Source organism: Novacetimonas hansenii JCM 7643, assembly GCF_000964405.1.
GTDB classification, from domain to species: domain Bacteria; phylum Pseudomonadota; class Alphaproteobacteria; order Acetobacterales; family Acetobacteraceae; genus Novacetimonas; species Novacetimonas hansenii.
Map to the genome: position 1 here is coordinate 1 of NZ_BANE01000004.1, position 51,320 is coordinate 51,320.

A 51,320-nucleotide genomic window follows, 5' to 3' on the forward strand; every position below is an offset into this window, starting at 1 on the left:
TGAAAAGGGGAAAGATCATCAGAACCTTGCAGATGTCGGTCATTATGATTGAATCCTTTTGTTGGAACCAATCGCAAGAGGAAGGTGCATTAACTGTTTTGCCGTATTGTGCAAAAAATTATAATTGCGATCATTGGTCGATAAAATACGCGGGAAGACAGTAAAAAATATTCCGTCATTTTACGCACTTCCCCGGTCGATATTGAGTTGTATCCTGTATAGAAATATCAACGCAATCATGAATATTCTGGCTTGTTCGGGACAGGATGACTGTTACCCGACAGGAAGAAAACATTCCATCTGGCTTCATGCAGACAAAGAGCAAGAGAATATTATTATCAGGAGCATTATTTTTTTTTATATACGTGAAAATTCCACCTGAATTATTTGTTGCCAATTTTATGTCCTGCGTGGATATGCTGGGTTCCTGAATGTGTCATATATATCCTACGTTCTAAAGAATAATTAGGAAATTTTTAAAAACTTCCTTTATTAAAATATAAAAAATCATGCAGGCGTGTATGAAATAATCCCAATATTGGGATTATTTTAGAAAGCAGACCCGAAGGAAAAAACTTAATAAAATCAGGGTAATGGATTCAGATCCGATGTCGGATGGTTCCTGTTATTGGTAATCTGTTCAGGACTGATGCCCATTGGTAAAAAATATGTATCAAATGGGACAATTTTCGTGGATTATGATTTCTCTGATAGGATTTTGTTTCGGTTCTGGCACATGAAATAATCCATTCATCAAGTGCGGTATGTCGTATTTTTTATCACCGTATCCTGATCTTTGGCATTGAATGGACTGAAACGCGATATATTTCATAATAAAAGAACATATTTTCATTGTATTTTATAAATTGGTAATTTTTAATGCATTTTGTTCTGAATGTTGGGGTATATTTTTTATTTACGTATATCTACAGGAAGCATGACAATACATCTCAGGCTAGGATTATTGTCGGACAGGGTGATGGTGCCTTTGTGAAGCTGAATGATGGCTTTTACCATGCTCAGCCCAAGGCCATTGCCGTCATGTGTGCGGCTTGTATCCAGGCGGACAAAGCGGTCGAACACATGGTGCATGGCCCCCAGTGGAATGCCGGGGCCGTTATCCGCGATTTCCACGCAGATCTTGTTATCCAGTGTCTGGATGCTGGCTGTTATCATGGTTTTTTCTGGTGTATGGCGCATGGCATTTTCAATCAGATTGGAAAAAGCCTGCCGCAGGAGAACGGGATGGCCCATGATGGTTGGGCAGGCATCCATGACTTTGGTAATCAATTCCTGACCACGATCTTCCATAACTGGACGATAGGGATCAAGAACTGATTCCAGTAATTGGTCTGGATCAAGCAATTCCAGTTCATCATTCCATGCGCCCGATTCAAGCTGAGCCAGTTTTAGCAATGAAGAAAATATTTCCAGTGCGGCATCCAGGTCATCGATTGCAAACCCGACCTGCTCACGCATTGTATCGGCGGGAACATGTTCCAAAATGGCGCATTCCAGATTCTGACGCATACGTGACAAAGGGCGACGCATATCATGAGCAATATCATTGGATACCTGTCGCAGACTAACAATCAGTGCTTCATTTCGATCAAGCATCGCATTGAGGCTTTCCGAAAGGTGATCCAGTTCATCATGCGTTCCCCGCAGCGGAATGCGGCGTGACATATCACCCTGCATGATGCTGCGTGCAGCCATGCTTGTGGTTTCGATCCATTTCAGGATTATACTGCTAAGAAAAAGTCCCCCCGCAATCCCGATCAGGCCGAATCCTGCAATCTCCCACAGGAGCGTTGTCCATAAGTCATGTTGCAGATGCGTCAGGGAGGATGCATCTATACCAACGAAGTAATACCCACCATCGTTGAGGATGTAACCAACCCCATAAACAATATTCTGATTCGTTTCCATGGGAAGTCGATGGGCCCATGACAGCCAGCGTTCGCCAGGAACGGGGCGCAGGTGCAGCATATTGCCAGCGACAATATTCTGTCCTGGCCCCTGAAGCAGATAATGAAAACCGGGTTCATGTTGCACCAACCCCCTTACAACCGGGAGAAGGTGGGGAACATCGGCAATCAGGGCATCTGCAAATGTTTCATATCCTTCGTTTTGTACCTGCTGTCGTATTTCCTGACGCAGGGCAGCCTGACTGTAAAGGCCGGACATAACTGTCATGATCGTGCCGCCCAATATGAAAAGGCAGGCAAATAGTGTCACGATACGAAATGAGGCGCTGGCGATGATGCGGCGTATCTCTATAATACCAAATCTAGGCATCCTGTTAAAGTGCATCCTCAGGCGGCGTCATGATATAGCCACGGCCTTTTACTGTGTGGATGACGGGCGCCGCATTCCGCCCCAGTTTTTCGCGCAGGCGACTAAGGTGGGTTTCCACGATGTTGGTGCGGACGGGAAAATCCATGTTCCATACGTATTTCAGCAGCGTCTGACGCGAAAGAACAGTGCGTGGATTGCGCATAAAAAATTCCAGAAGGTTCATTTCCTGCGGCTGTAGCAGAACTTTCCTGCCATTTCGTGTAACGGAACGCGCAAGCAGATCCAGTTCGATATCTGCTATACGAATAAGCAGCGCATGATGGGTCAGTCTGGTACGCCGCAGAAGTACCTGAATGCGTGCTGCAAGTTCCCGCACGGCGAATGGCTTGACCATATAATCATCCGCTCCCTGTCGCAGACCGCCGACGCGGCTGGGAACACTATCCATGGTTGTAAGAAAAATAATCGGCGTTGCCATGCCATCCCCGCGCAAACGGGTCAGGATGGACAGGCCATCCATTCCCGGCAGCATCCTGTCCAGAAGAATAACATCCCATCGGCATTGCTGCGCCAGGCGCAGTCCTTCATGTCCATCTGACGCTGTATGAACGACGATATTTTCAGGCAACAGCCCTTCGCTGACGTAACGGGTCGTATTTTGGTCATCCTCCACAAGCAGGACATGTACTGGGGATTCCTGATTACGAGAGTTCATTTGATGACTTCACTGTGTGATTAGGTTAAAAAGCAATGCATCATGGGTATTCAGCCGGGTGGAATGCGTATTGTCATCAATATTTCAAGAATTAAGGCAGGTGTTGATGAAGCGGCCTATGTCATGGTTGGGTATGATGCCGGATAACAGGATATCAGGGCATAAAGATTGAGCATGAGAACGAATTGAATTTCATATATAATATATGGGGTTGCCATGGAGAACAAGATTGCGCCTGGCATATTGGGGCTTTTTCATAAAGAGAATATTGACTGATAATGATGGGGAGAGAATATATTATAGAAAATTAAGTGGTTGAAATAACATATTTTTTGCAAATGCTCCCTTTGGGTGGCTGTAGTTCAGGACGGTCAGGGTTGATATTTCAGGGAGTGACATTTATAAAATAATGAATATTGTGAAATATATTATATTTATATCTGAGTGTGCATAAATAAATTGTCGTATATATGGAAAATCAGGCTCTTTCGTTTATTGCCATATATAATGACTCTCGCGATGATGACTTCCTCCGCATATGCACAAACGGTTCCCATCAGCGTATTAAGCGCAGGTGTTACGCCGCAACAGAATATCCCTGATCATATTGACCCGCATACCCATCTTTCGGGTGACTGGGGTGGATTGCGGAACTGGCTGCTCAGGCAGGGGGTTGATATCCGCATATCCGATACGAACGAATTATGGTCTGATCCTGTGGGGGGCGCGCAGGCATCAAATAACTATATTGGCTCCACGGCCATTGAAATGGTGACGGATCTGCATCTGTTGACAGGTCTGCCGTTGGGAACGTTCGATATCAGTGCCATGGAGATTCGTGGACGACCATTCAGTAATGTCCCTTTGTATGTTTTTAACCAGACCTCGAATATCGAAGCTGATGATAACGGTCGATTATATGAATTATGGTACAGCCAGAAATTCATGGGGGAACGACTGGCATTCCGTATTGGCAAGCTGGACCTTGGGCATGATTTCATGGTCAGCAGCGTTGGACTGAATTTCCTGAATGCTTCCTTTTCCTGGCCCATCATGCCTGATAATGACCTGTATGATCAGGGGCCTGTATCACCCGTGACGACGCCGGCGATACGGCTGCGCTATACCCTGTCTCCACGATGGAATTTTTTGGTTGCGGCTGCTGATGATAATCCCATTGGTGCCCCTTTCATTAATGTAAGGGACCCGTGGAATCAGAACCGCGATCCCGGCGGGACACGATTTAATTTCGATACAGGTGCGCTTTTCTTTGGGGAGATGCAATACCGGCGGGACATATTGGGGCGGGCAGGTACATATAAAATTGGTGGTTATTTTGATACCGGTCGATTTCCAGATCAGGCTGATTTTACAAAAAGCCATAAAACAAACTGGGCCATTTATGCCCTTGGCGATCAGACCCTGCAGCATTTGGGCAGAGTGACGGAACTCGATGCTTTCATCCGTGGGAACTGGACTGCGGATAGGGACCGCAACCAGATTGTTTATGCGGTTGATGGGGGAATGGTTCTGAAGGGACCGTTTCAACGTGAAGGCGATGTCGTGGGGCTTGGAGCCGGCCTGGGCGCGGCTAGCCCCGATCTGGCACGGGCTGACCGGCGTTCCGGCCAACCCGCACAGGGAACCGAATATCATCTGGAACTGACCTATCAAATCCAGGTTACGCCATGGTTCATGCTTCAGCCTGATATTCAGGGTATCGTGTCACCCAGTGGCGGTATTCTCGATAGTAAGGGCCTGCGTGTGCATGACGAAGCTATTTTCGGGCTACACAGCAGTGTAACATTCTGAAGCAACGGAAAATGCAGGCATTTCCTGTTGCTGTCCTGCGTGACATGTACCAGGAAAACCCGGTTCGTGTGCATGCATCATCACGTTTGATCTTATCCAGTTAGAAGTTAACGTTTGTATGCAGGCCGAAAACGGCTTCGTTTCCGATGGCGCGTGCTGGATGGGATGGGTCGCCCGCACCGCCCATGGGGTGCAGGACATACTGAAAATCAGGTTGCACAACCATCCATGGCATGACCTGAGCCTGATAGGTCAGTTCAAGATGGTTTTCATTCCCTTGCACTATTGTGCCGCGCATGCGGTCATAGGCGCGTAATCCCGATGTCGCCCGGCCCATCCCCCAACCGAACCCCAAGGTGTCATTGACCCTGTTGGGAAAGGGGGCCTTCAGATTCAGACCTGCATCAATGGCGAAGCTTATGGCATTGCGATCGCCACGATTTCCCGTCGCCCGTACAAATATACCCAACGAGCGTGATGCATCAGGGGCAGGGCGCCAGATCAACTGATCTATTATTCCGTAAATCAGCCAGTTCCCCCGATCCTGTCGCGGTGTGCCACCATCTGTGCCAAGAGATTGCCCCTGCGTGTTGTAACGGTAATCTGGAAATCGTCCTGTGTCGTAATAGCCACCAAGCTTATAGATGCCGGGCAAGCCGGACTGCCTGCTGGTCAGTCCGCGGTCACCAGATTGTGGATTCAGGGCATATTGAAGTTCAGTTATCAGCAAGGCGCCGGTCCCCATACTAAACCGGGTACCGTTGTTATCAATCACTGTCTGGCTTATGGCGATGCTCTGATTTGCGTTCGGGCGCGGAGATGAACTGTTCGATGGATTGTTGTCAGTTTCTGACGGATTGTCATCTGCTGCCGCAAACATGACCGTATAGTTCCCTTTGGGTCGATAGCGCAGACGGATCGCAGGTGAGGCGAGGGGCCATGAAGGGCCACCACCGTAAAGGTTGACCGATGGTCCCATCGGCCAGCCGAAATTGGCATTCAGATAAAGGGCTGCGTAATCACTGATCAGGAATTCCGTGTCGAGATCCTGCTGACCTAGCTTGATATCCAGCGCGCCCCGTAGAAAGGATTGCTGGTACCACAGCTCAAACAGGCGGGTGGAGCGGCCAGCTTCAAATCCGCTGATGGGATTGAAATCGGCCAGACGGTCCTGGGTAATGGGGCGTCCCCGAATCTGCAGGGCGCTTATGTTGAAAGTTCCCCCCTTCAGGCCCATCAGTTTTTCCAGATCTGCCGTCAGTGTTGGCATGGTCACGCCGATATAGGCCGGACCAGTGTCCGATCCCCTGCCATTGCCATTGCCACTGCTGCTGGCAATCCCGCCCGTAATATTACCCCATAGCTCGTTTGTATCCTGAATGTTCAAGGCTATGCCATAGCGGCCTAGCCATGGGCGCAGCCCCCCGACGGTCCCAAGCAGGTTACTGCCCCCACCATAGGGGGTGTCGCGATTCTGGCTGTTGGTGAGTGTATCGACCTGCCACGAATTACGTGCGGTTGCCGGGTCGATCTGTGCCAGGAACGGCACAGATCGACCAAGCATGGCCTGTCCGTCCATGAGGGGAGTTTGGGTATAACCGGTATCGGGGGCGAAAGCGAAGAAACCTGCGACAAGCATGCCATGACATAGCCAATGGAAATATCCAGGACTGGAAACTTCTGGTATTTTGCAGGATGTCAGTTCGCATACTTGCAAGTGATTCTCATATTCTTATGCAAAAATATTGCAACCAAAGACGTTATTATACAGACAGAACATCCTGCGCAATATGACGTTTTTGCTAAATTTTAAATAATTGAACGGCTTTTATTATTTATTATTTTCAAATATAATAAAAATAAACTTAAAAATTATTTTTTTTTGAAGAATGTATATATTCCGAAATATTGTTGCGCGGTTGTCTTCTTGTGCGATGCCGCCGTGCCATGTCTTGCGCCTGTTCAGGTTCGCGTCATGTTGGCCTGTTATACGATCAATGGCCACCGGTTCGGTGGTCTGGACAGATCGTATCACGGAAGGCTGGGCATATAAATCATGCAATGGATGGTACGTTACGGGCTGCCGGTCCTGATGATGATCAGCATGTGTGGTTGTGTCGCCCATGCCGAAACGGCGGCGGATACGGACGATATATGCCGCAATGTGGAACAGGGTGTGCGCCTGCATGTTGATGGTGCCTATGGCGGTTATCCACATTCTGTCCTGCGCGATGCGGTGCTGGACAGCGTAACCTGCCCATCAGGTGAAGGGGAATTGCGTGCGTTTCATCGCATTGCCACGCCGCCACCTCACATGAGGATCGCAGTAACGCGCCCCATGGGACAGGGGCAGCAGGGATCGCTGTCTGTCATGCTGTTTTCCCAGGGGCGTTTCGTCATCGGGGAACGGATGTCGCTTTCGGTGTTTTCGCGCAGCCAGTCTCCTTTTTCAGTGAAGGCAGATATCAACCTAGCGACGACACGCCTGTGGAACGACTTTGCCGCACGGATCGAACGTGGTGGGCCTGTTATTCCATGATGGAAGGGAACTGACAGGCCCAATGCGTCCAAAGCTGTTTATAGCCGCGGTTTTTTCCGTCATATGGGCCAATCCCGTGATGGCGATGCCGGGACCTGACACATCATTTCATGAAGCAGTCAGCATGGCCTGGGCCATAGATCCTGTCCGTACGGAATTGCAGGTTGGGCACCATTCTGCCCGTGCCCGCGCCAACGCGGCGGGGTCATGGTTTGCAGGTGGCCCGACCCTGTCGGGTGAATATATGGATGACCATATGCTGGGCAGTAATGAAGGATACACAACCTATCAGGGTGGTGTGTCTGTGCCGCTATGGTTGCCCGGCCAGGGAAGTGCCACGCAAAAGGTCGCAAACGCGGAAGCTGCATCTCTGGACGAACAGCTCAATGTTGAACATATGGCGTTGTCCATTCGCGTGCTTGATGCTGGTGCCGCGGTTCTGATGGCGCGTGCCCGGGTGGATGTCGCCCATACATTGTACGATGCGACGGCCCGCATGGCTGGCAGCGCCACACGTGCAGTACATGGCGGCGAACTGGCCTCTGTCGATGGGCAGATGGCACAGGCTGCCATGGAAAATGCCCGTAATGAACTGGCACTGGCGCAGGAGGAGGCCGCGAATGCAGCCGCTTCTCTGGAGGTGTTGCTCGGCCATCCGGCGGTGCCGGATCTGGGTCGTTATGGGGGGGACGATGTTGCGCATGCCCGTTTCATCGCACCACGTGACATGGAAGATAACGATCCCCGTATCAAGGTGGCACACCGTAATGTGGAGGCCGCAGAGGCCAACATGAAGCTGGCGCGTCGCTCGTTCATGCCCAACCCTGAAATCGGCGTCGATGCGATCCATGAAAAGCAGTACGGCAGCCCGTGGGATGACCGTGTGGGACTGAATTTCAGTATCCCCCTGCCCAGTGAGGTCCGTAATACCCCCATCATGTCCGAAGCCCGCAACCGGCTGGCCACGGCCAGCAGTCAGGAAATACAGGCGCGACGTATGATACATCTGGAGATGACGCGGGTGCGTGAACGCCTGATTGCCGCCACCACGGCACGGCGGGCAACGCAGCTTGCCGCAGAAAACATGGAAAAGCGTGCGGCAGCGCAGGAACGGGCCTGGCGCGTGGGGGAAAGCGGCCTGGACATCGCACTTCAGGCCCGCCAGGCCGCCGCCAATACCCGACTGGTCAGTCAGAGGGCAGAGGTAGAGTGGCATGTCGCCACCATCCGTATGTTGATTGCAACTGGTGTGATGCCATGAAGCATCTGCCGACTGCCCTGCTGTTTGTGGGCCTGTCCTGCATGTCGGCGCACGCTGAACAGGTGGCGTTGCCACCGGTTGTGAAACTGGATGCCGCAGCCGTGCCCAATGAAGGCATCAGCGTCGTTCTGGCCGTGTCCGGCACGATTGCCGCCACGCAACCCGTCATAAGCCGGGTCATGCCCGACACGGCACGGGTTGTGCATATTCACCCCGCCGGAACAGGCAAGGTGCTGACCATTCTTGTGCAACCGGGAAGCGTTGTGCATCGCGGGCAGGCGCTGCTGCGTTATCAGGATCACTCCTTGCATGTCGCGCGCCTGCAGGCGGTTCAGATGCGCGCGGCACTTGCGGCTGCCATCGCGGCCCGTGCCGATGCGGCAGGTGCGGTGCAGCGCGCAAGGGCGCTGGTGGGTGAAAGCGTATCCATGGCCGAACTGCGCCGCAGGCAGGATGCGCTGGCGCAGGCGGATGCAACCCTGCGTGCCCGTCAGGCGGATGTTGGCACACTGGGCCATCGTTTTGCGGAGGAGTTCAATTCTTCTTCCGAGCAGGGCGGCCAGAGCGGGGAGGACGAGACCTCGACCCTGATTTCCCCAGTTGATGGCATGGTACAGGCGATTGGTACATCCGTGGCGGGCGATGTGGACCCCACCATTGATGTGGCCACGGTCGCGGATCTGTCCATTGTGTGGCTCGTCTCCGACATCCCTCCTGACCAGGCCGTCAGGGTCGCACCGGGGGGGCAGCAGGTAACACAGGTGGCAGGTCGTCCTCTGCTCTCCCATATTGATACGGTCGATGGCATGGCCAGCCCGTTGACGGGGCTGGTCCGGGTTATCAGCAATGTAGCCAATCCTACAGGCGTGCTGGTTCCCGGTATGGTGCTGGATGCCACGTTGGCACAGCATGACGCTGTGACGGGCATTATCGTTCCATCAGAGGCGGTTCAGCGGATTAACGGGCAAAACGTCGTGTTCGTGCGCATGGACCAGACCGATTACCGACCCGCCGTGGTCGATGTCGCGTTAGATGACGGAACGCAGGCCGTGCTGCGGTCCGGCCTGAAGGCGGGGGAGACTGTCGTGGGGCATGGCAGTTTCGCCCTGCGGTCGGTCATCGGTCTTGCCGGGATGGATGCGGACTGATGGCGCGCAGATACCTTGAGGCCCTGTTACAGGCACGTATGCTGGTTCTGGGGGGGCTGGGCCTGGTGCTGGCGGCAGGCATCATGGCGGTGTCAGGCCTGCCGGTGGAGGCCGTGCCCGACATTTCGCCAAAGCAGGTGCTTGTCTCGGTCGTGGCGCCCGGCCTTGCGACGGAGGAAGTGGAAAAACTCATCACCTTCCCCGTGGAGGCCAGCATGACCGGGATTCCCGGCATGACCGACCTGCGCTCAGTCTCCCGCGGGGGGGTATCGGTGGTGTATGTGCAGTTCGCAGATGAAACCGATATCAATCTTGACCGCACCCGTGTGAACGAGCGCATACAGCAGGCGCGTGCGAACATATCCGTACCAGGCATTAGCGTCAGCATGGGACCGCTGGCGACCGGCATGGGTGAGATCATGCAGTTCCAGATCCGTGGTCCGGGGCGTTCGCTTATGGAACTCAACCGCATCATGAACTGGACCGTGGTGCCGCAGATGCGTCTTGTTCCCGGTGTGGTGGATGTCAATGTCAATGGTGGGGCGGAAGAAACCTATCAGGTGACATTGGACCCTGCGCGGTTGATTGGCGGCAACCTGTCGCTGGGCGAGGTTTATCGCGCGGTGGATGCCGCCAATGCGGCGTCCGGTGGTGGATGGATCACGCATCATGCCGAACAGCAGAGCGTGGTCGGACGTGGGCTGGTCGGCAGTCTTGCGGATTTCGGCAACATTGCCGTGCGAACCAACGCCGATGGTTCCGTCGTGCGGTTACGTGATCTCGGACGCATCACCACGGCCCCCCGTACCCGGCTGGGTGCTGTCACACGCGATGGGCAGGGGGAGATTGTGATCGGTGTGGTGATGATGGAAAGCGGGGCCAGTTCCAATGCCACCCTGGCCGCGATAGGGCGCGCCCTGCCGGGTATCAGGCAGGCGTTGCCCGCAGGTGTGACGCTGGACCCCTATTACACGCGCGCCACCCTTACGGGACAGACCATCGCCACTGTTCGCGACAATCTGCTGATGGGGGCGGTACTGGTGGTGGGGGTGCTGGTGGTGGTGATCGGCAGTTGGCAGGCGGCACTGGTCATTGCCTCGGTCATTCCAGTGGCGCTTGTCTGCGCTATGGCTGGCATGCGGCAGTTTGGCATCTCGGCCAACCTGCTCAGCCTTGGCGCCATTGATTTTGGCATGATCGTCGATGGTTCACTTGTTGTGATCGAACATGTCCTGTCGCGGCGCGAGGAGGAGCCGGAGGCGCAATTCGTCCCATTGGTGGTTTCGTCCGTGCAGCAGGTCATGCGCCCGGTCGGGTTCGCCATACTTGTCATCATCATGGTCTACTTGCCCATCCTGACATTGCAGGGGATTGAGGGACATATGTTCCGTCCCATGGCACAGACGGTCATCATGGCGCTGCTTGCATCGTTGGCGTACTGCTTCGTCTGTATCCCCGTGCTGGCCGCCCTTGCGCTGGGGGGCGTGCGGCCTGTGGGCGATACACGGCTGATTGCGTGGCTCCGCCGGCCCTATACCCATATGGTGACATGGGGGGAGATGCATCCACGTATCCTGTTTGGCGGCACGATTGCGGTCCTGGTTATGTCAGCATTGCTGGCCACACGATTGGGGGGGGAGTTCATACCCCAGCTTGACGAAGGTGCGCTGGCGGTTACGACGACGCGGCTTCCCTCGGCTTCGCTCGATACCGTGTTGGTGTCGGTCACGAAGCAGGAGCAGATCCTGCGTCGGTTTCCCGAAGTCCGCTCCGTGGTCAGCAATACTGGCACATCGGCCATCCCGACCGATCCTATGGGCGTGAACGAAACCGATAGCTTCATCTTTCTCAACCCGCCTGCCACCTGGAAAACCGCCCGCACGCAGGCGGGGCTTGTGGCGGCGATGGACGATGCCCTGCGGCGTGAACTGCCCGATGCGCTCTATTCATGGAGCCAGCCGGTCCAGATGCGTATGGATGATCTGCTGTCAGGCGTGCGTACCCAGATTGCTGTGTCGATCTTTGGCGATGATCTTGCCACGCTGGCTGATCTGGGTGATCGGGTGGTGGCCGCCATGTCGGGTGTAAAGGGGGCGGCGGACGTGGCGGCGGCGGGTGATGGCACCGTGCCGCTGATCGTGGCTGATATAGACCGTACACAGGCTGCCAGCCGGAATGTGGCGATACAGGACATCCTGGATACGGTGGAGGCGATCGGGGGACACATTGGCGCAAGGCCGGTGATCGTCGATAACGCCATCATCAGCACACAGGTCCGCCTTGATCCCCATGCCGCCCGGTCTGCATCGGCGATTGGCGCGCTGCAGGTCCGGCGGATGGACGGGCAGGGGAATGTGCTGCTCTCCCAGGTGGCGCATGTGCATGAAGTCGATGGACCGCCGCGCATAAGTCGCGACCGGGTGCGCCGGCGGATGGTGGTGCAGGCCAACGTGCGTGGGCGGGATCTTGCCTCCTACGTGGCTGAAGCACAGGCCCGCGTGGCACGGGATGTGAAGTTGCCCGCAGGCTATACGATGCAGTGGGATGGGCAGTTCCGTAACCTGCAATCGGCGGTACTGCGGTTGGAAATCGTGTTGCCGATTGCACTGTGCCTGATTTTTGCACTGCTGGTGGTGGCCTTTGGTGCAGTACGGCCCGCATTGCTGGTGTTTGTCAACCTGCCGGTGGCGGCAACCGGCGGTATTGTGGCACTGACATTGCGCGGCCTGCCGTTCAGCATTTCGGCCGGGATTGGTTTTATTGCGCTGTTTGGTGTGGCCATCCTTAACGGTGTGGTGCTGGTCAGTGAGATCGCGGCCCTGCGGGGGCAGGGGATGGCTGTGGTACAGGCGGCGTTCGCGGCTGCGGAATCCCGTTTCCGTCCCGTCATGGCGACGGCGCTGGTGGCAAGCCTTGGCTTTTTTCCCATGGCGTTTTCCGAAAGCGCAGGGGCTGAGGTCGAGCGTCCATTGGCCAGTGTGGTTATTGGTGGGCTGGTGACATCTACGGTGCTTACGCTTCTGGTGTTGCCATCGCTCTATGCACGGGTCATGCGGGAAAAGGTTCAGGGTTGATGCGTATTCTTATCGTCGAAGATGAACATGATCTTGGGGCGGCGGTGCAGGAGCGCGTGCGGCTTGATGGGCATGCGGTTGACTGGTTCATGACATTGGAGGACGCACGCGCGGCGATTGCGACCGTAGATTATGATTTCATGCTGCTTGACCTTGGCCTGCCGGATGGAAACGGGCGTGACCTGCTGCGTGACATCCGCAGGACGTCATCCGATATCGCCATCCTGATCACCACTGCGGAAGACCAGATCAGTGACCGCATTGCCGGCCTGTCCGAAGGCGCAGATGATTATATCGTCAAACCCTATGACCTCAATGAACTTGTGGCCCGCATTGCGGCCGTGGCGCGGCGTTATGCCGCCCCGCGTCAACGGGGGCATTGCCGTATTGGCGAGATTGCAATTGATCGGGAAAGCCGTTCTGTATCGCGCGATGGGCGGGTGCTGGATCTGACCGCACGTGAGTGGGCGATCATGGAACTGCTATCGCGCAATCCTGGCCGGATCTATTCACGCCAACAGATTGATACGGTCCTGTATGCACTGGATCAGGACGTGGAGAGCAACACGGTCGAAGTGTTCATAAGCCGCCTTCGTCGCAAAGTGGGCAATACGACCATTCGTACGATACGTGGTCGGGGGTACTGCCTGGGTGAAAAGGGCAACCAATGAAACGTTGGAGCCTGTCGACACGAATCGTCAGCGGCGTACTGCTGGTCGTCATACTGGGTCTGCTGTTGCTGAGTGCCGCTGTAGGCGGGTTCACCCGCTATGAGGTGACTGAACGGCTGGACAACTCGCTTCAGGAGGTTGCCGAACGTCTTCAGGCGGCTGTGGCCACTCGGTCGCATGATTTGAGTAATGGTTCTTCCATCGCCTGGCTGCCGGAAGTTGGCCCGCGTACGTTGGCCTATCAGGTGATGGATGGATCCGGTCACGTCGTACTGCGTTCGCAAAATGCGCCGCAGGACCCCTTTGTCAGAGGAGGGCAAACCGGCTTTGCGAATGTGCCGCATTTCCGCGTTTACATGGCAGCTCCCATTACTGGGCAATATCGTGTCATCGTGGGGGAGCCAATGTTTCATCGGCGGGAAGCCATGCGGCGGGCGATGCTGATTTCCATTGTCCCGATGGTGGTTTTCCTGCCCGTTATCTGGTGGCTGGTACGCCTGATCGTGCGTCGCGCCATGCGCCCGCTGGACCGGTTGCATGACGAAATGCGTGCACGCGGCAGTGGCAATCTGCAACCTATTCCACCGCTTGATCTGCCTATCGAACTGATTTCCATACAAAGTGCGGTTAATACATTGCTGGCACGGCTGGAAACGGCCCTGTCTACCGAACGGGCTTTTGCCGCAAGTGCCGCGCATGAACTGCGCAATCCGCTTGCCGCTCTTCTGGCACAGGTGCAGATGATGGGACGGGTCCTGCCCGCTGGGTCTGAAGCAGGTAAAAGGGTGGATATCATTGTTGACCGTACCCGCCATCTGGGACGGACAGTAGAAAAATTACTCCAGTTTTCGCGTGCTTCTGCCGGTGTTGCTTTTCGGCGTGACCGTTTTGACCTGTTGTCGGTGCTGCATGTACTGGTGGACGATCTGGAACATAACCTGTCCGATGGCCGGAGGCTTGTCCTGACGACAAATGGCATTGGCCATGTGTTCGTTCGCGGGGATATGGACGCAACAGGCATCCTGATACGCAACCTGCTTGAAAACGCATTACTGCATGGCAATCCCGCTGCACCCGTGGTGGTCGTGGTTGGTCCTGATGGTAGTATTGATATCGCCAATGACTGTACCGCTCTTGCGCCGGATACCCTGGCACGACTGACAAGCCCGTTCGTGCGGGGCAGTACCGTGGCCCATGGCAGCGGGCTTGGCCTGGCCATTGCCAGCAATATCGCCGGGCAGATGGATGCCAGCCTGCTATTGTTCTCGCCCCTTGCCGGTTCAGCACGGGGGCTTCGGGTTTCCTTACGTTTTCCCAATGCAGAGGTCATGACCATTCCTGATGATATGTGAAGGGATCGCGTTCAGGTTCGCGTCATGTTTGCAAGATAAGGTTGTCGGGATGAACCAGAAAACCCCATTTGCTGTCGTGCGGTATGATAAACTGACCATCCTGTTTCATTGGGTCTGTGCTTTTATTGTCATATTGCAGTTCGTGAGTGCCAATATATGGGGTCTTTTCCGTAATCCGCCGCATCATCATCTGGTCGTACTCCACCTGACAGCAGGCATGGTGCTGAGTGTCCTATTTCCTATACGTATGATCTGGCGCATGGGATGGGGGCGTCATATCCGCGCCGCTGACCGCTGGTTGGACTGTATAATGGCGCGTGGCGTGGAATACAGTCTGTACGGGCTGGTGATACTGGAAATTGCCCTGGGGTATTTGTGGCGATGGGGAAACGGACAGCCCATGAGCTTCCTGACCCTGCAGATAAGGCCACCATTCGAAAAATTTTCAGCTTCAACGATTTATCTGCTGCACCGTCTGCATCAGTGCAATGGTTGGCTGATCACGGCGTTGGCGATGGGGCACGCACTGGCTGCGTGTTTTCATTACTTCATTCTTCGGGACCATGTCCTTCAAAGAATGCTGATGACAGAGGATAGATTAGATGAATATGGAAAATAATACTGCGCGTCGTCCCCAGGAAATCCACGCGACATCGCGGCTGGGCTGGTTGCGGGCTGCTGTTCTGGGGGCAAATGATGGTATCTTGTCAACATCAAGCCTGATTATTGGCGTTGCCAGTGCGCATGCAACACAGGCCAGCATTCTGTTGGCAGGAATTTCCAGTCTGGTTGCAGGGGCCATGTCAATGGCCGCAGGGGAATATGTCTCTGTCAGTTCGCAGGCAGATACAGAGAAAGCCGACCTTGCACGTGAAAAAAACGAACTTGGTACCAGTTGGGATGCCGAGGTTGGTGAATTGGCCAGTATATATAGACAACGCGGCTTGGACGACCTTCTGGCGCGCAAGGTTGCTCTTCAACTGATGAAACATGATGCGTTGGGTGCTCATGCCCGCGATGAACTTGGAATTTCCGAGGCAACGGCAGCGCGTCCGGTACAGGCGGCTTTCGCATCGGCTGGTGCATTCTCATCTGGTGCCATATTGCCTGTGTTGGCAGCCCTGCTGTCACCGGCTGCAGTAGTATCATGGACAGTTTCTGCCGTATCGCTGACGGGCTTAGCCGTGTTGGGATTTGTGGGAGCCCGCGCAGGTGGCGCCGAACCCTGGCGTCCGGCAATGCGGGTTATTTTTTGGGGTATCATCGCCATGGTAGTGACGGCTGGTATCGGTCAGATATTTGGGGTTCAGGGATAGATATTATAAAAAATATATTAAATTAATATATGATATGTAAATTCATGTTTGTTTCGATATTTATATTCAGGTCAATTACCTGCGTGCTGTGTATTTTATTCGTTGTTCGAGTTTATTTTTTGAATAAAAAACGTTGATATTTCGATGAATTTCCATTGGAAGGCAGTGTTTAATGCTGCCACAGTACACACATCAATGCAGCATAATTTCCGATAACAAAATATTCATTCATGATACTTTGGCCAAGATTGATATGGCACGAATGTATGGTCGTGGCCTGTGCAGTCAGTCGTTAGCTGAGAGGCTGCCTGCAGGTTCAACCCTGCGGTGGTTATCTGTGTTGCCAGACCGACAACATAGGGAAGATAGGTCTTTCGGCGTCAGAAGGTTAACCTGTTAACTGTCCTTCGAAAAATTTGGAGTTGGGGGTTGCTGGGTATTATGATTTTTAGAGAATTTTTGAAAAGTTATTCTTAATAACCTCCTGGAATTATAAAAATTTTGGCGAATATTTTTCTAAAAATATTCAGAATATTCCACCTTTTTGAAAAAAGTCGACATCTAAAAACTTTTCTTTTTTCATAAATAATTTGTTTTTAAACAGTCTTTTATGATGTTTAAAGGTGTTCCAAGATTGATATGGATCGCTTCATACTGACAGATGCCCAATGAGCGAAAATAAAACTGCTGTGCTTTGGCAAGACGATGGATCGTGGCCGTAGCGAGAAGATTGACAGATTTTTTGCTGCCATGGGCCATCTCGTGGGTGCTCTCATCAGTCTACGATAATTTTCAAAAAGCTTTTTAAATACCCCTTAAAAACTGAATTTTCTCTAGTTGAAAGGCGGTTCCCACGACAATTCATGAATAATATTTATGCTTTAATGAAATAAAATCATTTTTATTCATGGTGTAATTAAGGCATATAGCATGAACCAATCTTAATCGCATTTATAGTGAAGGTTACCATCATGCAGAATTAGGAATTTTTAATATAGTATAAAAATATTATTTTTCTCTGAAGTGGGAGTGTAATAATGAAAAATAATTATAAGTTCAGTATTGATCGAATTTGTTTTGATGAAAACTATCAACCATCCGATAGAACGCGCCTTACAACCAATTTCGCAAACCTGGCGAGAGGGGAGTGCCGTCAGGAAAACCTGCGTAATGTTCTGTTGATGATAAATAATCGTTTCAATGATCTGGCACATTGGGATAACCCAGATAGGGATCGCTATTCAGTTGAACTCGAAATAGTCTCTGTCAGTATGGATATAAATTCTCCTGATAAGGAAATTAGTTTCCCGTTGATTGAAGTTCTAAATACAACAATCATCGATAAAAAGGAAAGCAAGCGAATAGACGGTCTGGTAGGGAATAGTTTTTCTTCGTATGTGCGAGATTATGATTTTAGTGTTTTTCTGCCAAAATATAATAAAGATAAAGCAAAGTTTAGTGTCCCAAATAATTACGGAGATTTACACGGGAATATTTTTAAAAATTTTATTAATTCAAATTTATATAAGGAAAATTTTAAAAAACTTCCTGTCATATGCCTTAGTGTCTCAACCAATAGAACGTATCATAGAACAGGAAATCATCATCCTATCCTGGGTTTTGAATATCAGCAGCATGAATTTTCTCTGACTGATCAATATTTCGGAAAAATGGGTATGGAGGTTCGATATTTTATGCCACGTAACAGTATGGCCCCGTTGGCATTCTATTTTTGTGGGGATTTGCTGTCTGATTACTCTGGGCTTGAGCTGATTGCTACTATCAGTACGATGGAGTCCTTTCAGAAGGTTTATCGTCCTGAAATTTATAATGCCAATTCTGCAGCATCCGATTGCTATCAGCCAAGTTTGAAGAACCAGGATTATTCTATCACCAGAATTATTTATGACCGTGAGGAGCGCAGCCAATTGGCAACGGCACAGGGGATATATACTGAAGAGCATTTCATAAAACCGTACCAAGATTTTCTTGCATAAGGCTCTATCAGCGACATTTCCGGATCAATCAGAAATACAAGGTTATTCTTTATGAAAATACTTCTCCCCACTTCAACGGCTGGTAGCCTGCCTAAGCCATCCTGGCTTGCCAAGCCCAAGACACTTTGGTCACCCTGGCAATTACAGGGAAACCAACTGATCGAAGGGAAGCAGGATGCGCTGCGTCTGGCGCTGGATGATCAGGATCGAGCTGGGATTGATATCGTCAGTGATGGTGAACAGACTCGTCAGCATTTTGTCACGACGTTTATTGAACATCTTAGCGGTGTAGATTTTGAAAATCGTCAGACGGTAAAAATTCGCAATCGTTACGAAGCAAGTGTACCGTCTGTTGTAGGTGCCGTGACACGAGAAAAGCCTGTTTTTGTCGAGGATGTGAGGTTTTTGCGTACCTTGACGCACAAACCCATTAAGTGGGCATTACCTGGTCCTATGACCATGATTGATACGCTTTATGATGCGCATTACAAAAGTCGTGAGAAGCTGGCGTGGGAATTTGCTAAAATCCTGAATCAGGAAGCCAAAGAGTTGGTGGCGGCAGGGGTGGACATCATCCAGTTTGATGAACCTGCATTTAATGTATTTTTTAATGAAGTGAATGATTGGGGTATTGCCACATTAGAAAGAGCGATTGAAGGACTTGAGTGTGAAACTGCGGTCCATATCTGCTATGGCTATGGCATAAAGGCGAATATTGACTGGAAAAATGCTCTGGGGAACGAGTGGCGCCAATATGAGGAGATCTTTCCGAAATTGCAAAAATCCAGTATTGACCTGATTTCTCTGGAATGTCAGAATTCCCGCGTTCCAATGGATCTGATTGAACTTGTTCGTGGGAAAAAGGTGATGGTCGGTGCCATTGATGTGGCATCAAATATCATTGAAACACCTGAAAAAGTTGCTGATCTTCTGCGACGGGCACTTCAATTTGTCGATGTGGACAAACTTTATCCCTGCACGAATTGTGGTATGGCCCCTTTGTCGCGCGACGTGGCCCGAAGCAAGCTCAATGCTTTGGGGGCCGGCGTAGAAATCGTCCGTAGAGAACTTTCTGCCTGATATGCAGGTGGATTAGTATTCCGGTGAGGATGCGCAGCGATGCGGATATATGTTCTATCTCGTTTTACGAGAAGGTTTTTATATATGAATGATATTAGAATGTTCGGAAGTGTGAGTAGTAGATAAAGTGTTTTCGATCTATCTATTATTGTTTCATAGTCATTGTGATGATGCGAAATATTCTTGGTAAAGATATATAAGCATCGTGCACATGAATGTCTGGGCAGCACTTTGTCTGGCGTTACGGAGTCAAGGAAGCATGTGACACGGATATGCTGATGGGCGTATTCCCCGCTGCTACTCATGATAGGGTTTATCAGGCTCGATCAGCGGGAATGGCCAATCGCTGCATATAATGGCATATATATGCTTGCGTGTTGTACTGATGTTGACCAGATGGGGGACAGTGACATGCGCATAGACATAACACTGTAGGACAAGAGAGTAGCCCGCAGATCATCGTGCGCCAGATACCACATGCATAGCTTATCTATTTAAAAGAGGATGCAGGAAATCCGTATGTCTGAATTGCATGATAGTGAATTTTCTCTTTTGCTAGGAAGTTAGCTTTTGCGTGTGCGTATCATAAAAAAAGCGACATATGATGCGCAGCCCATCCGCCTCAGGCAGTTGGTTGATTTCGTGTTCAGAGCTCTGGTAGGAGGAGGATGCATTAATAAAAATCATGCAGAGATGTTCAGACCGCGTGATAGAAGTTTATATAAATGAATTAAAATGATATATTCTGATGATTATATGAATTCTGTGCATTTATGGAGTGAAGCATGGGTGTTCTGGAGCGCCATCATCTGACCATCATTCAGGAGGTCGCACGGGAGGGCTCGTTAACGGCAGCCGGAATGCGTCTGCATTTGACCCAACCGGCGCTCAGTCATGCTATCCGCAAGATCGAAAACCAGCTTGATGTAAAAATCTGGCGACGGGAAGGGCGGTCTCTTGTGCTCACTCAGGCAGGTGAATGGCTGTTGTCATTGGCAAACCGCCTGCTTCCACAATTTGAACTGGCGGAAAAACGTCTTGAACAGTTCAGTAATGGAGAACGCGGTACGCTTCGTATCGGTATGGAGTGCCATCCCTGCTATCAATGGCTTCTGAAGGTTGTATCACCTTATCTGGAAAGATGGCCCAGAGTGGATGTGGATGTACGTCAAAAGTTCCAGTTTGGAGGAATTGGCGCGTTATTCAGCAATGAAATTGATATTCTGGTTACGCCTGACCCTCTTTATAAACCTGGCTTGAAATTTACGCCGGTTTTTGATTATGAACTTGTGCTGGCTGTTGGTCCTGACCACCCTTTGCGGAATACAAAGTTTATAGCGCCGGAGCAGCTTGCGGATGAAACATTGATTACCTATCCCGTGCCATCCGAACGGCTTGATATCTACACGCAATTTCTACAACCTGCGGGTATTGCCCCACGTCAACAAAAGCAGATTGAAACGACAGACATCATGCTTGTCATGGTGGCCCATGGACGGGGTGTTGCTGCACTTCCGCGCTGGCTTGTAAAAGAATATACTACACGCTTTAAACTTTATCCTGTAAGGCTTGGTAAAAAGGGTATTGCGAAACAGATATTCCTGGGTCATCGGGAAACCGATGAGGAAATTCATTATCTGCGGAACTTTATTGAGTTCGCGGCCTCGCCTCATTCAAAAAGTTAGGATGCTTTCGTAAAGGCCATCACAATAATATTTTGGTCATATAATATCGGAGGAGATATTATCTCCTCCTTCGCTATTTCCAGAATTTATGGCGCCGTATCAACAAGGATAACTTCAGCGTCTGCAAGTGCGCTAACCTTGACAATATCAGTGCCTGAGATTGCAGCGCCATCGCGCTCTCCAATGGTTTTGCCCTCAATCTTCACACAGCCTTTAGCGACAACGAGGTATCCAAGCCTTTCAATACCAAGATGGTATTCGATGGTCTCGTTTTTTGTCAGCGTTGCGCCCAGTACGCGCGCCTCGGTATGAATGGGAAGGGCATCACCGTCGTTCTGGTACCCTGATGCCAGAGTGATGAATTTCCCTGCCCGGTCGTCTTTTGGAAAGGAGCGTGTGCCCCAGGATGGTGCATGACCGGCACGGTTCGGGAGAATCCAGATCTGGAAAAGGCGGGTGGCCACATCTTCCAGATTATGTTCACTGTGCCTGATCCCTGTACCTGCGGACATGACCTGGACATCGCCTGCTACAGTACGACCCTTGTTACCAAGGCTATCCTGATGTGTAATCGCTCCTTCGCGCACATAGGTGATGATTTCCATGTTCTCATGCGGGTGCATGCCAAAGCCTGTGCCGGGTGCTATGATATCATCATTCCAGACCCGCAGTGCGCCCCAGTTCATGCGCGTGGGATCATAATAATTGGCAAAAGAAAAATGATGCCTTGCATCCAGCCACCCATGGCTGGCGTGGCCGAGTTTGTCGTAAGGACGAACTTCAATCATGATCTGTTTTCCCCGGATCAATCGAGTGAGTTATCTAGGGCAGATTATCTATGGGCAGGCAGGCGGTATATGGCAATCAGAGAAAGGCATCGTTTCTATTTTTGATGCCCAAAAGGGCGACAGGCATAATGAAAATAAGATATAGAAATTATTGACATTAATCATTCCAGAGATTTTGTTATGCGCCTTCCTGATTTTGAAGCATGGGCCATTTTTGCAAAAGTGGCTGAGTTTGGCTCGTTTGCCAGGGCCGCAGAGGAGGTGCAGCTCTCAAAACCCACTGTTTCCAAAGCTATAGGACGTCTGGAACAGGCGCTTGGGGTTGCACTTTTCAACCGCAATTCGCGTCATATCTCCCTTACGGAAATGGGACGGATGTTGCTGGGACACGCTAATCGTATTTTGGCTGAAGCAGAGGCGGCGGAAACAGAAGCCAGGGGAGGCACACAACGTCCATCGGGCCTTATCAGGATTGCAGCGCCCATGACATTTGGCATTGGGCATCTTTCACCTGTTTTGCCCGCGTTTCTTGCGAAATATCCGGACATTGATATTACAGTCGATTTCAGTGACGCACTTGTCGACCTTGTCGCCGAGGGATACGACGTTGCACTGCGTATTGCCTCTCTTGCAGATTCTTCATTGCGGGCCCGTAAGCTATGCGAAGTTCGACTTTTGCTAGTTGCAAGTCCCGAGTATCTGGACCGGGTGGGGCGTCCTGATCATCCTCGTGATCTGGAGACACATAAAAGTTTTGTCTATACCAATACATCCGCACCTGGAAAGGTTCGGCTTCGACAGGTCAATAATGGGAATGAATTTGTCCTGACACAAACCCCCCGTTTCCGTGCGGATAATGCAGAGGCTTTCCTACCTGCTCTTGCGGCTGGATTGGGCTTTGGTCTGTTCCCTGAATTCATGGTGGGCGAGGGGCTGGCTTCCAACAGGTTTGAGCGGATATTGCCAGATTGGGAAGCACCCGCCATTGCACTGTATCTTGTCACACCGTCCAGTTCGTTAAGACCGGTGCGAGTGACAGCCCTGCTTGACTATCTGGTGGAATGTTTTGGACAGACCGGATGGTTGGGATATGCAAAATAGCCCTTTCTTCTCGATGATTACCTCATCGAGATCGGTGCAGATGTAGAAGGTTAAAAGTACTGGTCATCTGTCTGCATTGAGTTTATCCAGATCATGGCGATGAATACATGGAGCGTTTTCTTGCATCGCAGGGCGATTCTGCGGAAGCGTTTGATTTTACTGGAGGAATATTCGACCTGATGGCGCTTTCTTATAGGGCTCCAACTCATCGGGGCATGGTGGCGCGGCTGGGCCTGATCTGGCAAGGTTCGGACAGAAGCAGATGTAGAGGACTGATACCAACTGGAATGCCCTCAACATAACCCTGGCAACAGGAAGGAATGCGCGCTGCCGGTGTCCTGCGACACGGTATGTGGGACAGGGATATCATGAATCTATTGCTGCTGTATGGCGGCAATCAGCGCAAGTGAGTGTGCATTCAGCCACTATGCGCTGTAACATTGATATTCACATCTACTTCAAGTGCAACCCACTGGCCTGTACTCCACGGGCCAATGCCGACATTGAATGCCGAGCGGACAAGCTGGAGATGGCCTTTGGCATGTGCGTCGGAGCCTGAGATGTCGATGGTAAGAGGAAGGGTCACGGGTTTACTCACTCCCTTGATCGTCAATGTACCTTCGGCGTCATAAACGTTGCCACCTTTGGCTTTGAAGTCCTTCACTTCGAAAATAGCCATTGGGAACGCCTTGACGTCAAACCAGTCGTGACCGGGTAGGGCGCCATCACGTTGGCTGTCACTGGTTGTGATACTTGCCATATCGATGATGATCTTTGCATGGCCTGCTTCCGGGAAGGCTGGATCAAACGAGATCGTGCCGTTATATTTCTCGAAATGACCTTCAAATGTCTTGCCGGTCTGCGTACCGGAGAACCCCAGTGTGCCGCTCCCTGATACGAGCGTCCAATCTGCAGCAAAGGTTGGCGTTGAGAAAAAGAGGCCAACAGCAGCGGAAACGGGTAGAAAGATATGAGGAGCCTTCATGGGTTTTCTCTCTTCTTGCGTGTTATGGAGAGCATGTAAAAGGGCGGCAGCATCTGGCGAAGAACATGATCATGCAGTACGAACTGATGCCTGAAAGAGGCTGCGACATGCAGTAAGATCAGCGCAAGTAACCCCCATGAAGCCCAGTGGTGAAGTAATTTCAAGATTGCTTCGACAGGTGCCTTGTCAGGTAGGGTTGAAAAGATTGGAAGATCCGGCCATGGCACTGTTCCAAACAGCACTGTAGGAATGCCCAGAACCGAAACCGATACCATTGCCCAGCCACTCAGGGGGAGGAGAACCTGCAGACTGTAGAGGGCAAGATGTGCCAGATGCGCGGCTGTCTTTTCCCCCTGTGGCATCTCGTTCGGCAGGTGGGGCGCCCTGTGGCTCAGTCTCCACCCGATACGAAGCAGGATCAGGAACATCATGCTGATGCCAATGGATTTATGTAACTGATAGAGCTGGAACACACGTATCGGATCAAGGTGGAGGTGGTCCATGACCAGACCCATTGCGATCAACGTCAGTATTCCCAGCGCGATCAGCCAGTGAAGGATAATCGCCACTGTGGAATACCGTGTGGTCCCGCTCGCTGTGCGTGCAGGCATCGACATGATGTCAGCCCTGCTTTTCAAAAGCACCGTTAATGCGTAACTGCACCTCATCCGACACATAGGGCACGTACATCTTCACGCCGAAGTCGCTGCGTTTGAGGGTGCCGGTGGCTTCAAACCCAGTGGTATATTTCTTGTCCAGCGCATTTATACCTGCACCGATGAAATGCACTTTGAGGGTTTCGGGCTTCGTGACGCCATGCAGCGTCAGGTTGCCGGTGACGAGTGCATCATTCCGGCCAGTGACATGGATGGATGTGGATTCAAATGTGGCATTGGGAAACTTCGCGGCATCGAACCACTGCGTTCCCTTGAGTTCATCATTCAGCTTGCTGCTGGTTGTCTGTACGGAATCGACAGGAATGGTAACAGATAGTTTGGACGTGGTCGGGTTTTTGGGATCCAGTATCAGTGTGCCCGAGACATTGGAGAATATACCAAGATAGTTTGTAAACCCGAAATGTAGCACGGAAAAACCAACCTGTGTATGGCCGGGTTCGACATCATAGGTGCCGGACTGTGCCTGTGCGGCGCTGGTTACAACCTGCGCAGAGGCCGTATTGCCAGTCACCAGGGCGAAAGCGAGAGCGGTGGCGGGGAGTGAAAGAAAGCTGTAGTTCATATGATATAACTCCGCTTCATCATAAAATTGTCTGAAAAACAGCTCCTTCATGCGCTCATAAGCATGCTGTGTGCTGTTTTGCTGACCCCTTCATTAACGCCGGAATTTTGTAGAAGGAATAACAACGATGGAAATATATAGTTTCCATATTTTCCCTATGAAGCGTGGGACGAACCGGTACGTGCCTGCCCCTGTTTGCCTTTGCGATGCCCGCGACCTGCGCTGCATGCGGCCGTTATTCTTCGTCTTGTGCCTGTTTTGGCCGGGCCGTATATACTGCGCATATGGAAGAAAAATCAGTAAATGATGCCTTCTGGCATGCGAAATGGCAACGTAACGAAATCGGTTTTCATGAACCGCAACCTAATATGTTGCTTATCGGTTATTTTTCGCAATTGCACCTCCCGACAGGGGCACGCATTTTCGTACCCCTGTGTGGAAAGAGCCTTGATATCCATTGGTTACTGGCAAGGGGATACCACGTCAGCGGTATTGAACTGAGCCACATTGCAGTCCAGCAGTTGTTTGCTGAACTTGGCCTTTCTCCCTGCATCACGCCAATGGGTGTTTTAAAGCGTTACGAAGCGGGACATCTATGTATTTTTGTTGGCGATTTCTTTGACCTGACGCCCCAGTTTCTTGGTCATGTGGATGGGGTTTATGACCGTGCGGCACTTATCGCCCTTCCTGCCCATCTGAGGCAGCGTTACGCCAAACACCTGGTGGCCATCACGAACTCAGCCCCCGAATTACTTATTTGCCTGCATTATGAGCAGTCATGTAGGGCCGGACCGCCGTTCAGTGTCGATGAAGCTGAGGTCCGGCAGCATTATGAGGGGCAGTTTTTGTTGACCCGTTTGAAAAATCATGATGTTCCCGGTGGCTTGAAAGGCATCTGTCCGGCAACGGAAACGGTCTGGAAACTTATCCCCCGTAACAGGTGTGGCCTATAGCCTGCTGCCCTGCTGCGCCAATCGAACGGCCTGAACAGATCATTCCGATAATATACGGAAACCATGAAATTTCTGTCAGGCCGCTCCTCAAGAGATTATTTTTAGACCGTTGCTATTCCCCCGGCGTGTAGCGTCGCTCGACATGACCTTGCAGCTCTTCTGGGTAGAAGTAGACTTTGCGCAGATTGCCTTCGCTATACCGTGTGGCCTGGTCAATGAAATGGCGTGAGGTCGGATCACTGCTTTCCCCACCTGTGGAGACTGCCCACGCGCGGACTTTCTGGTCGAATTCCACTACGGCGACAAAACTGTTCCCACTTGTGCCGTAATAGCGTTTTGTGCCGGGATAGCGTTTTGCCCCAAACGAGGCGAGGGATCCCCATATGGCGGACGTGAACGGCACAGGCAGACTGGGCTTGGCATCGCTGAAGTTCTGGGTCAGATCGCTGTTTATCCTCTGAAAACGGTTGAGCGTGCCCCACGGAACCTGCCAGCATCCAAAATCGTGAACCAACCGGCTTACCGCCGAATCCAATCGTTCCAGCCTTTCCCCGTCGCTGATGCGCGTGGTCAGGTATTCATAAAGTGATCCGCCCTCTGCCTTGGCCAACGGGCGTACCCGTTCCAACAACCCATCCCCCCATAATACGGCCAGAGAAGTGGCCGTGGACTGCGCCGACCAGCGATCATCCCATTTGCGCAGCAAGGCCACTGGTTCGGCTAGCCGTGATTTCTGTGGTGCATTGGTGGGCAGGTGTTCCCACGCGGAAACAAGTTGTGGCACCAATATCGCAAATTCGGGAAGCCACGAATCATAGGCCGCAGTCATTAACGACTGAGCCGTGAAATCATGTCCTTCACTCAGCAACCGTGTGGCATGGATGCCTCGTGGATTTTCGCCCACCATGTCCATATAACGTGGGAAAGAGGCCCGTCGGGGGCTATCGGGACCAGATGCAGACCAGGGCCAGTCATTGGTGTTCATGACCCAGCCACTGGATGGATTGACGACCTGCGGAAGTTCCGAAAGCGCATGTAACCCGTGCCAGTCAGTCGCCGGGTCGCTGCCATCAACGGGGCGTCGGTAATCAAATCGGTCGTTGCGACGTGGCACGAATTGCGGGTGTAAATAAGCGATCTCCCCCTTGCTGTCGGCAAAAATGGTGTTGTTTGATGAATTTGCCTGCAGCGCAGATACTTTCATGAAATGCGTGTAATCTTCTGCTTTGGTGCGCAGGAAGGACTGCTCCAGTGCTGGAACCGGTTTCCACATCAGGGCGGTGCTGACCCATTTATTTCCGTCTGTCCGGACAATGGGGCCATGATGTGTGGCGTTAACATTGAATTCGCGCACCGCCAGTGTGCCTGATGGCATGCGGATCCGCAATGTGACCTTGCGGGATTCGACAGGTATCGTCTTGTCGCCATAACGGTAACAGGTTTGATCGCCGCAACGGGTGATTGTTTCCGCGAATTCATCAACCACGTCCACGCCACTCGATGTATGCATCCATCCGGCGTGAGGGTTGAAGCCCTGATAAATAAAGAATTGCCCCCAAGTGACCGCGCCATACGCATTCAGCCCCTTGTCGCTGGTCATTTGCAGTTCGGAGCGGAAGAAGAAACTGGTATGTGGGTTGATAAGCAGTAGCGCGTGACCCGCCGCCGTATGGGCGGGGGCGATCGCAATCCCGTTGGAGCCTTTCGGTTCTTGCGGTTTTATGCCGCGCTCTTCCTCGCTTGGCGCGACAGGACGTTTTTCGTAAAATTCCTGAAGCCGAGAGAGTGAGATACGCTCCACATCGCCGCCGATGCTGCCTTCGGTAAAGCTGAGCGCCATCCATGGCTCGAAATGGGTAATGACACGTGGCTTTACCTGCGGATGCGTCCGGAGATACCAGTTGAGCCCATCAGCCCATGCATCCATCAGACGTTTCAGCCACCGGGGGGAGGAGGCATAATCCGCCTGCAGGCGAACCGGATCAACAAACATCCTTATCCGCAGATCCTGCCAGAGTGCGCTTTCTCCCTCTGCCTCTGCCAGGCGACCGAGTGAGACGAGGTAATTGGTTTCGACCCGGTTAAAGTCATCTTCTGCCTGTGCATAGCTGGCGCCGAACACGGCATCGGCATCTGTATGCCCACGTACATGGGCAATCCCCCAATCATCGCGGATGATTGTCACCCGCGTGGCTTCCTGTCGCAGGCGGCCGTACTCCTCGGGGGATGCGGCGCGCGTGCATGGGGTGGGCCCCATGAACAGGGCACCAAGAAAGAGAATACGAAAGGTTGCAACACGGGGACGCACGGTTATCATCGGCAAAAATCTATCCACAGGCGCAACGATATGCAAGATCGACTGACCGTCCTCATGGGAAAGGCCGTAATGCGTTTCACAAAATATTTTCCAATCATTGGGCTGATGGTGACGCTCCTTGCGGTCCCGGCATTGGCCGATGACCTGCTGATCCGTCCTGCGCGGGTCTTTGACGGGGTTGATCCGCATCCCCACGAAGGTTGGTCTGTGCTGGTTCATGACACACGTATCACCGCCGTCGGCCCTGCGCTGTCCGCGCCTGCTGGCGCACATGTGATCGATCTGCCGGGTATGACGTTGCTGCCCGGCCTGATCGAAGGACATTCACACCTGTTCCTCCATCCCTATAACGAAACGAAATGGGACGATCAGGTTCTGCATGAATCCCTTGCGCTGCGGACTGCACGCGCAACTGTTGCGGCAAGGGCGACCCTGATGGCAGGGTTTACCACGGTGCGTGATCTGGGGACCGAAGGGGCTGGTTATGCAGATGTGGGCCTTAAGCAGGCCATAGAGCAGGGGATTATTCCCGGTCCGCGCATGCTGGTTGCGACACGTGCGCTGGTGGCGACAGGCTCTTATGGACCAAAGGGGTTTGAACCCGGCGTCCCAATTCCGCAGGGCGCGCAGGAAGCTGATGGCCCCGACCTGGTGCGCGCGGCGCGTGAACAGATTGCTGCTGGCGCGGATGTGGTCAAATTATATGCCGATTACCATTGGGGACCGGGTGAACCCAGTCGGCCAACCTTCCTGATGGAAGAAATGCGTGCAGCGGTGGAGGCTGCTCATTCGGCAGGACGGATTGTTGCCGCCCACGCGCATTCAGCCGAAGGCATGCGCCGCGCCGTTCTGGCAGGCGTTGATACTGTCGAACATGGATCAGAAGGGACGCCAGACGTCTTTCGTTTGATGCATGATCACGGTACGGCGCTGTGTCCCACCTTGTCTGCCATGGAAAGCATTGCCCGTTATCGTGGCTGGAACGGCGAGGAACCTGCCCCCAAAGCCGTTCAGACCAGTCGCTCAAGTTTTGCCGCTGCGCGAAAGGCAGGTGTTATTCTGTGTGTCGGTGGTGATGTTGGTGTTTTTCCCCATGGGACCAATGCGCGGGAGCTGGAGGCCATGGTTGCCGCCGGGATGCCTGCCTCTGCTGTTCTACAGGCTGCGACGTCTGGCAATGCGCGGATATTCCATATTGACGATCAGCTTGGCGCAATACGGCCTGGCCTACTGGCCGATCTGGTCGCTGTTAGGGGGGATCCGACCCACGATATCAAAACACTGTATGCCGTGCGCTTTGTTGCCAAAGGTGGCAGCGTTATCCGCAATGGCGAGTGAGGAAAAACAGGCGATTGAGGGTTGTTGGGAGTAATTGTGCACTGATAACTCCCATAACAGAATGATAATTCTGTATTGTCGCACTGATATTATTCCGTAAAGTATTCCGTGAGATAATTATCCATAAAAATTCTAAACACCACCTTAATTTTTTAAGGTGGTGTATTTTAAAAAAATCTATAATTATATAGATATATTTATCATACCTAAGTGTTCGTCTCATTCTCACTAAATATTTGGAAGGGGTATATCTACATGGAATGCCTATTCGGGCATTTTAATTTTTATGGATTTTATTAAGTGATTTTTTTTATCTATTTTCCCAAATACGCTAAAAGTACAAATCCCATCAGATGGTAGATTGAAATTTGAACAGTTACTTCCTATATATATTTTATTTTTCTCATCAATTTCATTGTAGTTAATGATATATGAAGTATATGTATTGACTCCTGCGGAGAGGGATGCCGTATCAACCGGGGTAAAGCGGCATGTCCTTAGATTTTCGTTCAGGTCACAATGTATCTTTCCTGTTCCGATTTCCGATAAACTAAAAGTATTGGCATATTTATAAATAAATAGCGATATGATAGAAAATAATATGAATATAAAAATAACATTTGACATAAATTTAACTATATTTCTCAACTTTCTCTCCTTTGTATTGTAGCTGACTGGCAGATATATTCCTCATAATAACATATTTTTTGAAATTATATATAGATCATAGCAAGGCAAATTTATCGAAGTCAGACTATGTAACTATGTAACTATGTAACTATGTAAGGTTGAGATTTTTGTAAAGTAATTGTATTTCAATACATTATATTAATATTCTGATATTTTATATCGTATTATGTATTGTTTGATTGCTGGCGAGATAAGCTTATGATGGCCAGTTACCTACGCTAGATCTTGCTTGATGATATACAGGACGTGCGCATCGTATCGAATATGCGGGAGTTGGTTTGAAGAGAGTTCGAAATTATATATGGTAATGCAAAAGACTGGTAAATTTCGGATTTTGTATACCAGCCAGTTGTACTATACTATCAGACGGGTTTTATACGATGGTGGTAAAAAATAGAGCAGGTTGAAGCCCCCTGAATGCAAGGCGCTCTTCTTGTGAATAACAGGCTGCCAAAGGCTGAATGTCGCCTGCTTCTGTCGCTCATTCTATGTTGACGCACTGTTAAATTCCCGTCGGGTCCGGGGTATGGATACGTTCATCGTGGTGGCGATACATTTTAATGACTTATAATTTCAACCTGACCTTCCCGATTACGTGTTACTGGGGACAGCCTGATAATTGCAGCGAGGGTCAATGGCCCATAAAAGTGTGGAAATATCTGTCCTGCCCGAGATACCTCCCACCGTAGCGATGGTCCCAATACTTCTTGGTCAATCGCAGCGAGCATGAGGCCGGATTGTCCTTTGAAATACAGATCAACGGTTGCAGTCACTTGATCCGCGGTCGACATATGTATGAATCCATCAGAAATATCCAATAAAGAGCCGGGGAAGGTTCCGTCATGTACCAGTGCGGCATATTCAGATGCGGTCAGGATTTTATAGACGATCTGTTTTTTCATAAAAAGTGCCTGTCAGGTATATTTTAAATGCCATCTGAGAAGAAATTATGAAGGACCATAAAGGGTAGATGTTAGAATAATAGCAAGTTTATTGAAATCCCAAACAGCACCATACTCCATAGCGTAACAAGAATAAATTTTCTCTTTATGATATTAATTGAAAGAAGGGACATAAGTGGATCATGAATATTTTTGCGTATCTTATCCGTTTTTTCCTTATATATACCATTATTTTCACATATTCCCATAGACTCCATCAAAAAAAGGCGAAATTTACCCAATTCATCTTCTTTATACAAAGTTTTTTTGTTGATGGAGATTGTTGGTGGTCCACATCGCAATATGCGCATAATGAATAAATGATATTTACGGATTCCAAGGTATTGTGAGGCTTCCGCAGGAGAAAGAATGGATTTCCTGGGAAAGTGTATCAGGTCCGTTGTGCCATCTTGAAGCGAAGTCATCCGAATCTTCTTTCCTGCGTATCGTGGGGAATGCCACCTGCGGCTTTGTGGAGAGGAAGATATGATATCATTTCCGGCCTTGACCTCCAATCAAGATGGCATTTCTTTCTTTTCCGAATGGATGGGGATATGGACCTGATGGTCTTTTTTTATCCAGCCAGACTGTCTGGTCACAGATCGGGCAAAAGTCCTCATGACGTATGTTTTTGTGTGTGAGTTGCAATTCAAATAGAAGCATCATGTTGTTTTCATAAAACAAGCATTGACATATATATTATTTCAATTTAATTGGGATATATTGCAATTATCTGTGTGCTTTATTTTTTGAGTTCAGGGTATGGAACGGGATTTTCATGAGTAATAGATGCGGGTTGATCGCTTTTTGTTTGTTAAAATCTTACAATGTAAACGTAAAATTATAGAAAATTTTCATAAAAAGCCCTGATTATCCCTTAAACCGGCATATTAAATGCAAGATATAGTCCTGAATTCCATGATCTGGCGTATTGTAAAGTCTCCTTTTATTTCCGGCCTGCTCTTCGCTCTACTGATGGCGGTGGTCTGCCTGACATATCTTTCACCTGACCGTCAGTTTTTTGTGGCAGTGGGGGGAGGAATTCTGTTTTTTCTTGTCCGCCGACATAATGAACGATGGTCGCGCTGTTTCCTGATGATCCTCTCGATCGTCGTATCCGGTCGTTATCTGGTCTGGCGGTTTACTTCCACCCTCGATTTTGACGGAATCTTGCAAACCGTTCTGGTTCTGGCGCTGGCTGTGGGGGAAATCTACACCACCATTCGCGTCGGGTTTACATATTTCCAGCTTGCATGGCCGCTGCGGCGACAGATTCATCCCCTGCCGGACGACATGGCCACATGGCCGGTCATCGATGTGTATGTCCCGACCTATAATGAGGATATTTCCATTGTCAGGACAACGGTGCTCGGTTGCCTGTCGATGGACTGGCCAGCGGATAAATTGAATGTCTATATCCTTGACGACGGGCGGCGGCGGGTATTTCGTGATTTCGCCCGGCAGGTCGGGGCCGGTTACATCAACCGTGCGCAGAACATGCATGCCAAGGCCGGAAATCTCAATCATGCCATCGGCGTGACGACGGGTGACATCATTGCGATTTTTGACTGTGACCATGTGCCTGTGCGCGGCTTCCTCAAGAAAACCGTCGGGTGGATGCTGGCGGATCCCAATCTGGCGCTGTTGCAGACCCCGCATCATTTCTACTCGCCGGACCCTTTTCGCCGTAACATGCGCCGCGGTATGGAGGTTCCACCTGAAAGCAACCTGTTTTACGGGTTGCTGCAGGATGGGAATGATTTCTGGAATGCGACGTTTTTCTGCGGATCATGTGCGCTTTTGCGACGTAAGGCCATTGTATCGATTGACGGGTTTGCTACCGAAACCGTGACCGAGGATGCCCATACGGCCCTGCGCATGCAACGCCGGGGATGGGGAACGGGTTATCTGCGCGAACCGCTTGCGGCAGGACTGGAGACGGAAACCCTGCTGCTTCAGATCGGGCAGCGTGTGCGCTGGGCGCGGGGGATGTTCCAGATGCTGCGGCTGGATAATCCGATGTTCGGGCGTGGCCTGCGCCTGACGCAGCGGATCTGTTACATGGCGGCGGCTACGAACTATTTTTTCGCCATCCCGCGCATGATGTTTCTGCTGGCCCCACTGGCCTACCTGTTCCTGGGCGTGACCATGATTGCGGCTTCGCCGTATGAACTTGCGGTCTATGCCCTGCCGCATCTGTTTCACACCACCATGACCATGTCCCGCCTGCAGGGACGGTGGCGTTATTCCTTCTGGAGCGAGATTTACGAATCCATGCTCGCGCCGTTTCTTGTGCGTATGACGTTCGTCACGATGCTGGCGCCCCACAAGGGCAGTTTTAATGTTACGGACAAGGGGGGGCTGCTGGACCAGGAGCGTTTCGACTGGCGCGCCTCGTATCCCAGCGTGATCATGGCCGTCATATTGGCGGTGGGATTATGCGCGGGGATATGGGCGGCGATTGTCCATTACAATGAAACGCTTGTGTTTCGGGCAATGGCTGTCAATTCGATATGGGTGCTGTTCAGCCTGATTATCGTCCTTGGCGGTGTGGCGGCGGCACGTGAAACACGCCAGCGCCGACGTAACCATCGCGTCGTGGCGAACATTCCCTTCGAACTTACGGATGGGCAGGGGCAGGTTATCGCCTGTAATGCCGTTGATGTGTCGATGGGTGGCTGCCAGCTTCAGGTTCCGGTGCCATCATCCGATGCAGCAGGCGCGGAGGTATCGGTGCGCTGGTCCCTTGCGTCAGGGCAGGTGACGATGCGTGCCACAATCATTGCCCGACGCGAAGGGCGTGTGCATCTGAAATGGGTCATTCCGGGTCTTGCAGAAGAAAACGAGGTCGTGGGCCTTGTCTTCGGTCGCGATGATGCATGGGCGCAGTGGTCCGATTTTCAGCCAGACCACCCGCTTCGCAGCCTCTACCTGCTGGTTCTGAGCATCTGCGCGCTATTCCGTCCTGCCCGACGGACGAAGCCGCCCGCGCCGAGTGCGCCCGTGGAGGAGAAAAAGGCACCGCCGGAAGATCGGCTTCCGCCCCAGCAGCTTGTCATTCCGCCAGATCGCAATGTACGGTTATGTGGCATCGGCAAAACGGTTGCGATCGCCGCCCTGATGGTGTGTTCGGGTGCGCTGGTCCGTGCGCAGGCGTCCCCGCCCACGGTGGATGGCGGTTCCGTTGCGGCGATTGATGATGCGCACATGACCACGGCGGATGTGGACGAAGTTTCCCGCACGCCAGTCACGTTCACCCGCACTTTTGCGGAGATGGGGCGAACGGAGGACATGGTGCTGGGCGCGGAGGCACCGCTTTATGGCCTGACTGCCAAAGTGGGCCGTGACGCCATCGTCACATCCGCGCGGCTTGATATTTCCGGGATCTCGCACATGGGGCATGCGGCAGGTCATCTTGCCATTGCCGTAAGCATAAATAACCAGGGCGTAGGCGTTATCTGTCCCGCCGCCGACGGGAATTTCGGGCCTGTCAGCCTGCCGGTCAGTACGATGTTCCTTGATACGCGCAACAGGATAAATTTCCGCCTGTTCATGCGCACGTCGCAGGACGCCGGGGGGGCTGTGCCTGCCTGCGGGCCGGATGCGCGTGGTCCGGTGGGGAATGTGGTACAGGTTACGGGCCAGTCCGTCAAAATCCTGATTTCACAGCAATCCACCATGACAGTGGCAACCGTAAGTCTTGTGCCGCATCGTCTGCTCTCGACACTTCCTTATCCGGTGCTGGACCCGGACGCGGCGCAGGTGATGCCGGTTACTTTTGTCCTGCCGGATATGTCAGACCCCGCGCTGCTTGCATCTGCCGGGATGGTGGCATCATGGCTGGGCGTGCAGTCACAGGATCGCCGGATCCATTTCAACGTGACGGGTGCCCTACCTGCCGCAGGAAACGCGGTGGCCATCGCTGCGGGCCTGCCCGGACCATGGGGTACGCGGCCGTCGGGACCGGAACTTGCAGTTGTGCCAAATCCGCAGGACAGGTTTGGCACGATCCTGGTGGTAACAGGACGAACGATGGCAGAGGTCCGGACGGCGGCAGGGGCGTTGGTCCTTGGGGCGGAACATGATGAAATGGGCGCGCACGCCCTTGCGCCGAGCCTGCATCCACCAGCGCGTCAGCCCTATGACGCGCCCGGATTGGTGCGTACCGACCGACCTGTTACGTTTGGGGAACTGGTATCAACTGCTGCATTGCGTACCCATGGCCTGACGTCCAAAACCCTCAGGGTCGAGATCACGTTGCCGCCGGACCTGCGGTCGTGGCGTTCCAGGCCCTTCATGGCGCATCTGCTTCTTCGCGCACCCGAAGATGGTGTGCTGGACAGAACAAAATCCCATGTAAGTGTAACGCTGAACGATACATTTGTGCATTCCTATCCCTTGGTGCCCTGGTCGATTAACCCGTTCCGCACACGTGGGACACCGGTGGAACATGCGCTGGAACTGCCGGTATGGAAAATGTCGCAGCATAATGAACTGCGGCTGTATTTCGATGTTCAAACACGCCATCCCCTCGCTGTCGCGTCCGATGCATCAGATGATGTGGTGGAATTGGATCCTTCCTCCAGCGTGGATTTTTCAAAATCACGCCATTTTGCGGTCCTGCCTGACATCAATCTTTTTGCGACTGCCGCATTTCCTTTTTCCCGTATGGCCGATCTGTCGGAAACGACCGTCCTGGTACCGCCGCATCCTGCCCCGGACACGGTGGGGGCATTTCTTGACATGATGGGGTTCGTGGGGGCGGTTAACCGCTATCCCGCAACCGGGTTGGATGTGCGGACGACGGATATGCCGGTTGATGCGTCGATTACAGGCGATATCCTTGTTTTTTCCACGCAGGCGGAACTGGGTAACGGGCAGGCGGCCCTGGCGCGGGCGGGATATGTACGTGGCCGCTCCCTCCTTGGGTGGATCTGCGATCATGTCACGCCCCCTGACGGGGCTGCGGCTCCTCACACCTATAACCTTGCCGGGGGCGCCGTGGTGGCCGCGCAGTCGCCTTTCGCTGCACATCGTTCGGTGGTTGCTGTACTCGGTGCGACACCTGCTGCGCTGTCGACCATGGTGCGTGACCTGCGCGATCCCGCTGATCTTGCACGTTTTCAGGGTGATATGGTGATCCGCCATGGGGCGCGTCTGGATAATTATCGCACGGGTGGGATCTATACCGTGGGGAATATGCCGATATGGATGCTGCCTGACTGGTATCTTGGCGGCCATCCACTGCTCTTGTGTGCACTGGCGCTGCTGGCCGCGCTGTGCGGGACATCATGCGCGATGATGCTCCTGAGCGCGCGCAGCAGGCGACGCATATTGAATGATGACCTGACTGGCGACCTGTAACAGAAGGAAACCGACCATGTATGATGGGCCTTCTGTGCCTTGCCGTCTTTTCCTGCCCGATATCCGCCGTACCGGGGCATGGATATGGAGGGGGCTTGCCCTTGTCGGGGCGGTCAGCCTTTGCAGGCCGGTGTCCTCCCTCTGCGCGCAGACGCCCGTGCGTTATGCGGAAAATATCCTCAATGAGCAGATAGAGGAGGGAGCATTCTGGATCCATCATGGCGATGACGCACATGCCCTTCATGCGCTTCAGCGTGCATTGCGGATCGAGCCGGATAATATCGAGGCCCGTTTGATGCTTGGTGCGGTGCAGGTCCATCATGGCGACCTGATCGCGGCGCGTGCCACATTGCAGATCCTGCAGGCGCAGCAGGGGACAGATGCGCAGGTCGCGGCCCTGCGTGGCTGGATCGGGCAGGAGCCGATTGATCCGGGGGCGCTGGCGAATGCCCGTGCCGTTGCGGATCGTGGTAAGCCGTTGCAGGCAACCCTTGCCTATCGCACGGTTTTCCGGGCGGCGCATCCATTGCCGGAACAGGAACTGGAATATGACCGGGTTCTGGCAGGTTCCCTTTTGGGATATGGCGAGGCGATCCAGCGCCTGCGCGCGCTGGGTGCAATCTTTCCACATGACCTTGAGGTGCGCATGGCCCTTGCGCAGGCGTTGAGTTATCGGGCCGCGTCCCGCCCGGACGCGATCGAGGACATGCGTGTGCTGGCCACGTCCCCCACGACACCGGATTTTATCCGTGACGAGGTGATGCAGTCATGGCGCAAAACACTGGAATGGATGGGAACAGACCCGCAGGCCGAACCTTATTATCGCGAATGGTTGTCCCTGCATCCAGATGATGGCGAAATGCGTCGCCGTCTGGCAACAGTGGAGGCCGCGCGGGCACAGGCGGAACGACTGGCGTTGGTGGGGGCAGGGTACCACGCGCTGTCGCATGGGGAACTGGATCAGGCAGAAAGTGATTTCCATAATTCCATGCAGTCCGATCCCCCCCATGCCGAGGCTCTGGAGGGGCTGGGTCTAGTGGCGCAGCGCCGGGGGGATTTGAAATCGGCGCGTAATTTCCTGACGCAGGCCCTGAACCTTGCGCCCGGTAATGCAGGGATTCGTGATGCCCTTGCAGGGCTTGATGCGCCGGGCGGTGATCCGCAACTGGCCCGCCTGTGGGCATTGGTGGCGCATCATGAATATGAAGAGGCATGGGCCATGTTACCTGCTGTGGAAAAGGACCATGGCAGGATTGTCGATACGCTCAGGGTCCGCGCCATCATTGAACAGTCGCGTCACCAGCTTGGCGATGCAGAGGCCGCCTGGCGCGGGGTGCTGCGCCTTGTTCCCGGCGACATGCCCGCAGCAGCATCCCTGTCCGATGTGCTGGTGGAGGAAGGTAAGATCCATGAAGCCGAAGGTTGGATCGCACGTCTGAAAGCCGCGCGTTATCCCGGCGTCACGGCATTGGAATCCGGGGTGCTTGGCGCCATGGCGGAGGCCGAGACGGACCCGCGCAAGCGCATCGTACTGCTGGAACAGGCATTGCGTGATGCCCCGCATAATGGCTGGCTGCGCCTGCATCTTGCGCAGGCATGGTGGGTGCAGGGGCAGCCGACACGCGCGCGGAACCTGATGGCGGTCCTGTGCGATCCCCTGCCGAAAATGAATGGGGACGTACAGGCCTGTTTCATCTTCGCCCTGCAGGATCAGGATATGCCACGTGCCGATGCGCTTCTGGCGCGCCTGCCACCTGCGGATATCACTGCACAGATGTCTGATGGCGTGGCGCAGGTCATGCTGTGGCACCAGATCCGTGTTCTGCCGACAGACGACGCGCGCGCGATTCCCATGTTGGAACGAATGCCCGTTGTGCCCGACCCCGAAGGAACGCATGCGCGGCTGGTGGTGGATGCAATGCTTAAACGCCATGCCCCTACCGAGGCGACAGCAGGCGTGCTGCATCGTGCCCTGACGCAAAGCACGGGACATGTCAGTGTGAATCAGAGCCTGTCTTATGCCGGTATGTTCATGCAGATTGGCGATCCCGTGGCGGCGCAGCAACTGCTTGATGCGCTTCCGTCCATCACGCAGGGAAGGCGTCTTACCCCCGCACAGGTCCGGGACCTGGGTGAAATGGAAAAAAGCCTTGCGATCGCACGTGCGGACCGCGCCGATCTGGACGGGCATCCCGACATGGCGCGGCGCCTGCTTGACCCACTATTGGCACAGACGCCAGATGATGCGGACCTGCTCCTTGCGCGGGGCCGTGTGGAAGCCGCGTTGCGCCAGCCCGGTCAGGCCATGGTTTATGACCGCAAGGCTTTGGCGCTCCGTCCGGAAGACAGGATGGCGGAGGCGGCCTTTGCACGTGACGGCCTTGCAAGTGGCCATGAACACATGGCGTTGGAGATGGCGCACAAACTGGCGGCCGGGCATCCGCAATGGGGCGATACGTGGGAGATACAGGCCGAGATTGACGGCCTGCATGGGCATGACCTTCGCCGCCTGCGCGATGTGCGGCACGCGCGGATGCTGGACTGTACGCCCACGCAAAATGAGGATGATTCCACCGGTCATGGTACGCATATCGATATAGGCTGCGCCCCGTATCACGTGCATGCCGGGGATGAATGGCCCGACATAAGCACAGGGTTCGTGCCCGACATGGGGGCGACGATGCCAGAGATTTATCATTATGACCCGCATCTGACCCCTGTGCAGGCGCTCGACCGACAAAGCGATTATCTATCCCGCGCCCTGTCACCGCAGGCAGACGGGAATATCGAAATCCGCGATCGTTCAGGGCAGTCGGGACTGGGCCATATGACTGTGGTCAACATGCCCATGACAGCCACATTGCCGCTGTCCTCTACGCAAAATCAGTTGTTTGTTTCGGTAATGCCAAGTGTGCTGATGTCGGGCGATCCGCTGTCCTCCACCACCACGGCGCGACAGTATGGCAGTGTTGCCAGCAATGGTGTGCGTCCGGGATTCCGCGTGGCACCGGCTGTGGCCGGTGTGGCGTTATCTGTGCATTACCAGCGTCGGTGGCTGTCGGCTGATGTCGGGTCAACACCGTTGGGATTTGCGACATCCAACGTTCTGGGGGGAATCGAACTGACCCCACACCTGACACATGACCTGACCCTGCGCCTAACGGGGGAACGTCGGGCGGTGACAGACAGCCTTGTGGCCTATTCTGGCGCGCGGGACCCGGGAACCGGACGTGTGTGGGGCGGCGTGACCCGCAACAGGGGGCATGGACAACTGGAGTGGTCGCAGCCGGGATACAATCTCTATGCTGGCGGCGGGTATGCGGTCATGCAGGGCACGAACACGGTGGCCAACCACGAAGCCGAAGCAGGTGCGGGTGGCTCCGCCCTCGTGTGGCACCGCCATGATGCCCAACATCTGCGGCTTGGGCTGGACCTGGTCTATTTCGGATATCGCCGCAATTCGTATTTCTTTACGTGGGGGCAGGGGGGCTACTTCTCTCCGCATGCGTTCATGGCGGCGCTGATGCCGCTGACCTATGACGGGCATGCGGGGCGATGGACATGGATGTTCAAGGGGGAAGGGGGATATCAGCACTATACCGAGAATGCGACCGCGATGTTCCCGCTGGGTGAAGGGGGGATCGCGGCCCGGCAGAAATATGCCGGCCAGTCCACGGGAGGATTGGCTGGTAATGTGCAGGCTCGGGCGATCTATCAGCTCACCCCGTCTTTCCGCCTTGGGGTGGAGGGCGGATATTCCCGTTCAGGAAGCTGGGATGAAGTCCATGGGATGATTATGCTGCATTACGCGCCGGGGCATTAGGAAAGGGTATCAGGGCCGGATGCGTCTTACGCGATAGGCGTGGCGGCATGATTTTTACCTGCGTCCCGGTGCGCCATACTGGCTGCCGTAACCACCACGATGATAACCGTCATGCCAGTAAACGGGATGGCGATCACGATGGGCGGCATGGCAGCCAGCGATGGAAAGGCCAAGAGCCATGATGACGAAGATATTGAATGGGCGCATCATAAGATGTCCTGACTGGATAGATGTTTGGAACGTGCAGGATCGCAAAAGGTTCGGCATGTTCCGGGGACTGCCGGGATAAGTAACTTTTTAAAAAGTAGCAAAATGTGATATTTGCCGCTTAGAGACTGTTAGAAAACAAATCATTAATAAAAAACAAGAAAAGTTTTTGGGTGCTGCCTTTTGATCGAAAAAAGTGGCATCTTCTGAAGCTTTGTTAGAAAAATATCCACCAAAACCTTTATAATTTCAGTATGTTATTGAGTCTGACTTTTTGAACGGCTGCTTATATCCCAATGACTAGACACATCAAAACTACACTGCCCGGCAGGGTTGGGCCTGCCGGGCAGTCTGCTTATTCTCCCTTATTTTCGTGATAGAAGGATGTTGCCGCGACTACGTGCCTTGCGGCGATATCCGGCTTTAGCCAACCTGCCCATCAGGTCTGATTGCCAACGATCACGTTCACTGTATTCAATGATAATATGACCGGGTAGCAGGCCGACAGGTGCGGTATCCAGAAAGGGCAGTAAGGCCCTATCCTCATATCCTTCAATATCGATCTTCAACACATCAACATGATTTACTTGGGCGTCTGTCAGGATATCAAGCAAGGGTCGAATACGAACGGTTTCTCCTTCACCCTGACCAATGCTACCACTCCCATAATCCATATTGGTCTGGATCAGGGTGCCGGGCTCATCCCTTTTACCTACGGCTGCCTTGACCAAAAAAGCTTTGATCCCGTTAAGGGCCATGTTGGTGGAAAGTCTTTCAAAGACAATGCCATTGGGCTCAATGGCGATGATCCTGGCCTTTTTGGTGGCAGCAAACAGGGAAAAGAACCCCATATTTGCCCCGATATCAACGAAGGTACCACCAGTAGGCAGGCATTTGTCCAGCCATCGCCATTCTTTGGCATTGTAGCAGTTTCCGCAGACCGCTGACTTGGCATCAGTCTGGTTATCCTGTGGATAGAACCGAACTTTCAATCCGAACAGATATGAATCCACAGGGCCTTTACATTCCTGCTTGAACCTTTCGACAAAGGGGCGTCGAAAACGCATATATCCAAACAGGGTATCGAAAAATACCGTGCGTATCCGTTTCTGTATTTTGGTTGGGGGATAAGTTCCGAAGGGAAGTATGTTTATGTTATGTTCCTGAATGGGCACAACAAATGGCGGTGATTCCGCCACCTTTTGAAGTATCATTATTCACCATGTTTCATCGCCCTACGACAGGCGTGCTTGCACATCAACGCCTTTTGGCGTCGGGTGGGTCGTAGCGTGTGAAACAAGGTGAACTCACGCCCTACCTATTCCCCAGACGATAAACAGCACATACTGTTCACCGCTGGACCATAGTCCGGGTGTTGTATTCGGCAGGCCACCCGACATAGGGGCCTCCTTGTTTCAACGGCGCTACGACACGCCACCTCACACTATAGCACATGTAGGGTTGCACTACTACAGTCAAATCTAAGACACTGATTTAAAACAATATTACAAAAATATAGCCTAATTTTTTAGCAGCTATCATGAATATGTATGGGGGATGTTTGATCGGTGTTCATGCCAATGAACTACGGCGCGGACCTCACTGATGAACAGTGGGATTGAGCAGGCATGACATTCCAAGGACAGGGTCAGGCGCTTGCCCAAGGGAAATAAACATGCATCGGCATCATTGATGCCATCATGTATATGGTAACGCATTGCTGTAAATGATGTGGGGTGTCCACGCATTTCCTGTCGTAGCACACGGTCTGTAAAATACGGGTGATGGCGAACTGTCTATTACACCTTATGTAATATGGTGATAAAAGCTGCCGATGTGGAGGTGCAACCCGCAATATGTGTAATTAACAGCCGTGGCATCGAACAGGAAAATCCGCCAATGCCGAGATCAAAAATTTTTGGAAATTTTCAGACCCTGATTGAATATTTTACCTTGTTTTGATAATTTTCCAAATAGGCGACAGGATCATGGTCGGTGATCTTATATGCTGGCATTGGGGCGGTCATGAGTGATGGAAATCAGGACAGGTCTGCACAAAAAGTATTTTGTAAAAATCCGAAAAATTCATACCTGTCATGGTATATTTTGCAACCGGATTTCCAGATCCTCTCCTTGGCAGGTAAAAATATATGATTAAGCCTCTCCTTTCCCGTAAGGACAGCGCAGTGTCGCGTCTTGCGCCTACGATGGCATTAACACAGGGACAGGATGCCCTGATGGCGGAGGTGCTGTCTTTCTGTCGCGCCCATCAGGCGGATGACCACGCGGTGTTTGTGATTGAGGGGGATGCGGGTACTGGAAAAAGCCTGCTGCTTAATACCCTGTTTACCGCGATACAGCAGGCGGCACGGGGGCAGGATATTCATGATCCGCTCTATGGCACCCATAATTTCCTGTTGGTCAATCATCCGGAAATGATCAAGCTTTACCGTAATATTTCACAAAATCAGACTGCACTACGTAAAAAAGATTTCGAACGTCCGACAACCTTCATAAACCGTGCATATGGTGGGGCGCGACGTGCCGACATAGTTTTGGTGGATGAAGCCCACCTGCTGTTGACCCGCAGCGATCCTTATAACCGTTTTCGCCAGAATAACCAGCTTGAGGAAATTATCCGCCATGCGCATGTCGTGGTGATTATCTTTGATGCTCATCAGGTTCTGAAATTCAAGAGTCTATGGGATGGTGCCTCCCTTGCGCGATTGCTGTCGGGCGTTCCGGTCGTGACACGGCGATTGGAACATCAGTTTCGTATGCATGCCCACACGGATGTCATGCAGTGGATACGTGCGCTGCGGGATGGCATCCTGCGACCACTGCCCGCACCGCAAACGTTTGATTTCCGTGTTTTTGATGATGCACAGGACATGTATGACGCCATCAGGCAACGGGACATGCAATATGGTATGTGTCGGATGCTGGCGACCTATGATTATCCCTACATACTGAATGGACAGGATCATTTCATTACAGAAGGGCGTTTTCACCTGCGTTGGGATCGTGCCATGCCGCAGGCCCGCCTGCCGTGGGCGGAACGGCCCGATACGATTGACGAAGTGGGGTCGGTCTATACCATCCAAGGGTTCGACCTTAATTATGCTGGTGTCATCCTTGGGCCGTCTGTCACCTATGACCGCGCGACGGATCGTATCGTGATCGACCCCTCCCGTTACGAGGACCGTGCGGCCTTTACCGGTCGGGACGGGGTGGAGAACCCGGCAAAGGTCATGGTACGGATCATTCTCAATTCAATCAACGTCCTGATGACCCGTGGGGTAAGGGGGCTGTATATTTACGCAAGCGAACCAGGACTACATGCCCGTCTGGCGCGATTGTGGGAGGAACGGCAGGTTTCTGATGCACCCCAATCTGGGGAATGTTTATAATATATACCATGTTCAGCGTTTCGGCGTGGCCTGCATGACAAAGCGCAGTTCTCCTCCTTTGAGGATATCTTCGTGTCGCAGATGCAGAAGGTCCTGTGTCCTGCCATTGAGGGTCACGGACGCAACATAAGGATGGCCAGCATCCAGCCCATCCGCCACCATGGTAAAGATGCGTCCGTTGGGCAGATGAATAACCGCCTTGGGAACGAACGGCCGACCGATGGTGTAATCATTGCTGCCTGGTGCAACGGGATAAAAGCCCAGCGCGGTGAACAGGTACCATGCCGATGTCTGCCCCAGGTCGTCGTTACCAGCCAATCCGTCGGGGCGGGCATTATACTGGCTGTCCATGATCTGTTGCAGACGCTGCTGTGTTTTCCATGGCGCACCGGCATAGTCATAAAGATAGGCGATATGGTGGCCTGGTTCGTTGCCATGCGCATACCATCCGATCAGCCCGCTGATATCCTCAACATTTTTGAATCGGGCAGGATCGACTTTCGTATCAAACAGTTCGTCGAGCCTGGTGGTGAATTTCTCATTCCCTCCCATTGTCGCAATCAGGCCGGGCACGTCTTGTGGCACGTACCACAGATATTGCCAGGCATTGCCCTCGGTATAATCGCTGCCATAGGCTGCGGCGGCAGGGTCGAAGGGAGTGTGGAATTCCCCTGTGCTCAACCGGGCCCGGAGGAACCCGGTCTGTGAATCCCATTCATTGTGCCAGTTACGGGCGCGTTTTTCAAAGGTCTCGGCAATGCGTGTCCTGCCCATCGCACGTGCCATCCGCGCAAGCGACCAGTCATCATAGGCATATTCCAATGTCTTTGACCCGGCTTCGGCTTCCCGGTCGATCGGGACATAACCAAGCTTCATGTAATCTGTCAGGTCGCCGTAAACGGGTGATGTGGCAGATGCAACCATCGCATCGAGTGCGGCATCCGCGTTAAACCCCCGCACCCCTGCCAAATAGGCGTCTGCGATGATCGGCACGGCGTGATATCCGGTCATGCACCATGTTTCCAGCCCCTGATAGGACCAGATCGGCAGCACGCCAACCGGGCTGGCCTGTTGCGCCGCAAGAAGGGAGCGCACGAACTGTGAACTCATATCTGGACGCAGCAGCGCCATGAGCGGCTGTTGCGCGCGATATACGTCCCATGTGGACCATGTGGAGTAGAAGCCAAAGCCACGCGCCTTATGGACTTCCTGATCCGGGCCGCGATAATCCCCGTTGGCATCCATGCTCAGGGTAGGGGCAAGCATCGCGTGGTAAAGCGCGGTATAGAACTGTGTGCGTTGATCAGTTGAGCCTGAGACGTCAATGACCGAAAGTGCCCGGTTCCATGCGGTTGTGGCATCGGCACGGCGCGCATCGAAATCCCAGCCTCTGCCCTCGGCCTCTAGGTTGGCGATGGCATTTGTCTCGCTGATGGGAGAGATTGCGACCTTCACCCCAAGTGGCGTGGAGAGAGTGCCGAAATCGAATACAGCCTCGACAGCGCGGCCATTCTGCTCATCGGGGTCAACGGGGGCATTCCCTGGTCCACGGAACCCGTGATAGGTCAGGTTGGTTTCGCGATTATAAAGGGTCCGCGCGACCATCGGACGTGAAAAGCGCATTGCAAAACATGTGGTCCGCCCCGGTGCCCACCCACGTGTGGTGCGACAGCCCGACACGGTTCCGTCTGAACGCACGCGCAGGCGCGTCCACAGCACTTTTCCCGGATAGTCATAGATGCTGGGGCGCAGGTCCAGCAGGATATGTGCGGGTTTGTCCGTGGGAAAGGTATAACGATGCCACCCTACCCGCAATCCGGCCGTCAGTTCAGCACGGACACCATAATCATCCAGCGTTACGGAATAAGATCCGGGATGTTCCTCCTCGGTCGCATGGCGAAAGCGTGAGCGATAGCCACTTAGGGGCTTGGCCGGATCGCCGGGTTCCATGCGGACATCGCCTGCAATGGGCATCAGCAGCCAGTCGCCAAGGTCGGAATGCCCCGCGCCAGAGAAGTGGGTCTGTGAAAATCCCATGATGGTGGGGTCATTATACTGGTATCCCCCGGCCCAGTCATAGGCATGGTGGAATTCCGGCATCGCGGTGTCGGGAGAAGGCTGGATCATGCCGAATGGAATGCTTGCCCCGGGGAAGGTATGTCCGGCGCCGCCCGTACCGATGCGCGGGTCCACCATGTCGGCGGGCGAGGGGGCATGCTGCATGCTGGCATGCCCGCTGCATGGGAAAATGAAGGCGGTAGCCGCCAGCATGACGGGCAGGCCGTACAGGATCGGGCGGCGTTTCATGAATGCATCCTGTCTTGGCTGTGGATCATTACGGACACGGCATTTTACATGACATGGTGGCGGTGTCATCCCGCGTCCTGAAGGGGGCTGGTTCCGGCGGAAAACATCCTGCCCCGTCATACCGGTTTCCGCGACAGGTTCCTTCAACGGGATGAATTGTCAACCCACGTTGACAAACTCACTTTTTTTTCGATTGTCACGCTTGTGCGCCGGGGGCAAATTATGACCATACTGCATAACTCCTACACAACCATGAAAACAGTAGCGTCAGCACCATGTAATTACAAATTGCCATGACAAGGGAAACCTGATCAGAAAGCGTTGCCAGAGATATATGTCGAATGTCGGGTGCGTCTGTCATGTATGTGCCGGCAATCGGGATTGTAATATCTCTGCATCAGGCCATGGCCGCGGATCGCGGGATATATGTGTGGTTTTTACAAATACGCTCCGTAATAAAGAAATATTTAATTTTACCCCAGGATTTCTGTGTCCTTGCGGTTTTTTTCTGATGCATGGGCAGGCGATGGCGCCCCGCACTGCACCGGCAAAGGGGACATGATGCATTTCCAGCGTCTTCCAGGTGGCCGGGGCTGGCATTTCTGGTCGATATTGATTTTTTTGGTATCGATTGGTCTGGTTGCAGGCGTTCATATTTCCGGCGCCGTGGCAGAGGATCTTTATCGGGCGGTTGTAGGCAATGGCGTCATTGACCTCAGGCAATGGGATGCACGGCACACCATTGCCCTGGATGGTGACTGGCAGGTTTTCTGCAGGTTGGATGGGGCACATCTGTCCATGCCTTCAGGGGATGCGCTGGTGCCGGATGCAACGCTCCACGTGCCCGGCCTGTGGAACACCACCAACATCTGTCGGCGGGTTAATGATAATCGACCTGCCGGGTTTGGGGCACTTACCTACCGCATGGTGGTGCGTCTGCCACAGAACGTACCGCAACTGACGCTCCAGATTCCGCAGATCCTGTCGGCATCGCGCGTGTGGGTGGATGGGCATGTGGTGTCCCAATCAGGGGTGCCGGGCCTGCATGCGGGTGATGAAACGCCGCGCACCCTGCTGAACCAGTACGTGTCGATTGAACCGGGGCATTCCACGCTTACCCTTGCTGTGGAGGTTTCGAATCATTTCCATTTCGAGGGTGGGATCCTTGGCCCCGTTCTGGTCGGTGGGCATGATGACCTTCGGCAGGCGCTTGAATTCCGGCTTGTCTTTGACGCCGGGGTGTTGGGTGCCCTCCTGATCCTTGCCTTCTATATCGCCGCTTTTGGTGTCACGACCCATTCACGTGGATGGGGCTGGCTTCTTGTACTGATCATCTTCCTTGCCGCGCGTCTGGGCTGCACCAGCGGCCTGCTGGCACGGATGTTTCCTTCGCTGTCTGCTACATTCCTGTATCGGCTGGAATACCTGACCATTTACATGTCATGGCCGATCTATTTCCGGTTGCTGTGGGAGTTTTTTCCGGGGTGTCTGCATCGTTTCGCGGGGCGGTTTATACAGGTTTCGGCCGCGATGGGATGCCTGCTGACGATCCTGACCCCTGTGGCGCTGTTTACCCGGTTTCGCGATGTCTCCATCCTGTTTTTGATATGTTCCGCCTGGTACTACACATGGTGTGTTATCAGGGCGATCCGTAACAAGGAAAGCAGTGCTGAAATCCTTGGCCTTGGCGTCGTGATCTTCATTACCTGCGTCCTGCATGATGGCATGATGTATGCCCACTGGTGGCGGTATGGAACCGACCTTGCGCCACTTGGCGGGCTGATGCTGCTATTTTTCCATATCATTATCCTTGGACAGCGTTTCGTGGCGTCACTCAGCCATGTGCGTATCCTTTCGAATGACCTGGCCCTTTTGAATGCCAGCCTTGAGGCGCAGGTCTCTGAACGCACGCAGCAGATTGAACTTACGTTGGCCGAATTGCATCGCGCCAAGGACCGGGCGGAAAACGATGCGCGCAACAAGGGGCGTTTCCTTGCGCATCTGAGCCACGAGGTAAGAACACCGCTGAATGCCATATTCGGCATGACAAGCCTGATGCTGCGCGATAGCCCGCGAGAGGACCAGAGACGCAGGCTTGAACTCATGCGCTTCGAGGGGGCAGGGCTTGTGCGGCTTCTGGATGACGTACTCGATATGGCCAGCCTTGAGACTACCCGGATCGAGATTGTCCATGTGCCCTTCAATCTGGAGGATCTGTGCACGCAGTTTGCGGATGTCATGGTGGAACGCTGTGCGGAAAAGGGATTGGCGTTTACACATGAATTCGATCCCCTGCCGACGACGATATCGGGTGATCCGACACGGCTGCACCAGCTTTTGGGCAATGTCCTCGATAATGCGCTGAAGTTCACACAAACAGGTTCTATCAGGTTTGTTGTCCGGGCGGAGCACTGCGGCCCGGGTGTGTGGGAGATCGCATTCGAACTGACCAACACCGGTCCCGGAATCCCGCCACATGTGCTGAACCGTGTCTTTGATGAATTTGTACGTGGCCCGGATACGGAATTCGTACCGGGATCAGGCCTGGGCCTTGCCATTGTCAGCCGACTTGCCGTTGCAATGGGGGGGCGCGTTTCACTGGACAATATTGATGGTGGCAGCAGGTTCACCTTTACCTTACCCCTTGGCGAGGTCGGTGCGATCCCGGTTGCGACCACGCAGGGCGCGTTGATACCGCGTGTCGGCCTGTCGGTCCTGCTGGTGGAAGATACGCCGGAAAACCGGCTGGTCATGCTGGAAATGCTCGTCCCTTACGGAATGGATATTGCTGTTGCCGCCTCCGGGGCGGAGGCGCGTGCGCAACTCGAAAGTGGATATTTTGACGTGATGCTGCTCGACATGGTGTTGCCCGACATGCAGGGGGAGGATCTGGCACGATATGTCCGTGCAAGTGCCGACGCCACGACAGCAGCAATGCCGATCATTGCCGTGACGGCAAATGTCATGGGGCCGGATATCATGCGTTATCGGGCAAGCGGCATTAGTGATACCGTTGCCAAACCTGTTTCCTTCGATGTGCTTTTGTCCACTATCGCTACTTTGTGTGGGGGGGGCATGCGCAAGGGGGGCGAAACTTCGGATGCCGGTTTTTCCATCGCGGCTGAAATGCCTGTCTTTGCCGCTGCATGTCGGGAGTGCCTGTCGGAAATACGCGACGCCATGGCCCGGGAGGATGGGGAGTGTATACGGCGCGTGGCCCATCGGATGCGTGGCAGTGCGCCTGTCTTTGGGTTCGCGGGTCTTGGGCGTATTGCGATGGACGTTGAAAAGGTGCTGTGCGCGGACCCGGCGCGCCTGGATGTCGCGCATCACCTGATGGCGGCGCTGGAGGCGACGATTGCGCGTTTTAATCCTGCCGAACAGACCATTTCCAGAAAAGTTGTCACATGAAACACGATGGTCCCATATCTGAGGCACAAGCGATCCTGCTTGTCGAGGATGCCCCGGAATTACAAGGTGTGATGCGGCGTTATCTGGAACGGTGCGGCTACCGGGTTACGGTTGCGGGCAGTGTTGCGGAAATGCAGGAAAAATGGGGTGCCAGCCTGCCTGATCTCGTGCTGTGTGATATTAACCTGCCTGATGGTGACAGCCGGGAGGCCGCGCGCAGGTTGCGCATACATGACCATGCCGCGCTGATTTTTGTCACCGCCCGCGACGAGGTTTCTGACCGTATCCAGGCGCTTGACGATGGTGGTGATGATTATGTGGTCAAACCGGTCGTCCTTGACGAACTCGCGGCAAGGGTGCGTAGCGTCCTGCGGCGCAGGGGCAGCAGGTCTTCCTTCCTGATGGTAGGGAACTGGCGCCTTGACCTTGTGCGCAAGCAGCTTGTCTCCCCCGGTGGGGAACAGGCAGTCATGACGGGGGGGGAATTTTCGCTGTTGATGGCCATGGCTGTATCGGTCGGGAATGTCGTGTCGCGTGACGTGTTGCTGGAGGCCATCGGCAGGCGGGATGACCGTGATGTTACCGTCCGCACGGTCGATACGTTGATAACGCGGTTACGTCGTAAAATACCACCGGCCTCCACGGCGCGGGACCTGCCACGCCCCGTGATCCGTACAGTGCGGCGCAGCGGATATCGTCTCGACCTTGTTTAAAAAACATTCGATATATCCGTTCACTATGCAAAGTTATCTGATCGGAATGACTTGTTAACGCAGGTTGACAAAATCATCGTCTTTCCGGTTGTCACCACCCTCTGTCGCGGGCAAACTTCGGGATGTGAACTGACAGGATATCTGCGCCGTAAAACAGGATGCCACCGGATATGCCCGGTGATCCCGGAATGACAGGGGTATGGAATATGGGATTGAAAAACTTTTTAAAAATATAAGAAAAATAAATTCATGAAATATCGGGTTTTTGAAAATAGATGCCGATTGCATGTCTGATATGGGGACCAGATCGGTGATGTCCCATGTATGTGCATGTTTTTCACAAACCTTTTCCTGTCAGGGAATTATCTGAATTTATGTCCCGAAATCAGGGACTGCGCCGGACGTAAATCGTTCCGATATTGCAACGTAATATCGTTGGAAATGTGTGTTTTCCCCCTATCATTTCCAATGCAATGCCACCCAGGATTTGTCTTGATGCATAACAGCCCCCTTCCTGCTCGGGTCACCCGTTTTCCTGCGGGTGGCAACCCACACTCCTATCCGCGTTTGCAGCATGTTCTGCGTGCAGGCACCAGTCTGTCGCGTGCTGTTTCATCTTCGCCGTGGTCGGTTGCCGTGCTGGCGGCCTTGATCAGTACGGGCGTGCCCCATGTGGCGATGGGACAGAGTGCTGGCGGGGTGGTGGCGTCGGCTGGATATGGCGGCGTGGGCGGTGCCGGTAATGGTGGGGGCGGCGCTGGTGGCGGTTGGCCCGCAACTTCGCT

At 53.1% G+C, this 51,320-nt stretch carries 35 protein-coding genes; 21 read left to right on the forward strand and 14 right to left on the reverse strand.

What is annotated here, in order from left to right:
* Nucleotides 1-912 precede the first annotated feature (912 nt).
* The gene (locus B7G66_RS00120; RefSeq protein WP_040510747.1) at nucleotides 913-2,298 is read right to left on the reverse strand and encodes a sensor histidine kinase; all 1,386 of its coding nucleotides are present in this window, start codon (nucleotides 2,296-2,298) and stop codon (nucleotides 913-915) included.
* A 4-nt stretch (nucleotides 2,299-2,302) separates the two neighbouring features.
* On the reverse strand, nucleotides 2,303-3,013 hold the full coding sequence (locus B7G66_RS00125) for a response regulator transcription factor (RefSeq protein ID WP_040510749.1): 711 nt from the start codon (nucleotides 3,011-3,013) through the stop codon (nucleotides 2,303-2,305).
* Nucleotides 3,014-3,472: 459 nt separating this feature from the next.
* Here B7G66_RS00125 and B7G66_RS00130 point away from each other — a divergent pair, with 459 nt between their 5' ends.
* Complete coding sequence (locus B7G66_RS00130; RefSeq protein ID WP_237700304.1) at nucleotides 3,473-4,825, forward strand: carbohydrate porin; 1,353 nt, start codon at nucleotides 3,473-3,475, stop codon at nucleotides 4,823-4,825.
* 100 nt (nucleotides 4,826-4,925) lie between these two features.
* Here the strand turns inward: B7G66_RS00130 and B7G66_RS00135 are convergent, their stop codons facing one another.
* On the reverse strand, nucleotides 4,926-6,464 hold the full coding sequence (locus tag B7G66_RS00135; protein ID WP_048858741.1) for a carbohydrate porin: 1,539 nt from the start codon (nucleotides 6,462-6,464) through the stop codon (nucleotides 4,926-4,928).
* A gap of 417 nt (nucleotides 6,465-6,881) precedes the next feature.
* Here B7G66_RS00135 and B7G66_RS00145 point away from each other — a divergent pair, with 417 nt between their 5' ends.
* From B7G66_RS00145 to B7G66_RS00180, 8 genes are all read left to right on the forward strand, one after another.
* Nucleotides 6,882-7,364, forward strand: a complete 483-nt coding sequence (locus B7G66_RS00145) for a hypothetical protein (protein WP_040510751.1) — start codon at nucleotides 6,882-6,884, stop codon at nucleotides 7,362-7,364.
* Between the two features lie 79 nt (nucleotides 7,365-7,443).
* Nucleotides 7,444-8,625, forward strand: coding sequence for a TolC family protein (locus B7G66_RS00150; protein WP_247067728.1), 1,182 nt, complete (start codon nucleotides 7,444-7,446; stop codon nucleotides 8,623-8,625).
* Complete coding sequence (locus B7G66_RS00155) at nucleotides 8,622-9,773, forward strand: efflux RND transporter periplasmic adaptor subunit (RefSeq protein ID WP_003619610.1); 1,152 nt, start codon at nucleotides 8,622-8,624, stop codon at nucleotides 9,771-9,773. Before B7G66_RS00150 ends, B7G66_RS00155 begins: the two co-directional genes overlap by 4 nt.
* Nucleotides 9,773-12,847: an efflux RND transporter permease subunit gene (locus tag B7G66_RS00160; RefSeq protein ID WP_003619611.1), complete on the forward strand. Its 3,075-nt coding sequence runs from the start codon at nucleotides 9,773-9,775 to the stop codon at nucleotides 12,845-12,847. Before B7G66_RS00155 ends, B7G66_RS00160 begins: the two co-directional genes overlap by 1 nt.
* Nucleotides 12,847-13,518, forward strand: a complete 672-nt coding sequence (locus B7G66_RS00165; RefSeq protein WP_003619612.1) for a response regulator transcription factor — start codon at nucleotides 12,847-12,849, stop codon at nucleotides 13,516-13,518. Before B7G66_RS00160 ends, B7G66_RS00165 begins: the two co-directional genes overlap by 1 nt.
* A complete protein-coding gene (locus B7G66_RS00170; protein ID WP_003619613.1) occupies nucleotides 13,515-14,870 on the forward strand; it encodes a sensor histidine kinase in 1,356 nt (451 codons plus the stop codon). The genes B7G66_RS00165 and B7G66_RS00170 overlap by 4 nt, the downstream gene beginning before the upstream one ends.
* A 49-nt stretch (nucleotides 14,871-14,919) precedes the next feature.
* Complete coding sequence (locus tag B7G66_RS00175) at nucleotides 14,920-15,489, forward strand: cytochrome b (protein ID WP_040511893.1); 570 nt, start codon at nucleotides 14,920-14,922, stop codon at nucleotides 15,487-15,489.
* Nucleotides 15,479-16,186: a VIT1/CCC1 transporter family protein gene (locus B7G66_RS00180; protein WP_003619615.1), complete on the forward strand. Its 708-nt coding sequence runs from the start codon at nucleotides 15,479-15,481 to the stop codon at nucleotides 16,184-16,186. Before B7G66_RS00175 ends, B7G66_RS00180 begins: the two co-directional genes overlap by 11 nt.
* Nucleotides 16,187-16,765: 579 nt before the next feature.
* On the opposite strand, the gene B7G66_RS18300 is transcribed toward B7G66_RS00180, so the two are convergent.
* A complete protein-coding gene (locus tag B7G66_RS18300) occupies nucleotides 16,766-16,945 on the reverse strand; it encodes a hypothetical protein (protein WP_148424769.1) in 180 nt (59 codons plus the stop codon).
* A 278-nt stretch (nucleotides 16,946-17,223) separates the two neighbouring features.
* Here B7G66_RS18300 and B7G66_RS00185 point away from each other — a divergent pair, with 278 nt between their 5' ends.
* The 3 genes from B7G66_RS00185 (at nucleotide 17,224) to B7G66_RS00195 (ending at nucleotide 20,948) form a co-directional block, all read left to right on the forward strand.
* Nucleotides 17,224-18,183, forward strand: coding sequence for a DUF1852 domain-containing protein (locus B7G66_RS00185; RefSeq protein WP_040510753.1), 960 nt, complete (start codon nucleotides 17,224-17,226; stop codon nucleotides 18,181-18,183).
* A gap of 51 nt (nucleotides 18,184-18,234) precedes the next feature.
* Nucleotides 18,235-19,263 carry a methionine synthase gene (locus B7G66_RS00190; RefSeq protein WP_003619618.1) on the forward strand — a complete coding sequence of 343 codons (1,029 nt, stop codon included), beginning with the start codon at nucleotides 18,235-18,237 and terminating at the stop codon, nucleotides 19,261-19,263.
* Between the two features lie 785 nt (nucleotides 19,264-20,048).
* Nucleotides 20,049-20,948: a LysR family transcriptional regulator gene (locus tag B7G66_RS00195; RefSeq protein WP_003619619.1), complete on the forward strand. Its 900-nt coding sequence runs from the start codon at nucleotides 20,049-20,051 to the stop codon at nucleotides 20,946-20,948.
* An 86-nt stretch (nucleotides 20,949-21,034) separates the two neighbouring features.
* Here B7G66_RS00195 and B7G66_RS00200 read toward each other — a convergent pair whose 3' ends face one another.
* On the reverse strand, nucleotides 21,035-21,736 hold the full coding sequence (locus tag B7G66_RS00200) for a pirin family protein (RefSeq protein WP_003619620.1): 702 nt from the start codon (nucleotides 21,734-21,736) through the stop codon (nucleotides 21,035-21,037).
* 180 nt (nucleotides 21,737-21,916) lie between these two features.
* Between B7G66_RS00200 and B7G66_RS00205 the strand changes: the two genes are divergently transcribed.
* Complete coding sequence (locus tag B7G66_RS00205; protein ID WP_003619622.1) at nucleotides 21,917-22,837, forward strand: LysR family transcriptional regulator; 921 nt, start codon at nucleotides 21,917-21,919, stop codon at nucleotides 22,835-22,837.
* 418 nt (nucleotides 22,838-23,255) lie between these two features.
* Here B7G66_RS00205 and B7G66_RS00210 read toward each other — a convergent pair whose 3' ends face one another.
* From B7G66_RS00210 to B7G66_RS00220, 3 genes are read right to left on the reverse strand one after another with little or no spacing between them, the layout of a single operon-like run.
* A complete protein-coding gene (locus B7G66_RS00210; protein WP_003619623.1) occupies nucleotides 23,256-23,822 on the reverse strand; it encodes a YceI family protein in 567 nt (188 codons plus the stop codon).
* The gene (locus B7G66_RS00215; protein ID WP_003619624.1) at nucleotides 23,819-24,439 is read right to left on the reverse strand and encodes a cytochrome b; all 621 of its coding nucleotides are present in this window, start codon (nucleotides 24,437-24,439) and stop codon (nucleotides 23,819-23,821) included. The genes B7G66_RS00210 and B7G66_RS00215 overlap by 4 nt, the downstream gene beginning before the upstream one ends.
* A 4-nt stretch (nucleotides 24,440-24,443) precedes the next feature.
* Nucleotides 24,444-25,061 carry a YceI family protein gene (locus B7G66_RS00220; RefSeq protein WP_040511895.1) on the reverse strand — a complete coding sequence of 206 codons (618 nt, stop codon included), beginning with the start codon at nucleotides 25,059-25,061 and terminating at the stop codon, nucleotides 24,444-24,446.
* A gap of 284 nt (nucleotides 25,062-25,345) precedes the next feature.
* Here B7G66_RS00220 and tmpT point away from each other — a divergent pair, with 284 nt between their 5' ends.
* Nucleotides 25,346-26,014 (forward strand): thiopurine S-methyltransferase, encoded by a 669-nt coding sequence (gene tmpT / locus B7G66_RS00225; protein ID WP_040510756.1) that lies wholly within the window; start codon nucleotides 25,346-25,348, stop codon nucleotides 26,012-26,014.
* Nucleotides 26,015-26,126: 112 nt separating this feature from the next.
* On the opposite strand, the gene B7G66_RS00230 is transcribed toward tmpT, so the two are convergent.
* The gene (locus B7G66_RS00230; RefSeq protein WP_200146813.1) at nucleotides 26,127-28,199 is read right to left on the reverse strand and encodes a penicillin acylase family protein; all 2,073 of its coding nucleotides are present in this window, start codon (nucleotides 28,197-28,199) and stop codon (nucleotides 26,127-26,129) included.
* A gap of 201 nt (nucleotides 28,200-28,400) precedes the next feature.
* Here B7G66_RS00230 and B7G66_RS00235 point away from each other — a divergent pair, with 201 nt between their 5' ends.
* On the forward strand, nucleotides 28,401-29,669 hold the full coding sequence (locus tag B7G66_RS00235; protein ID WP_141312696.1) for a metal-dependent hydrolase family protein: 1,269 nt from the start codon (nucleotides 28,401-28,403) through the stop codon (nucleotides 29,667-29,669).
* Nucleotides 29,670-30,916: 1,247 nt separating this feature from the next.
* On the opposite strand, the gene B7G66_RS00240 is transcribed toward B7G66_RS00235, so the two are convergent.
* A complete protein-coding gene (locus tag B7G66_RS00240; protein WP_003619633.1) occupies nucleotides 30,917-31,261 on the reverse strand; it encodes a DUF952 domain-containing protein in 345 nt (114 codons plus the stop codon).
* A 933-nt stretch (nucleotides 31,262-32,194) separates the two neighbouring features.
* On the opposite strand from B7G66_RS00240, the gene bcsA reads away from it, so the two are divergent.
* Nucleotides 32,195-36,664, forward strand: coding sequence for a UDP-forming cellulose synthase catalytic subunit (gene bcsA / locus B7G66_RS00250; RefSeq protein WP_237700305.1), 4,470 nt, complete (start codon nucleotides 32,195-32,197; stop codon nucleotides 36,662-36,664).
* A 34-nt stretch (nucleotides 36,665-36,698) separates the two neighbouring features.
* Nucleotides 36,699-40,487 (forward strand): cellulose biosynthesis protein BcsC, encoded by a 3,789-nt coding sequence (locus B7G66_RS00255; RefSeq protein WP_237700306.1) that lies wholly within the window; start codon nucleotides 36,699-36,701, stop codon nucleotides 40,485-40,487.
* Nucleotides 40,488-40,541: 54 nt separating this feature from the next.
* On the opposite strand, the gene B7G66_RS18095 is transcribed toward B7G66_RS00255, so the two are convergent.
* Nucleotides 40,542-40,697: a hypothetical protein gene (locus B7G66_RS18095; protein WP_167613971.1), complete on the reverse strand. Its 156-nt coding sequence runs from the start codon at nucleotides 40,695-40,697 to the stop codon at nucleotides 40,542-40,544.
* 362 nt (nucleotides 40,698-41,059) lie between these two features.
* Nucleotides 41,060-41,908, reverse strand: a complete 849-nt coding sequence (locus B7G66_RS00260; RefSeq protein WP_003619639.1) for an FkbM family methyltransferase — start codon at nucleotides 41,906-41,908, stop codon at nucleotides 41,060-41,062.
* Nucleotides 41,909-42,844: 936 nt separating this feature from the next.
* Here B7G66_RS00260 and B7G66_RS00270 point away from each other — a divergent pair.
* Nucleotides 42,845-44,104 (forward strand): DUF2075 domain-containing protein, encoded by a 1,260-nt coding sequence (locus B7G66_RS00270; RefSeq protein ID WP_040510758.1) that lies wholly within the window; start codon nucleotides 42,845-42,847, stop codon nucleotides 44,102-44,104.
* Between the two features lie 12 nt (nucleotides 44,105-44,116).
* On the opposite strand, the gene B7G66_RS00275 is transcribed toward B7G66_RS00270, so the two are convergent.
* Together B7G66_RS00275 and B7G66_RS17700 are read right to left on the reverse strand one after the other, a co-directional pair.
* Complete coding sequence (locus tag B7G66_RS00275) at nucleotides 44,117-46,411, reverse strand: GH92 family glycosyl hydrolase (RefSeq protein WP_003619642.1); 2,295 nt, start codon at nucleotides 46,409-46,411, stop codon at nucleotides 44,117-44,119.
* A 357-nt stretch (nucleotides 46,412-46,768) separates the two neighbouring features.
* Nucleotides 46,769-47,203: a hypothetical protein gene (locus B7G66_RS17700; RefSeq protein WP_159107933.1), complete on the reverse strand. Its 435-nt coding sequence runs from the start codon at nucleotides 47,201-47,203 to the stop codon at nucleotides 46,769-46,771.
* Between the two features lie 6 nt (nucleotides 47,204-47,209).
* Between B7G66_RS17700 and B7G66_RS00280 the strand changes: the two genes are divergently transcribed.
* The 3 genes from B7G66_RS00280 to B7G66_RS17705 all read left to right on the forward strand — a co-directional run.
* Nucleotides 47,210-49,822 (forward strand): ATP-binding protein, encoded by a 2,613-nt coding sequence (locus B7G66_RS00280; RefSeq protein WP_159107934.1) that lies wholly within the window; start codon nucleotides 47,210-47,212, stop codon nucleotides 49,820-49,822.
* The gene (locus tag B7G66_RS00285; protein WP_003619646.1) at nucleotides 49,819-50,535 is read left to right on the forward strand and encodes a response regulator transcription factor; all 717 of its coding nucleotides are present in this window, start codon (nucleotides 49,819-49,821) and stop codon (nucleotides 50,533-50,535) included. The genes B7G66_RS00280 and B7G66_RS00285 overlap by 4 nt, the downstream gene beginning before the upstream one ends.
* Before the next feature lie 495 nt (nucleotides 50,536-51,030).
* A partial coding sequence (locus B7G66_RS17705) for a hypothetical protein (RefSeq protein ID WP_200146814.1) occupies nucleotides 51,031-51,320 on the forward strand: 290 nt, incomplete at its 3' end.

Excerpts from the sequence above, each read along its gene's own strand:
- B7G66_RS00135 (WP_048858741.1), bottom strand. The coding sequence starts at position 6,464 with ATGCTTGTCGCAGGTTTCTTCGCTTTCGCCCCCGATACCGGTTATACC.
- B7G66_RS00145 (WP_040510751.1), top strand. The coding sequence starts at position 6,882 with ATGCAATGGATGGTACGTTACGGGCTGCCGGTCCTGATGATGATCAGC.
- B7G66_RS00180 (WP_003619615.1), top strand. The coding sequence starts at position 15,479 with ATGGAAAATAATACTGCGCGTCGTCCCCAGGAAATCCACGCGACATCG.
- B7G66_RS00275 (WP_003619642.1), bottom strand. The coding sequence starts at position 46,411 with ATGAAACGCCGCCCGATCCTGTACGGCCTGCCCGTCATGCTGGCGGCT.
- B7G66_RS00215 (WP_003619624.1), bottom strand. The coding sequence starts at position 24,439 with ATGTCGATGCCTGCACGCACAGCGAGCGGGACCACACGGTATTCCACA.
- B7G66_RS18300 (WP_148424769.1), bottom strand. The coding sequence starts at position 16,945 with ATGGCCCATGGCAGCAAAAAATCTGTCAATCTTCTCGCTACGGCCACG.
- B7G66_RS00185 (WP_040510753.1), top strand. The coding sequence starts at position 17,224 with ATGAAAAATAATTATAAGTTCAGTATTGATCGAATTTGTTTTGATGAA.
- B7G66_RS00170 (WP_003619613.1), top strand. The coding sequence starts at position 13,515 with ATGAAACGTTGGAGCCTGTCGACACGAATCGTCAGCGGCGTACTGCTG.
- B7G66_RS00270 (WP_040510758.1), top strand. The coding sequence starts at position 42,845 with ATGATTAAGCCTCTCCTTTCCCGTAAGGACAGCGCAGTGTCGCGTCTT.
- B7G66_RS00235 (WP_141312696.1), top strand. The coding sequence starts at position 28,401 with ATGCGTTTCACAAAATATTTTCCAATCATTGGGCTGATGGTGACGCTC.
- B7G66_RS00220 (WP_040511895.1), bottom strand. The coding sequence starts at position 25,061 with ATGAACTACAGCTTTCTTTCACTCCCCGCCACCGCTCTCGCTTTCGCC.
- B7G66_RS00150 (WP_247067728.1), top strand. The coding sequence starts at position 7,444 with ATGGCGATGCCGGGACCTGACACATCATTTCATGAAGCAGTCAGCATG.
- B7G66_RS00260 (WP_003619639.1), bottom strand. The coding sequence starts at position 41,908 with ATGATACTTCAAAAGGTGGCGGAATCACCGCCATTTGTTGTGCCCATT.
- B7G66_RS17700 (WP_159107933.1), bottom strand. The coding sequence starts at position 47,203 with ATGTGCCCCATCCAACCTGCAGAAAACCTGCCAGTCACCATCCAGGGC.
- tmpT (WP_040510756.1), top strand. The coding sequence starts at position 25,346 with ATGGAAGAAAAATCAGTAAATGATGCCTTCTGGCATGCGAAATGGCAA.
- B7G66_RS00160 (WP_003619611.1), top strand. The coding sequence starts at position 9,773 with ATGGCGCGCAGATACCTTGAGGCCCTGTTACAGGCACGTATGCTGGTT.
- bcsA (WP_237700305.1), top strand. The coding sequence starts at position 32,195 with ATGCAAGATATAGTCCTGAATTCCATGATCTGGCGTATTGTAAAGTCT.
- B7G66_RS00190 (WP_003619618.1), top strand. The coding sequence starts at position 18,235 with ATGAAAATACTTCTCCCCACTTCAACGGCTGGTAGCCTGCCTAAGCCA.
- B7G66_RS18095 (WP_167613971.1), bottom strand. The coding sequence starts at position 40,697 with ATGATGCGCCCATTCAATATCTTCGTCATCATGGCTCTTGGCCTTTCC.
- B7G66_RS00120 (WP_040510747.1), bottom strand. The coding sequence starts at position 2,298 with ATGCCTAGATTTGGTATTATAGAGATACGCCGCATCATCGCCAGCGCC.
- B7G66_RS00195 (WP_003619619.1), top strand. The coding sequence starts at position 20,049 with ATGGGTGTTCTGGAGCGCCATCATCTGACCATCATTCAGGAGGTCGCA.
- B7G66_RS00280 (WP_159107934.1), top strand. The coding sequence starts at position 47,210 with ATGCCTTCAGGGGATGCGCTGGTGCCGGATGCAACGCTCCACGTGCCC.
- B7G66_RS00205 (WP_003619622.1), top strand. The coding sequence starts at position 21,917 with ATGCGCCTTCCTGATTTTGAAGCATGGGCCATTTTTGCAAAAGTGGCT.
- B7G66_RS00155 (WP_003619610.1), top strand. The coding sequence starts at position 8,622 with ATGAAGCATCTGCCGACTGCCCTGCTGTTTGTGGGCCTGTCCTGCATG.
- B7G66_RS00285 (WP_003619646.1), top strand. The coding sequence starts at position 49,819 with ATGAAACACGATGGTCCCATATCTGAGGCACAAGCGATCCTGCTTGTC.
- B7G66_RS00125 (WP_040510749.1), bottom strand. The coding sequence starts at position 3,013 with ATGAACTCTCGTAATCAGGAATCCCCAGTACATGTCCTGCTTGTGGAG.
- B7G66_RS00165 (WP_003619612.1), top strand. The coding sequence starts at position 12,847 with ATGCGTATTCTTATCGTCGAAGATGAACATGATCTTGGGGCGGCGGTG.
- B7G66_RS00200 (WP_003619620.1), bottom strand. The coding sequence starts at position 21,736 with ATGATTGAAGTTCGTCCTTACGACAAACTCGGCCACGCCAGCCATGGG.
- B7G66_RS00240 (WP_003619633.1), bottom strand. The coding sequence starts at position 31,261 with ATGAAAAAACAGATCGTCTATAAAATCCTGACCGCATCTGAATATGCC.
- B7G66_RS00175 (WP_040511893.1), top strand. The coding sequence starts at position 14,920 with ATGAACCAGAAAACCCCATTTGCTGTCGTGCGGTATGATAAACTGACC.
- B7G66_RS00210 (WP_003619623.1), bottom strand. The coding sequence starts at position 23,822 with ATGAAGGCTCCTCATATCTTTCTACCCGTTTCCGCTGCTGTTGGCCTC.